The 57671-nt window shown below is 43.8% G+C and carries 52 protein-coding genes and 1 pseudogene (1 of these 53 running past the window's edge); 27 read left to right on the top strand and 26 right to left on the bottom strand.

Annotation, left to right across the window (positions count from 1 at the left end):
* Nucleotides 1-752: 752 nt before the first annotated feature.
* Entirely contained in the window at nt 753-1592 is an 840-nt protein-coding gene (trmB, locus tag HL061_RS11125; protein WP_252962839.1) for a tRNA (guanosine(46)-N7)-methyltransferase TrmB, read from the bottom strand.
* A 193-nt stretch (nt 1593-1785) separates the two neighbouring features.
* On the opposite strand from trmB, the gene HL061_RS11130 reads away from it, so the two are divergent.
* Nucleotides 1786-2715: a DUF2628 domain-containing protein gene (locus HL061_RS11130; protein ID WP_240365399.1), complete on the top strand. Its 930-nt coding sequence runs from the start codon at nt 1786-1788 to the stop codon at nt 2713-2715.
* 23 nt (nt 2716-2738) lie between these two features.
* On the opposite strand, the gene HL061_RS11135 is transcribed toward HL061_RS11130, so the two are convergent.
* From HL061_RS11135 to gmk, 8 genes are all read right to left on the bottom strand, one after another.
* Entirely contained in the window at nt 2739-4625 is a 1887-nt protein-coding gene (locus tag HL061_RS11135) for a monovalent cation:proton antiporter-2 (CPA2) family protein (RefSeq protein WP_071003060.1), read from the bottom strand.
* A 90-nt stretch (nt 4626-4715) separates the two neighbouring features.
* Nucleotides 4716-5420 (bottom strand): hypothetical protein, encoded by a 705-nt coding sequence (locus HL061_RS11140; RefSeq protein ID WP_058024595.1) that lies wholly within the window; start codon nt 5418-5420, stop codon nt 4716-4718.
* Nucleotides 5421-5994: 574 nt separating this feature from the next.
* On the bottom strand, nt 5995-7110 hold the full coding sequence (locus HL061_RS11145; RefSeq protein ID WP_252962840.1) for a cation diffusion facilitator family transporter: 1116 nt from the start codon (nt 7108-7110) through the stop codon (nt 5995-5997).
* 217 nt (nt 7111-7327) lie between these two features.
* Nucleotides 7328-9616 carry a primosomal protein N' gene (locus HL061_RS11150; RefSeq protein ID WP_252962841.1) on the bottom strand — a complete coding sequence of 763 codons (2289 nt, stop codon included), beginning with the start codon at nt 9614-9616 and terminating at the stop codon, nt 7328-7330.
* A gap of 136 nt (nt 9617-9752) precedes the next feature.
* The gene (locus HL061_RS11155; protein ID WP_058024599.1) at nt 9753-10133 is read right to left on the bottom strand and encodes a RidA family protein; all 381 of its coding nucleotides are present in this window, start codon (nt 10131-10133) and stop codon (nt 9753-9755) included.
* Between the two features lie 144 nt (nt 10134-10277).
* Complete coding sequence (locus HL061_RS11160; protein ID WP_071003068.1) at nt 10278-12476, bottom strand: HD domain-containing protein; 2199 nt, start codon at nt 12474-12476, stop codon at nt 10278-10280.
* Between the two features lie 350 nt (nt 12477-12826).
* The gene (gene rpoZ / locus HL061_RS11165; protein ID WP_071003070.1) at nt 12827-13087 is read right to left on the bottom strand and encodes a DNA-directed RNA polymerase subunit omega; all 261 of its coding nucleotides are present in this window, start codon (nt 13085-13087) and stop codon (nt 12827-12829) included.
* Nucleotides 13088-13261: 174 nt separating this feature from the next.
* Nucleotides 13262-13888 (bottom strand): guanylate kinase, encoded by a 627-nt coding sequence (gmk, locus tag HL061_RS11170; RefSeq protein WP_071003072.1) that lies wholly within the window; start codon nt 13886-13888, stop codon nt 13262-13264.
* Nucleotides 13889-14241: 353 nt separating this feature from the next.
* Here gmk and ispH point away from each other — a divergent pair, with 353 nt between their 5' ends.
* The 11 genes from ispH (at nt 14242) to HL061_RS11225 (ending at nt 24336) form a co-directional block, all read left to right on the top strand.
* The gene (gene ispH / locus HL061_RS11175; RefSeq protein WP_058024602.1) at nt 14242-15198 is read left to right on the top strand and encodes a 4-hydroxy-3-methylbut-2-enyl diphosphate reductase; all 957 of its coding nucleotides are present in this window, start codon (nt 14242-14244) and stop codon (nt 15196-15198) included.
* 53 nt (nt 15199-15251) lie between these two features.
* Nucleotides 15252-15500 (top strand): hypothetical protein, encoded by a 249-nt coding sequence (locus tag HL061_RS11180; RefSeq protein ID WP_058024603.1) that lies wholly within the window; start codon nt 15252-15254, stop codon nt 15498-15500.
* A 63-nt stretch (nt 15501-15563) separates the two neighbouring features.
* Nucleotides 15564-16379, top strand: a complete 816-nt coding sequence (locus HL061_RS11185; protein WP_071003074.1) for a thioesterase family protein — start codon at nt 15564-15566, stop codon at nt 16377-16379.
* Nucleotides 16380-16841: 462 nt separating this feature from the next.
* On the top strand, nt 16842-18803 hold the full coding sequence (gene htpG, locus HL061_RS11190) for a molecular chaperone HtpG (RefSeq protein WP_071003076.1): 1962 nt from the start codon (nt 16842-16844) through the stop codon (nt 18801-18803).
* A 317-nt stretch (nt 18804-19120) separates the two neighbouring features.
* Nucleotides 19121-20602: a C13 family peptidase gene (locus HL061_RS11195; protein WP_071003078.1), complete on the top strand. Its 1482-nt coding sequence runs from the start codon at nt 19121-19123 to the stop codon at nt 20600-20602.
* A 98-nt stretch (nt 20603-20700) separates the two neighbouring features.
* Nucleotides 20701-21591 carry an S-formylglutathione hydrolase gene (gene fghA / locus HL061_RS11200; protein ID WP_071003079.1) on the top strand — a complete coding sequence of 297 codons (891 nt, stop codon included), beginning with the start codon at nt 20701-20703 and terminating at the stop codon, nt 21589-21591.
* A gap of 226 nt (nt 21592-21817) precedes the next feature.
* Complete coding sequence (locus HL061_RS14035) at nt 21818-22099, top strand: TIGR03643 family protein (protein ID WP_313907114.1); 282 nt, start codon at nt 21818-21820, stop codon at nt 22097-22099.
* 113 nt (nt 22100-22212) lie between these two features.
* Complete coding sequence (gene rpe / locus HL061_RS11210) at nt 22213-22902, top strand: ribulose-phosphate 3-epimerase (protein ID WP_071003083.1); 690 nt, start codon at nt 22213-22215, stop codon at nt 22900-22902.
* Nucleotides 22903-23058: 156 nt separating this feature from the next.
* Nucleotides 23059-23388 (top strand): hypothetical protein, encoded by a 330-nt coding sequence (locus tag HL061_RS11215; protein WP_071003769.1) that lies wholly within the window; start codon nt 23059-23061, stop codon nt 23386-23388.
* 106 nt (nt 23389-23494) lie between these two features.
* Nucleotides 23495-23806, top strand: coding sequence for a hypothetical protein (locus tag HL061_RS11220; protein WP_058024609.1), 312 nt, complete (start codon nt 23495-23497; stop codon nt 23804-23806).
* 218 nt (nt 23807-24024) lie between these two features.
* Nucleotides 24025-24336 (top strand): hypothetical protein, encoded by a 312-nt coding sequence (locus HL061_RS11225; protein ID WP_071003085.1) that lies wholly within the window; start codon nt 24025-24027, stop codon nt 24334-24336.
* Nucleotides 24337-24444: 108 nt separating this feature from the next.
* Here the strand turns inward: HL061_RS11225 and rpmG are convergent, their stop codons facing one another.
* Complete coding sequence (gene rpmG, locus HL061_RS11230; RefSeq protein WP_010201403.1) at nt 24445-24600, bottom strand: 50S ribosomal protein L33; 156 nt, start codon at nt 24598-24600, stop codon at nt 24445-24447.
* A gap of 127 nt (nt 24601-24727) precedes the next feature.
* Entirely contained in the window at nt 24728-24964 is a 237-nt protein-coding gene (gene rpmB, locus HL061_RS11235; protein ID WP_057761372.1) for a 50S ribosomal protein L28, read from the bottom strand.
* 485 nt (nt 24965-25449) lie between these two features.
* Between rpmB and HL061_RS11240 the strand changes: the two genes are divergently transcribed.
* Together HL061_RS11240 and purU are read left to right on the top strand one after the other, a co-directional pair.
* Complete coding sequence (locus HL061_RS11240; RefSeq protein WP_252962842.1) at nt 25450-31146, top strand: hypothetical protein; 5697 nt, start codon at nt 25450-25452, stop codon at nt 31144-31146.
* A 199-nt stretch (nt 31147-31345) separates the two neighbouring features.
* Nucleotides 31346-32275 (top strand): formyltetrahydrofolate deformylase, encoded by a 930-nt coding sequence (gene purU / locus HL061_RS11245; RefSeq protein WP_240365379.1) that lies wholly within the window; start codon nt 31346-31348, stop codon nt 32273-32275.
* Nucleotides 32276-32351: 76 nt separating this feature from the next.
* Here purU and ccsA read toward each other — a convergent pair whose 3' ends face one another.
* Nucleotides 32352-33143, bottom strand: a complete 792-nt coding sequence (gene ccsA, locus HL061_RS11250) for a cytochrome c biogenesis protein CcsA (protein ID WP_201587478.1) — start codon at nt 33141-33143, stop codon at nt 32352-32354.
* A 413-nt stretch (nt 33144-33556) separates the two neighbouring features.
* Here ccsA and ffh point away from each other — a divergent pair, with 413 nt between their 5' ends.
* The 7 genes from ffh to HL061_RS11285 all read left to right on the top strand — a co-directional run bounded on the left by ffh (nt 33557) and on the right by HL061_RS11285 (nt 40012).
* Nucleotides 33557-35095, top strand: coding sequence for a signal recognition particle protein (gene ffh, locus HL061_RS11255; RefSeq protein ID WP_252962843.1), 1539 nt, complete (start codon nt 33557-33559; stop codon nt 35093-35095).
* 268 nt (nt 35096-35363) lie between these two features.
* Nucleotides 35364-36065 (top strand): tRNA (adenosine(37)-N6)-threonylcarbamoyltransferase complex dimerization subunit type 1 TsaB, encoded by a 702-nt coding sequence (tsaB, locus tag HL061_RS11260; protein WP_240366539.1) that lies wholly within the window; start codon nt 35364-35366, stop codon nt 36063-36065.
* Nucleotides 36066-36150: 85 nt separating this feature from the next.
* Nucleotides 36151-36993, top strand: a complete 843-nt coding sequence (locus HL061_RS11265; protein ID WP_071003092.1) for an undecaprenyl-diphosphate phosphatase — start codon at nt 36151-36153, stop codon at nt 36991-36993.
* Between the two features lie 67 nt (nt 36994-37060).
* On the top strand, nt 37061-37960 hold the full coding sequence (locus HL061_RS11270; RefSeq protein ID WP_071003095.1) for a class I SAM-dependent methyltransferase: 900 nt from the start codon (nt 37061-37063) through the stop codon (nt 37958-37960).
* Between the two features lie 117 nt (nt 37961-38077).
* Nucleotides 38078-38233 (top strand): hypothetical protein, encoded by a 156-nt coding sequence (locus HL061_RS11275; RefSeq protein WP_227517146.1) that lies wholly within the window; start codon nt 38078-38080, stop codon nt 38231-38233.
* Between the two features lie 194 nt (nt 38234-38427).
* Nucleotides 38428-39345, top strand: coding sequence for a 4-hydroxybenzoate octaprenyltransferase (gene ubiA / locus HL061_RS11280; protein ID WP_071003097.1), 918 nt, complete (start codon nt 38428-38430; stop codon nt 39343-39345).
* Complete coding sequence (locus HL061_RS11285; RefSeq protein WP_071003099.1) at nt 39338-40012, top strand: DUF4112 domain-containing protein; 675 nt, start codon at nt 39338-39340, stop codon at nt 40010-40012. Before ubiA ends, HL061_RS11285 begins: the two co-directional genes overlap by 8 nt.
* A gap of 140 nt (nt 40013-40152) precedes the next feature.
* Here HL061_RS11285 and HL061_RS11290 read toward each other — a convergent pair whose 3' ends face one another.
* The 6 genes from HL061_RS11290 to ispZ all read right to left on the bottom strand — a co-directional run bounded on the left by HL061_RS11290 (nt 40153) and on the right by ispZ (nt 45030).
* Nucleotides 40153-40722, bottom strand: a complete 570-nt coding sequence (locus HL061_RS11290) for a hypothetical protein (protein WP_197496675.1) — start codon at nt 40720-40722, stop codon at nt 40153-40155.
* A 133-nt stretch (nt 40723-40855) separates the two neighbouring features.
* Entirely contained in the window at nt 40856-41290 is a 435-nt protein-coding gene (locus HL061_RS11295; protein ID WP_071003102.1) for a secondary thiamine-phosphate synthase enzyme YjbQ, read from the bottom strand.
* 106 nt (nt 41291-41396) lie between these two features.
* Nucleotides 41397-43469, bottom strand: coding sequence for a tRNA (5-methylaminomethyl-2-thiouridine)(34)-methyltransferase MnmD (mnmD, locus tag HL061_RS11300; protein WP_071003104.1), 2073 nt, complete (start codon nt 43467-43469; stop codon nt 41397-41399).
* Nucleotides 43470-43598: 129 nt separating this feature from the next.
* Complete coding sequence (locus HL061_RS11305) at nt 43599-44030, bottom strand: hypothetical protein (RefSeq protein ID WP_071003106.1); 432 nt, start codon at nt 44028-44030, stop codon at nt 43599-43601.
* A complete protein-coding gene (locus HL061_RS11310) occupies nt 44027-44344 on the bottom strand; it encodes a YciI family protein (protein WP_071003108.1) in 318 nt (105 codons plus the stop codon). Before HL061_RS11310 ends, HL061_RS11305 begins: the two co-directional genes overlap by 4 nt.
* A gap of 134 nt (nt 44345-44478) precedes the next feature.
* Nucleotides 44479-45030, bottom strand: coding sequence for a septation protein IspZ (ispZ, locus tag HL061_RS11315; protein WP_071003109.1), 552 nt, complete (start codon nt 45028-45030; stop codon nt 44479-44481).
* Nucleotides 45031-45335: 305 nt separating this feature from the next.
* Here ispZ and HL061_RS11320 point away from each other — a divergent pair, with 305 nt between their 5' ends.
* Both HL061_RS11320 and HL061_RS11325 read left to right on the top strand, forming a co-directional pair.
* Complete coding sequence (locus tag HL061_RS11320) at nt 45336-46217, top strand: PHP domain-containing protein (protein WP_071003111.1); 882 nt, start codon at nt 45336-45338, stop codon at nt 46215-46217.
* Nucleotides 46218-46509: 292 nt separating this feature from the next.
* Nucleotides 46510-47970, top strand: coding sequence for a GGDEF domain-containing protein (locus HL061_RS11325; protein ID WP_083328936.1), 1461 nt, complete (start codon nt 46510-46512; stop codon nt 47968-47970).
* A 28-nt stretch (nt 47971-47998) separates the two neighbouring features.
* Here HL061_RS11325 and HL061_RS11330 read toward each other — a convergent pair whose 3' ends face one another.
* Nucleotides 47999-49294 carry a tRNA pseudouridine(13) synthase TruD gene (locus HL061_RS11330; protein WP_083328937.1) on the bottom strand — a complete coding sequence of 432 codons (1296 nt, stop codon included), beginning with the start codon at nt 49292-49294 and terminating at the stop codon, nt 47999-48001.
* A 242-nt stretch (nt 49295-49536) separates the two neighbouring features.
* Here HL061_RS11330 and HL061_RS11335 point away from each other — a divergent pair, with 242 nt between their 5' ends.
* Complete coding sequence (locus HL061_RS11335; RefSeq protein WP_071003113.1) at nt 49537-51186, top strand: FAD-dependent oxidoreductase; 1650 nt, start codon at nt 49537-49539, stop codon at nt 51184-51186.
* An 85-nt stretch (nt 51187-51271) separates the two neighbouring features.
* Nucleotides 51272-51883, top strand: coding sequence for a GNAT family N-acetyltransferase (locus HL061_RS11340; protein ID WP_071003115.1), 612 nt, complete (start codon nt 51272-51274; stop codon nt 51881-51883).
* Nucleotides 51884-51892: 9 nt separating this feature from the next.
* On the opposite strand, the gene HL061_RS13990 is transcribed toward HL061_RS11340, so the two are convergent.
* From HL061_RS13990 to HL061_RS11355, 4 genes are all read right to left on the bottom strand, one after another.
* Nucleotides 51893-52015: a hypothetical protein gene (locus HL061_RS13990; protein ID WP_257785219.1), complete on the bottom strand. Its 123-nt coding sequence runs from the start codon at nt 52013-52015 to the stop codon at nt 51893-51895.
* 228 nt (nt 52016-52243) lie between these two features.
* Nucleotides 52244-53599, bottom strand: a complete 1356-nt coding sequence (gene gorA / locus HL061_RS11345) for a glutathione-disulfide reductase (RefSeq protein ID WP_071003119.1) — start codon at nt 53597-53599, stop codon at nt 52244-52246.
* 177 nt (nt 53600-53776) lie between these two features.
* Entirely contained in the window at nt 53777-54229 is a 453-nt protein-coding gene (locus HL061_RS11350) for a threonine/serine exporter family protein (RefSeq protein ID WP_025645976.1), read from the bottom strand.
* The gene (locus HL061_RS11355; RefSeq protein ID WP_025645975.1) at nt 54230-55018 is read right to left on the bottom strand and encodes a threonine/serine exporter family protein; all 789 of its coding nucleotides are present in this window, start codon (nt 55016-55018) and stop codon (nt 54230-54232) included. It lies immediately after the preceding gene.
* 117 nt (nt 55019-55135) lie between these two features.
* Here HL061_RS11355 and HL061_RS11360 point away from each other — a divergent pair, with 117 nt between their 5' ends.
* The gene (locus HL061_RS11360) at nt 55136-55417 is read left to right on the top strand and encodes a DUF503 domain-containing protein (protein WP_071003121.1); all 282 of its coding nucleotides are present in this window, start codon (nt 55136-55138) and stop codon (nt 55415-55417) included.
* Between the two features lie 88 nt (nt 55418-55505).
* Entirely contained in the window at nt 55506-55946 is a 441-nt protein-coding gene (locus tag HL061_RS11365; RefSeq protein ID WP_071003125.1) for a hypothetical protein, read from the top strand.
* A gap of 298 nt (nt 55947-56244) precedes the next feature.
* Here the strand turns inward: HL061_RS11365 and HL061_RS11370 are convergent, their stop codons facing one another.
* The 3 genes and pseudogenes from HL061_RS11370 to HL061_RS11380 form a co-directional block, all read right to left on the bottom strand.
* Nucleotides 56245-57033, bottom strand: a complete 789-nt coding sequence (locus HL061_RS11370) for a hypothetical protein (RefSeq protein WP_071003126.1) — start codon at nt 57031-57033, stop codon at nt 56245-56247.
* Nucleotides 57030-57137, bottom strand: a pseudogene (locus HL061_RS11375) (IS5/IS1182 family transposase); the annotation flags it as partial. The pseudogene HL061_RS11375 and the gene HL061_RS11370, both read right to left, overlap by 4 nt.
* Before the next feature lie 68 nt (nt 57138-57205).
* On the bottom strand, nt 57206-57671 hold the 3' portion of the coding sequence (locus tag HL061_RS11380; RefSeq protein WP_071003128.1) for a hypothetical protein. 155 nt of this gene lie beyond the right edge of the window; the window shows 466 of its 621 coding nt (coding positions 156-621); its start codon lies off the right edge, out of view — the gene reads right to left on this strand; its stop codon occupies nt 57206-57208.

The following is a 57671-nucleotide window of genomic DNA, read 5'->3' on the forward strand; positions in this document are numbered from 1 at the left end:
GCTATCTGAATCTCTGTAGTGCTATTGATTCGATAGAGTAATTATAACAAAATCCAAGCGCGATATTGAGTCTTGGACGACGCTAAACGACACTGAATGTCGTACGATATAAGAGTGAGGATTCACGAAGATAGCAATCTGTTCAAATGTGTTTTTGAACCTGATAACAGCTATGTTTGTCAATAGAATTATGAGTTGTCCACAGCAAATAATGTACTCATTTTTATTGGTTGTGAAACATTATAAACGGCTAAATTATTTTTAAAAATATTTAAAATAATTTTTTATGGCTTTATATTTAATATAAGTTATTGTTTTTAAATGATTTTTAAATTGTACAAAAAATGAACGATTTTATCTTAACCTTTAAGTTACCTAGGCACATGGTTGTCAAGTGGCCACTTATACACAGGGTTATCCACAGCTTATGGGGAGAACTCTTGAAGCCCTTATGGTATCTATGCTTGCGTGTATAGGTTATATATTGCAAGCTTCCAGTATCAAGCGTTGAAGATGATTTTTCGTCGACAACCTGTGCTCTAAGCGCTATGTTTCACATAATTACAATTTGTGATTCTTCCACGTATTACCATACTATAGGGCTTTGAAGTCAAGAGTATGACGAGATAAAAGCAACCAACGACCCGCCAAGCACGTTTATTGCTGTGATAGCAAGCTTATAAACGGGCATAAAAAAGCGGCTAAATAGAATAGCCGCTTTGTCAAAATTATCGATAGCAAGATTGTATTTGTTAGTCTTTGATATAGATCAAATCCCAGACCCCGTGACCACGCTCAAGACCGCGGCGCTCAAATTTGGTCATTGGACGAAAGTCAGGACGGTCAGTAAAGTTGCCTGCGCCTGCTTTGTTGGTCAATCCAGCAAACCCATCCAAAACTTCAACCATCCAAAATGCATAGTGCTCCCAATCCGTGGCTGTATGAAACCAGCCGCCTTGTTTTAGACTGCGCGTAACGATAGCCATACGCTCAGGACTGACAAAACGGCGTTTGTAATGACGCTTCTTTTGCCATGGATCAGGGAAGTAAAGCTGGATACGGTCAATATGATTTTCTGGTAGTTGCTTCAGCAATTGAATAGCATCGCCATTGATGATTTTGACATTGCTCAAGTTCTGCGTTCCTGCCATATAAGCGCATTTACCAATACCTGGTTCATGCACTTCGACACCAACAAAATTGCGCGCGGGCTCTGCGGCTGCCATCTCGATAAATGAATCACCCAAACCAAAACCAATCTCCAAGGTCAGCGGTGCGTCAGAACCATTTGGACTATCAGCGAACAATGCTCGCAAATCATCAATACCTGAAAGATCGCCATCGCCGAAACTGTTATTGACCAGATACTCAGAAAACTCTGGCGCGGTAAGTGCTAGCTCGGCGTTTTTGTTCATGTGCGTACGCCGCTTCATAAAAGTATTAACGATGCGGATATGTTTGTCAGAGCCAGGTTCTATCTCATGTCTAGCGTTTGTATCCGTATCGATAGGCGCACTAGTATTATTAGAGGTTTGCTCATCAGTAGTGTCAAGGCTGTTGATGGTGTCATTGATATCAGAATGTTGACTCATAGGATTTGTAAGGCTTAATTAAGTGGGTGATGTTGACTCATTATAAGTCAAATCCATACAACTGTGAACGTACAATCTTATTTTAGCGCGTTTGCTGCTCAGTTCTGTCGTTTCTCTATCCTAGATATGGGTTTTAGCGTTATCATAGTGTCATTGTTAAGGATGTTTTTTAGAGTCAGTAGAGCGTATTGCCATGCTATTTATTGAGACGGATTCACCGCCACCGTTTTATCAAGAGTCATTAACACCTGCTAAACGCAAGCAACTGGATCAATGGTTTATCGGTGATCGTACCCAGCGCTATTATCTCAAGCGCTTTGAGGAGTTTGATCAGCAAGGCTATCTGTCGCCAAAATGGCATTGGGCTGCATTTTTTATGACGTTTCCTTGGCTGTTATACCGTAAACGCTATATGGATGCCATTGTGTATAGCGTGGCAGGATGGTCATTTATTCAGCTTAATGTCGCCATTGTGCTTGTTGCCTTTGAGTTTGTGGCGATGTCTTATGTGCCAGACGTTTATCAAATGGCGACGCGGATCGGTATTGCTGCGATTATTTGGTTGTTTTGGTCTGCTATGGTGGCACGCTGGACAGATGCATATTATTACCGGATGGCGCGACGTGAGATCGCGGATGCGATTAACGATTATCCGCGAGATGAGGCGGCACAACAAGCGCATTTGAAAAAAGAAGGCGGCGTCAGTTTATTTGGCTTAGCATTGGGGTTTGGTTTTTTCGCCTTTGCATTATTGGTCATTAAGGTGCAGTTTTTACCTATTATCGCCAAACCAAAAGAAAATGAAGTGTTGTTTGATGCTTATGACATTGCCAAAAACGCCCAAAACCGAGTGGCATTGATTTATCAGCAGACTGGGCGATGTCCTGTAGATTTGCCACTCAGTACCGAGCAGCAGCAGGTACGTATGCATGTCGATAGTCAAGCGGCTGGTGTGCTAGAGACGGATTGCGCGGTGATTGCTACGATCCAGAACGTGACATTTCCAATCCGCTATCTGAACGAGCAGACATTGGTTTTTTATCATATACCAGACAGTGATAACTGGGATTGCACAAGCTCACTAAATAAAAAACAAGCCCCTAAAAACTGTCTATCTGACTAGGGGCTATACCTATCTAGTTTTTGCTAGTGTTTAGAGTCTGTTGCGGTATCGTGTGGTTCGTCAACTGGCGTCGCTTGGCTCTTTAAGGCTTCGTAGAAATCGGTCAAATCCATCTTGCGCGCTTTGCCGATATCTTCATCAAATAGGCTTTCAAGCTCTGCCATCGCTGATTGTGCAGACTCAATCATGCTGGCTTCATCATCGTAAATGGCTTGCTGACGCTCAATTAAGTCATCATCATAATCACGGAATGTTTTTACTGTCTCTCGAGCTTTTTCCGGAGAGATACCGAGTAGCTGTAGCGATTCACGCGACATGTCTAAAGATGACAAGTAAGTCTCACGCCAAATGTGACGCACACCAACTTCGCGTAAGCGGTAGTAATGCTGACGATCCCGCGCCCTGGCTAATACAATCAGCTCAGGATAGTTTTTGCGTAAATACTGAGCGGTAGTGATGGAGCGCTCTAGGTCATCAATGGCCAAAATAAAGACACGCGCCTTTTGAATACCGGCAGCTCGTAGAATCTCAGGGTTTTTTGGATCGCCGTAATAGACTTGGTTACCAAATTTACGCACGAAATCTACTCGGTTGGCAGAACGTTCAATGGCTGTGAATTCAATGTTATGCATACGAAGCACACGACCAATGATCTGACCGACTCGGCCAAAGCCTGCGATAATTACCTGATGCTCATGATCGGGAATGGTGTCGTATTCTCGACTTGGTTTGCGTTTGGCAAATAATGGTTCGCCTATTTTTTCTAACAACAAAAAGGCTAATGGTGTCAGTGCCATTGAGATCGTAACGACAAGGTTTAGCGTATTGGCAAGATCAGGACGTAAGACACTTTGGGCGGTGGCGACACTGAACAGAACAAAGGCAAACTCACCGCCTTGTGCCAAGGTCACACCCAATCTGATACTGGTTGGCCAGCGGTTGCCAGATACTTTGGCAATGGCTGCAATCACTGCAAATTTGATAAACATTAAAGCGAGGGCACAGCCAATGATAAATATCGGCTTGGCCAAAATGAGTTTGACGTCAGTGAGCATACCGACCGACATGAAAAATAGACCCAATAGCAATCCTTTAAACGGTTCGATACTGGCCTCTAACTCGTGACGATACTCAGAGTCAGCTAACAACACGCCTGTCAAAAATGCACCTAGTGCCATTGATAGACCAATTTGACCCATCAAAATAGACACGCCCATAACAATAAATAACGCGACTGCTGTCAGTAATTCTGAAGCACCGCTTGAGGCCACAAACTTAAAGAATGGTCGAACCACATAACGACTGGCAAAAATGAGACCAGCAAAGACTGCGAATACTTTCCCAAAGTACAGTAAATCGTAGCTTTGCTCACGAACCCCCGATAGGAACGGAATGACTGCTAATAAAGGAATAACCGCGATATCTTGGAATAGTAAGATAGTAAAAGCTTCGCGGCCATGTGTGCTCGAAAGTTGCTGTTTTTCTGTCAATATCTGTAGCACAAAAGCGGTCGAGGAGAGTGCTAAACCAAAGCCAACGATAAAAGCAGTATCTAGCTGTAAGGCGAAAAAATGGTGCAATAGCCCCATCAATAGTGTACCAGTCAGCCCAACCTGTAGACCGCCAAGAACGAATATAGAGCGGCGCAGCGCCCAAAGCCGCGATGGCTGCAGCTCAAGCCCGATGATAAATAGCAGCATGACCACGCCAAACTCTGAAAAGTGCAGTAGACTTTCAGCATCACCCGCCACATCCAAACCGCTTGGACCCAATATAAGCCCTGTGATGAGGTAGCCTAGGACCGTTGCAATACCGAAGCGTTTACCAAGGGGAACAAAGAGCAGCGCTGCTCCCAAAAAGATAGTGGCCTGTAACATTAAATTTGGTGAGCCGGCGGCGGCAGCGAACATCTGGAATCCTCAGAAATTAGGACAAAATAAGCAATTTAAAACGGGTATAACTAAAATTAGACTCGCGAAAAAATATAGCATCAACATACATTATTTTTTGCGATAAATCTTCCAAACACCATTATCTGCAAGCGGATTGTTATAAGCGTCATTGCGGCGCTTGCGCGGTGTTTGCCTGCTGTCGACAATCTTAAAATCAGGCAAAGCATGGACAATAAGGCCAGTACGATAAAAACGTACCCGTTCAGGCTCTAGCATCTCACCTTTGCTATCGCGGCAAAACACATAAGCGCGCAGATCGATAAACTCACGATGAGCGACCAAACGCGCGTCGTCATCATTATCCAGTACCGCTGTCATGCGAGCGACTTCATCATCAGTATAGTCACCACATTTATCAGTTAGTGCCCCAACTGAGCCAAAGCTTTTAGATTCCTTGGCTCGCGTTTTGGTTAAATGTAGGCGCTGAACATGGTAGATAAACTGCGGTATCTCAAGACTGGCAGGCAGTGGCAGATAATCAGGTGGCATATTGGCCGCTGGATAAAAATCCTTGGCGCGCTCAAGTAGATTTTGCCAACGTTGCTGATAAGCCTGTACCTCTGCTAAGTTGCCTTCATAGATAGGCATATCGCGAATCTGGCGCAAAATATCAGGCGGAAACTGCTCATGACGAAAGTTTGCAATGTCCTCTTGCAGCGTCGATAGCAAAACTTTGGCGTGTTTTTTGCCGTCTTTTGACGTAGGATCATCGATATAGTCTGGGGCGACAAAGGGTGCTGAACGTCTAGACATAATGTTATATCATCAATAGATCGTGAAAAGGGGTAGTCAGTCTTAAGTATACAGAATTTATATCAAAAATATGGTCGAGAGATAGGGTTTTTCATCAGTTTTAACATGCTATTACAATCGTAGAAACAAGTTTTAGGCAAACTTAGGTGAAACCTTCTTCTTTTATTGGCTCATAGGTTTTCACTTTTAATACTATGTAAGACAACAATGATTTATAGCCAATCAGATTATTGAGAATGACCTTTATGAGTAACTACTCATCAGAACTGACAGCTTGTCCTAAGTGGCGAGCCTCATTGAAGATGATTGGCAAATAGCCTTTATCGTCATTTGTACCAGTGTCATACTCGCACTTGCGTTTTGGTTGCTGATGATGTCAAATATGGGGCCTACTTATTTGCCAAATATCTGCAATGGCTGCCTCGATATATGGGTCAGAATGATGTTACTCGTGGTTGGTATCAGCCTTTGGGTGTTGATGGCTGCTTGGATTATTTGGCACATATTGCTTTATTTATATCATTTGATAAAACATAACCAATAATTGGCCAAGTTTCTATACTGGTATTTGCTCTTAATGATTATGACCAATATGACTGTTGCCAGCAGGTGCTTGTCCCGAAATATCGCAAACAAGAGCCTCACTATGTGAGCCGTTTTGTGGATGTGACAAACTTTCAACTTGAATAGTCGCATGATGAATACCGAGCGCTGATAGGCTTTGTTCAAGATTGGCAATGAGGCTACTCGACTCATGAATACTCATGTCTCCATCGACTACGACATGGCAAGATAGGGCGTGTAGGCCACTGGTAATACTCCAAACGTGTAGGTCATGGACTTTTTGTACTTGAGGGTGTGCGAGTAATTTTTGCTCAACGTTGACTAGCGATATGTTGGCAGGGGTGCCTTCCATTAATATATGCACAGAATCACGTACGACACGGTATCCACTGACTAATATAAGAATGGCGACAATCACGGATGCCACAGCATCTGCCCATACCCAGCCAAACCCCATCATCAACAGCGCAGCGATAATAGCAGCAACAGAGCCCAGCAGATCGCTCAGCACGTGCAAATAAGCACTTTGCATATTGAGATTGACAGGTTCTTTATTATCGGGTGTTTTTGTTAATGCGGCATCGTTACTACCATGATTGTGCCCGTGTGACTCTCCACCTTGACTGCCGCGGTGCATGAGCCATGCAACTAAGATATTGACCAGCATACCGACCGTCGCCACAATCAGCATACCTTGGGTTGCGATTTCTGGTGGAGAGTTAAAGCGTTTGATCGCTTCATAAAAAATCATCAAGGCGATAAAAACGAGCGTAGCGCCATTCAGGGTCGCGACCAGTATCTCAAAACGCTTATAGCCAAATGTTTTTTGATGCGTGGCTGCTTTTTCACCAATTTTGAATGCCATCAAGGTCGCGCCTAAAGCAACCGCATCGCTCAGCATGTGACCTGCGTCGGACAATAGCGCCAAGCTACCAGTAAGCCAGCCGCCAATAGCCTCTATAAACATATAACCAGTGATAATAATAAAGCTAAACAGCAAGGTGCGCTGATAACCTTTGGTGTCTTGCGATGATGACGATTCTAACTGGTCGTCATGGTCATGACTGTACTCATGGCTATGGTGATTATGATCGTGCTCGTCAGTGCTAAGATTATTTTGATTCATAACAACACTCAAGTCAGCTAATAGCGAGGTTTAGTAAACAATATCCATTGTGGTTCAGGTAGCAGGAGGTTTTTGGATACATACCACCTGATAGTGGTTATAAATCTAACATAGCCACGCCTGAGAAGCTGTAACGACAAAGTAAAAATCATTAGGAGGCACAAATCACAAAAATTACAACACTATATAGAACACCGACGAATGATAAGTGTCGGTTTTACCAACCAACGGGGTCAATGTCTAAGGTAAGCTTGAGGTATTTAGCACTTGGTAAGGCAAGTACGGGCTGCCACCATTGGTTCAATACATGATGTAAGTGCGCACGATCTTTGGCTAAGAGTAGTAGCTGCGCATGATAGCGGCTGTTCTTTTTACTCATTGGGGCATCAATAGGACCAAGAACCGCAAGATGGTGCGCACTGGGTAAGTGAGCAATAGCATCCTTGAGCGCTTGTGTGGTAGCTGCCAGCGTCTTGCCCTCACAGCGTATCAGTGCGGCATGACTGTGAGGCGGTAAGCCCATCATTTTACGCTCTTGCAGTAGCTCGCGGGCAAACGATAAATAACCATCTTTGACCAGTTTTAACAGTAATTCATTGTCAGGCTGTAGGGTCTGGATCAAGACGCGACCCACTTTGTCACCTCGACCCGCACGGCCAGCTACTTGTATCATGAGCTGCGCTGTATGCTCAGGTGAGCGAAAGTCTGCTGATAAAAATCCGCGATCGGCATTGGGTAAGCAGACCAGCGTGACATTAGGAAAGTGATGACCTTTAGCCACCATTTGTGTACCAACTAATATCGCAGGATCGCCTTGATTGATTTGCTGATAGATATTTTCCCAGCTGTCTTTTCGTCTTGTGGTATCACGATCGATTTGGATAATTGGATAAATCACTTTGCTGGTTTGGGGATTGGCAAAGATTGCATGCAGGTTTTCGCTGAGCCTTGTCGTACCCATACCTTTGGCATCTAGGTTTTGACTGCCACAATCAGGGCATACTGTAGGAATATAAGCCTGCCAATCGCAATGGTGGCATTTTAAATAAGAGCTACCTGAATAGCCGCTGCGCTGCGCCAGACTGTTATAGTGAACGGTCAAATGAGCATCACAGCGGGGACAATCTGCCTGCCAACCGCAAGCCTCACACAATAAAACAGGCGCATAGCCACGACGATTCAAAAATACCAGGACTTGATCGCCGGCTTCTAACGTTTGCTTAATTGCCCCAATCATTGAGTCTGTCAGCCCCGTGTCATAGCGAGCACCATCATGTTGCGCTTGCTGGTGAGTGCTTTGCAGGCGCGCATCAATCAGTTGCATGGTTGCAGGCTTGGCATTGCCGGGACGAGTCAGTAGTTGATACTCTATCAGCTTGCCGTCTTCGACCAGTTTCAGATGCTCAAGAGAAGGCGTTGCCGTACCTAATATGACTGGTATGTTGTGCTGTAGGCCGCGATAGAGTGCGACATCAGCCGCATGATAACGTAGAGTATCCTGCTGTTTGTACGAGCCATCATGCGCCTCATCAACGACTATCAATCCCAATGCTGCAAATGGATAGAGCACTGCTGAGCGCGTACCGATGATAATTTGTGCATGACCGGTGCGGCAGTCTTGCCAGCCTTGCAAACGATGGGTATCAGTCAAGCCGGAATGCAGCAAAACAATATGAGCGGCAAATCTACTAGCAAAGCGTGCACGTGTTTGCGGTGTGAGACCAATTTCTGGCACCAAGATCAGCACTTGCTTGCCTGCTTCTAGTACCGCCTGCATCGCTTGTAAGTAGACTTCAGTTTTGCCGCTACCAGTAATACCATTTAATAAAAAGCCAGTATAGATTTCAGATTTATGCGCAGCAACGATGGCATCAACGGCAAGTTTCTGCTCATCATTGAGAACAAGCGGCATTTTTGCCAATTTCACGGGAGAAGGGGATTGCTTGGTTTGGATATAGCGCTCGATTAGACCTTTGTCTTCGAGCGTTTTTAAAAATGCTCGCTGCATCCCTTCTAATAGCAAAACATCTTCACTAGCACCGCGCTCACCATGTAGCTTTAGCATGTCAAACTGCTGCTTTTGCTTTTTTGCATTGGCACGAAAATCTTCATCAGTGATATGCGGCAATATTCGCCAATGAGTAATTAGCAGATCTAGTGGCTTACCTTGGCGGACAAGGCTTGGCAGGATGACGGCTAAGACATCACCAAGTGGATAATGATAGTAACGCGCCAGCCAATAAGCCAGCTTGAGCATGCTGGGATCCAAAATAGGGTCAGCGTCCAAACATTTATTAATCGGTTTGATTTTATTGACGGGTACACTGCTTTCATCTTCAGAAACATGAGCAATCACGATACCAATTAAGGTTTGGCGGCCAAATGAAACCTCAACGCGACTTCCAATTGACGGCATCAGACGGTCTGGCGAAGCAAGCATATCCGCCGGTAAGCTATAGTCAAACACCCGATAAAGGGGTACGGGCAGCGCAACTTGTACCAACATAAACGGCTTCGCAGTCTTATCAGATTAATATTGATGTGAAATGAAGAAAAAGAGGCAGAGACCAATAAGCTTAGCATGATGCTAAGCTTATGATAGATTGACTGTTATAGGAGTATCTAAAAAAATTACTATCAGTTTAGTCAATATATAAGATAGATTCGATTTCGACCACGCCACCTTTAGGTAGGGCTGCGACTTGTACGGCAGCACGAGCAGGATATGGCTCGCTTAGGTTCGCCACAAATACTTCGTTTAAAACCGCAAAGTCACTTAAATCAGTCAAAGATACATTAAATTTAACCACGTCGTTGATGCTACCACCAGCCGCTTCACAGATCGCTTTAATGTTTTCGAACACTTGCTCAGCCTGTGCTTTAAAACCTTCTCTTAATTCCATGGTTTCAGGGTCAAAACCAAGCTGACCTGAAATATAAACGGTGTTGCCAACTTTTACGGCTTGTGAGTAAGTGCCTACAGCTGCGGGAGCTTTATCTGTTTGGATTGTTTGACGAGTCATATTATGTCCTTTTCGTATTTTATTGGTTGGTCTGTTGCTCACTGACAAGCAACAGTGCCTATTATTGTTTTAGAGATTGTCAAAACCTCAGCGCGATGCGTTCAAATCTGACTAGACAAAGAGTTTGCTAGACAGGCAGGGTTATTATAATTGATATAGCCGTATGATGTTAGGGAAGCCGAGTAATGAACGCAGCTCACGAATGCCTTGAGCCAAGTGATTGCGACTGCGTACGATGATATGGATGATAGTATCACTATTACGCACGTCAACGGTTTCAACCCCCATATGCAGCTGGCGCAGATGATAAATCACTTTACTGATTTGCTCATCGCTAAGCGCAATAGACAGCTTTAAGTAAGCAGGAAAACGTATTTTGCCACTATTTTTTATATCATGCTCGTCTGTTTCACCTTGTTTTACAGCGTTATCACTGCGCCAACGCAGTTGAATCACCTGATAGGGATTGTCTTTACGAATGTCGTCAAGCGAAAAGCATTTGTGTCGATGAACGACCAAGCCGTGCCGAGATAAGTGCCCAACGATAGGGTCACCATAGATTGGATGACAGCAGTTAGCAAAATCGAGCTCAACCCCAGAGGCATTGGCGATCAGCTGCTGTGGCTGTGTCATGTCTTCGTTGTGCGCTTTGGCTTGTACGTCACTGACTTCATCGTTAAACAAACGAGTGACTACAAGCTGTGGCAGTAGTGTACCGGAGCTTATTTGTTCGAATAGGGCGTTTTTTTCAGTCACACCGCGCCATTCAGTCAGATCTTTCCAATCATCCTCTGTTAGGTCATCGAGCGTTTTTTGATAGGTTTTAAGGGCACGATCTAACGCTTGACGACCATGATGCTGCTTGTCAGCGGTAGATAAGTCTTTGAACCAACGTAATATCTCTTCACGCGCTTTGTTGGTCACCACAAATCCTAACCATTCTGCTTTTGGTTCTGAGTGACTGTTTATCTCAATTTCAACGGACTGTCCGTTTTTTACCACGGTACCGAGTTTTGCTGCTTTATCATCGATATTGGCACCGACAGCGACGTTACCAACCATAGGCCCGACTGCGTAAGCAAAGTCTAATGCTGTTGCCCCTTGTGGTAGCTCATAGGCACGACCTTGCGGGCTATAACAAATAATCTTACTCGAATGCAAATAATCCATCAGCTCATTAATAGTCGAGACCGCTGCTGAAAAGTTAGGACTATTCTCATTTAAGTTGTCTTCATCGACCAAGTCTTTCATGTTACGCAGTGACGCTTGGATAACTGATTGACTGACTTCAGAGGCGTGCTCTGCACCGATAACGCCGAGCCTTGCAGCACTTTGCATTTGCTTGGTCAAAATAGTCACTTTTACGACATCGTTGTCGCGCTCATAAATGAGCGTGAGTGATTGATTGCCACCTGGTAACGGCCTGCGAATATTATCAGCAATGTGCGTATCATCAATTTGATACTTTTTAATAAGATAATACGCCAACTTGTCACAAGCTTCGATATTATCGAGGACAATCTCAAATGCATAGTGACGTAGCAGCGTGTTAATTTCTCCGCGATTGCGGAAAAACTGACGGTAAATGACCACACGATTGTCTAACACTTTGACCAGTCCGTTGAGCCCCAAATTATTAAGCACGATACTCAGATAACGATGAATGGCTTCTCTTTGGAAATTACGCCCAAGTCCATGCTGTAGCAGCTTATCAGATATCTTGTTGTACATATCAGAATCAAGGTTACGATAACACAGCACCTCAATATAATCGGCGATATCATTAAGACCCATCAAGCGTGCAAATGGCACATAAAAATCTAACGTTTCTTGTGCTGTCGTACGTTGTTTTTCAGGGCGCACGGCATCAAGCGTGGACATATTATGCAGGCGGTCCGCAAGCTTAATAATAAGTACCCGTGGATCTGCGAGTGTGGCTGTTAAAATTTTGTGAAAGGTCGCGGCTTTGTTTTGCTGCTTATTGTGAGAGGAGGATTTTAGTTTTGTCACACCATCGACCAGCCTAGCCACTATCTTGCCGTAACGCTGCTCGAGCTGCTCGTCACTCACGTCGGTGTCTTCGACCGTATCATGCAAAATCGCTGCAATAATGGTATCTCGATCTAAGCGAAAGCCCGCCAGTATCTCAGCCACTGCGATAGGGTGAGTGATATAAGGTTCCCCTGATTTACGCTTGTCTTTAATGTGCGCAATATCACCGAACTCACAGGCATCAACAATGTCACGGCGCTCAGCAGCAGTGAGATAACCGACTGAACGCAGCAAGTTATATTGAGCGTCATCGACGAGATGATGACTGAGTTTGGGTAGGGTTTGACTCATAAATGACGATCCTATTGTCCATGACTGACTTGATTATGGATTGAAGTAAGCAGTGAATGGTGACTGAATATTGACCAACCATACGAAACTTAAGTAGGGATAGGCCATTCTCTAATTAATCGCAAATCGCATTCAATGTCAACTGATAAGCGAGTAGGCGATGAAAAAATTTGACTCAGTGGGCTATTTTGATAGATAAATGGCTATCAAAACAGCAAATACAATACAGTTACAACCAAAAAACCACAGCCTATGCTGTGGTTTTTGTTATCAATAAAGTTATGTTTATCTTATAAAGCCATTATCAGCTTCAAAGACTTGGCAAAACAAACCTTATCAAAAATAGCTTTTTAGAAGCTATGATCGCCTGACAATGCTAAATCTAATGAGCTCGTTGCAAAGTTATGCTCTGGTTGATTTAGAATGTCGCGGGTGATTTTTCCAGCGGCAATTTCACGTAACGCCAATACTGTAGGCTTGTCATTATCGACATCAACCAACGGCTCGGCAATACCTTTGGCCAATTGACGGGCGCGTTTGCTTGCGGCCAAAATTAGCTCAAAGCGATTATCAACATTATCCAAACAATCTTCAATCGTTACTCGTGCCATAAATAGCTACCTCGGTTGTTTTTATTAGCCACGGACCTTGCCCGCCACTCAATAAAAATAATATCAAATACATAAAAGGGGATAGCTAAATATTATAGCATTTTTTGCCAAGTCGCGTAGTTGCTTTTTATATCTACTTGTTAGATAAGCACCTGACGAGCATTGTAGCCTAGTTTACTCTTCTACTTGCTTATTTAGCAAGTTGCTAATCGTGCGATGATAACGCTGCTGCTGACGGCTAAGGGTTTGTCTATCCGCCACGATAATCGCTTTTAGCTCAGCTAAGGCTACATCAAAATTATCATTGATCACGACATAGTCAGCATTTACGTATTGTGCCATTTCGGTGACCGCGCCAGCTAGACGGCGCTCTATCACTTCTACAGAATCCTGCGCACGGGTTGAGAGACGTTGGCGCAATGTAGCAATGCTGGGTGGTAGAATAAAAATCATAATGGCATCGGCAAAGATTTCTCTGATTTGCGTCGCCCCTTGCCAGTCAATCTCCAAGATAACGTCAATCCCCGCTGCTAGTTGGGTGCGTACGCTTTTCTCTGACGTGCCATAATAGTTACCAAATACTTCTGCATGCTCTAAAAATAGACCCGCATTGATACCATTGGTAAAACTATCAGTATCTGTGAAATGATAGTGCTGACCATCAATCTCGCCTGGGCGCGGGGTGCGAGTCGTATGTGAGATACTGACCGTTAAGTCGTTGGTCGTAGCAAGTAATTGCTTAACCAGTGAGGTCTTGCCCGTACCTGAGGCGGCAGTAACAATAAATAATGAACCTGTCATACAATTTATCCTAATGGAATATGTGCTAGTAAAATGCGTCTTAGTAACAGACTAAAAGACGATTCAGTCAGTGGTAGAGACTGGAAAAAAGAAAAAACGCCATCATGTATGGCGATAGAAATCATCGTAGTTGCGTCATTATAAACTGCTTTTATATGAGATAAAGTGGGTTTTGCAATATGTAGCTAGCATGTTGATGTTTGCACCTGACATATTGCAATGAGTGCGCTGCTATTTTTGAGGGCAATAAAATCAAATTATGCTAAAGTAGAGCATTGATTTTGCCCCAACTTTTGAATCAAAGCTTTTATACATAAGCTTTAGATATAAATTATCCGACGATAGGCCTTTTTATGCAAATTTATCTTGCCAATCCCCGTGGGTTTTGTGCTGGTGTGGACCGTGCGATTGCGATTGTTAATGAAGCACTAATACGTTTTGAGCCACCCATCTATGTCCGTCATGAAGTTGTACATAATAAATTTGTGGTGTCGGATTTGGCCAATCGGGGCGCGGTATTCGTCGAAGAGCTTCACGAAGTACCGGATGGGTCTGTGGTGATTTTCTCTGCTCACGGCGTCTCTAAAGCAGTCGAAGATGAAGCTGGTCGCCGTGATATTACCGTATTTGATGCCACTTGCCCTTTGGTCACTAAAGTACACATTGAAGTGGCAAAATTTGCACAAGACGGTATGGATGCCGTGTTGATAGGACATGCCGGACATCCAGAAGTAGAAGGCACGATGGGTCGATTCAATGCAAAAAACGGTGGGCAAATCCATTTAGTGGAAGACGAAGCTGATGTTGCTGCTCTCACTGTGGAAAATGCCGAACGCTTGGCTTTTGTGACTCAAACAACCCTGTCGATGGATGATACGGCTCGTGTTATCGATGCACTGCGTGAAAAGTTCCCTAGTATTCAAGGTCCCCGTAAAGACGACATCTGTTATGCCACCCAAAACCGCCAAGATGCGGTAAAAGATTTGGCCAGTCGCTGCGAAGTCGTTTTAGTCGTCGGCTCGCCAAACTCTTCAAACTCTAATCGTCTGCGCGAGCTTGCTGAGCGTATGAATTGCCGTGCATATTTAATTGATAACGCTAGTGAGATGGATAAGCGTTGGTTGGATGGTGTGCAGAGTATCGGCGTGACCGCTGGCGCATCCGCGCCTGAAGTGCTGATCCAAGAAGTGTTACAACAGTTGCAGGACTGGGGGGGCGATCTGCCTAGTGAGCTATCTGGTATTGAAGAAAACGTAACGTTTAGTCTGCCGAAAGCCTTGCGGATTCCTGTCACCCAAGTTGGTAAGTAATTAGGACACGCCCTCGTATTTGTATGAATCATCATTTATATGGATAAGCTCGCATGAAAGAACCAAAAGCCAGATTTGTATTGGCAGAAGCCACGCTCGCTGAAGTGAATAAGCAACTGAAACTCAATATGCTTGTCATGGTGGCAGTGGTCTTTGTACTGTTTATGAATATCATGAAGTTTATGGCAGAAAAAAGCGTTCTTTACGCTGTTCTCGCAGTCATAATGATTTGCTTACTGTTCTTCATACAAAAAGCTCGCGGTATTCTCATACTAAGAAAACAAGAGCTTACCCATAAATAGAAAATACAAGCATAAATAAAAAATATAGGTGAAAATGCCAAATATAGGAAATAGAGAATAGTTATGACTGCTTATTACAAATTTATTAAACGCGAACAGCCAGAAGACGGAGTTAGTCTGGCGCATTACCAGCCAACCAAGCATGCACAAGGCGCTTGGAATGAGCATGAGCAGCATATGGCACCAGCGACAGGTCTTCTGACAGCTGAGATTAATAACTTTGCGCCGCAAGCCAATACCCGTATTGCTCGTGTCAGTCTTGATATTTTAGGCCTGATACCGCTCGATGACTTTACCATTACTACTCGCTGCATCCGACCAGGTAAAACCATTGAATTGATTGAAGCGGTTATGAGTAGCCGTGGTCGAGATGCCATTATTGCAAGAGCATGGCGACTGATTACGCAAGATACTAGTGAGATTGCTGGACTTGAAGATCAACCAGCAAAATACAAACCTGAAGAGTTGCCCGTTTGGGAAGACATGAAAGGCTGGCCGGGCGGCTTTATCGAAAGTGTGCGCTTGGTGGCCGCTCCAGATCGCCGAGAAGGTCGCGGCATGGTTTGGATAACCAACGATGTCGAGATGGTAGAGGGCGTACCCACTGATGATATGGTGCATCTGCTGGGCATGGTCGATACGGCCAATGGCGTGGTACCAAGACTGGGTTTAGGTCTGTCAAAACTAGAGTGGATGTTTCCCAATACAGACCTGCAAATCCATATGCACCGTGTCCCTAAAGGTCGCTGGCTCGGTATCGAGGCGGTACAGCAGTATGGCGCTGATGGTATCGGGCTGACCAGTGCTGTGCTCCACGATGTGCATGGTCCCTTTGGTCGTAGCGAGCAAATACTGACCATCCGCCCGATGCCACGTTAAAAGAGAAAGAATCAACTGTCTAGTAATTTTGGAAAACGAAACGATATGTTGTAATCAATTAATTATACAAATATTGGAGAAATGGTTTTAATAGTAGCTAATAAGACGATATTACCAACCAGACGATATCAATCGACATAGAGGTGACTATGAAAGCATATACTCAATTTTCCAAAAAACTGACGACTATTTGGGAGTTATTAATAGAGGCTTATTCAGAATAGTGGTTAGCTTTTGTTCTTGCGCTAAAAAATGACTGATACCAGAACGCCGCCTTGATAAACAAGCGCGGTGTTTTTTATTGAATAGGGCTTTTGAGCTTGAATTTTTTCTCAATGACCCTATTAGTATAGACAGTTTAACGGTATCACATACGGCAGGGTCTCTAACATTATGAGAGCGGTCTTAGTGAGTATATCGTTATCTGATAATAGGTCTTTCATAGAATTTAAAGGAGTTTTTATGAGTGAAGCAACTCAAGCTGAAGGTCTGAATCCAGAATTAAAAAAACATACGTTTGAAGCAGAAGTCGCCCAGCTACTGCACTTGGTCACGCATTCACTATATTCTAACGCTGATATTTTTGTCCGTGAGCTCGTCTCTAACGCGTCGGATGCTTGCGATAAGCTGCGCTTTGAAGCCACCAATGATGATAGCCTTTATGAAGACGATGGCGAATTAAAAATCCGTATCGCCGTCGATGAAGACGCCAAAACTATTACCTTTACTGATAACGGTATTGGGATGAATGAAACCGATGCCATCGAAAACTTAGGTACCATCGCCAAATCAGGCACCAAAGCGTTTTTAGACAAATTGTCTGAATCACAAAAACAAGACGGACAATTAATTGGTCAATTCGGTGTTGGTTTTTACTCAGGTTTTATCGTGGCTGACACCATCAGTGTTGAATCACGTAAAGCGGGTGAGCCTGCTGATAAAGGCGTGCGCTGGGTATCAGATGGTACTGGTAGCTTTACGGTTGAGCCTATTACCAAAGACACGCGCGGTACCGCGATCACTTTGCACCTAAAAGAAGAATATAGCGAGGGCGAAGATAACTACCTAGACCGCAGCAAGATCAAGCGCTTGGTCAATAAATACTCTGACCATATCAGTCTGCCCATTCAGATGCGTAAAGAGATCTGGCAAGAAGATGTCGTCGATGACGAAAATGATGACACGCCTACTGGTGGCGAGATGGTACTGACGGATGAGTGGGAAACCATCAATAAAGCCAGTGCGCTATGGACACGCTCAAGCTCTGAAATCGACGATGATGAGTATGTTGATTTTTACAAAAACATCACTTATGACATGGACGCGCCGCTTACGTGGACGCACAACCGTGTCGAGGGCCGCGTACAGTACACGCAGCTTTTATATATCCCTAAAAAAGCCCCGATGGATCTATACACTCGCGAGCAGCAGCACGGTCTAAAGCTTTATGTGAAGCGCGTCTTTATTATGGATGATGCTGAGCAGCTATTACCGATGTATTTGCGTTTTGTGAAAGGGGTGATCGATTCAGCAGACTTGCCACTGAACGTGAGCCGTGAGCTATTACAAGAGTCGCGCGATGTAAAATCTATTCGTGATGGTAACGCCCGCCGTATCTTGACTTTGCTGGCCAGCCTTGCCAATAGCGAAGACAGTGACAAGCAAGAAAAATTTGCCCAGTTCTATGCAGAGTTCGGCGATGTCATCAAAGAGGGCTTGGGTGAAGACGCCGGTAATAAAGAACGTATTGCTAAGCTATTGCGTTATGCCACCAGCACCCAAGATGGCCTTGAGACCAGCTTTGAAGACTATAAAGGCCGTATGAAAGATGGGCAAAAAGCCATCTATTATTTAACGGCTGATAATCTAGCTGCAGCAAAAAACAGTCCGCAACTTGAGCTGTTTAAGAAAAAAGGCATCGAAGTTATTTTGATGACCAGCCGTGTTGACGAATGGGCAATGAACTTCTTAACCTCATTCGATGACACACCGCTGCAAAACATTGCCAAAGGTGCCGTAGATCTAGGCGATTTGCAGGATGAAGCAGAAAAAGCCGAAGCCGAGAAAGCCGAAGAAACCCTAAAGCCTGTCGTTGATAAGCTTAAAACTGCGTTAGGCGAGCGTGCTAAAGATGTTAAGGTTTCAACACGTTTGGTTGATAGCCCTGCTTGCTTAGTCGTTGGTGAAGGTGAGCTATCACCGCAAATGATTCAGATGCTACAGCAAATGGGTCAGGATGTACCAGCAAGTAAGCCAACGCTAGAGGTCAATCCTGATCATCCACTCATTAAGAAGCTTGAGAGCAGCGAGCAGTTTGATGATTTGGCGCAAGTCATTTTTGATCAAGCGTTGTTAGCAGATGGCGGGCAGTTAGAGGATCCAGCCGCTTATCTAAAGCGCGTTAATGAGCTATTGATGAGATAATGTCTGGTAATTGATGTAAAAGGAGGTCTTGTCTGCAAGGCCTCCTTTTTTATTGAGGTTTATGGTCATATTTGAATGAATTTTACAAATCATCCTTATCCTCTTGACCGACAATCCGTTACAATCGCGATAGATTAGCGAGCTAAACTATTGGTTAATGCTAGTCATCTTCGATAAACATTCCATCGTGAATTCAATATAAATAGATGTCTACAGCCGTGAAAAAATCGTAAGTCGATTACATCAAGCGGCGACGACATCATGATAGTTATCATTGGGTCATTTTATTTTTCTCGACTGGCTAGAGGTCTAAGTCTTTGTCACTTACGTCGTTAAAAACCGTATCGCTCCAGCGTTTTTCGCTTAATTTCGCTGCCAATATTATCGCAACTTTGTGGATGTTGGTGGGTTCAACTCGGGCGTTTTCTTGGGTAAAGCCCACCTTTATGCAGTTTGCTGTATTTGCCTTATTGGCACTTGGTAGTAACGTCCTATTTTCGTGGTTGGCGGCTGAAAGTGGTAGTATATTCAATGAGCAGGGGCTGGTCAGTTATTTGATCTGGCCGATGATTATTTTATTAAGCGGTATTATTTTGGCACGGCGAGCCAGCAATCAGACACTGGTTTTTGTGCCCGTCGTTCTTTGGTTGGTTGCTGATACCTTATCTGCATTATTGCAGAGCTTGGTACAGTTTTTTGGTAGCTATGGCTGGTTACCTGAGTGGAGTTACTCGTTTTTACCCATACTATTTTTGGTATTGTTTTTATGGCAGACGCTTTCTTTGCTATGGATTTTTTCTCGTCGCCTGCGTATACCATGGTGGGAGCGAATCATCATATTGGTTGGGGCGGTGGCATTGTTGACGATCTGGCAGCGCAATGTCGCTGATCAGCCTATATTTAAGCAAATTCCAGTAGAGCCTGTGTTGGAAGAGGCGGCACTATATGAGCAGCCCCGTTTATTACAGCAAGCATTAAATAGTATAGACCCAAGTATCGATGGCAAAACCGACTGGTACTTTATGGGTGTGGCAGGGTTCTCTGGTCAAAACGTCTTTCGTTCTGAGATCAATAAAGTGCGTGAGCTGTTTGATGTGCGTTTTGGGACCAGCGGGCACTCGTTGTCTTTGATTAATAATACGTATAGTTGGATGGACGAGCCAATTGCGACCAAAACCAGCATCCTACGCGGCTTGAAAAAAATCGGTCAGCAGATGAATGCTGACGAAGATGTGTTGTTTTTGACGCTATCTTCACATGGTAACGAGGATATCGTTCAGTTAGCGAATCCGCCAATCGCGATGGACAATCTAGATGCTGCATGGCTTCGTGAAGCACTGGATGCCTCGGGTATTCGCTGGCGTGTGATTGTGGTATCTTCTTGTTATTCGGGTTCATTCATCGATGAACTAGCGTCTCCGACTACAGTGGTGATAACGGCATCAGCCGCTGACAAAGCATCTTTTGGTTGTACCAATACGGCTGAGATGACGTATTTTGGTCAAGCATTTTTTGCTGAAAGCTTGAGAGGAAATACCAGTTTTGAGTCGGCTTTTAAGGATGCTCGTATACGTGTCAATGAGCGTGAGAGCGCAATGGGGTTTGAGCCATCAGAGCCGCAGATGGTAATCGGCAGTTTGATGGAAACCGCCTTACCTGCATTTGAGCAAGTGCTGTTTGATAAAGCGCGACCTTCAGTTGCAAGTCTTACGAATAATACTGCTTCTACGACCGTCAATGCTTTACCTGAAACTACTGCTAATCTATCGGTAGGCGAAGTAGATGCAGCTGCCGAATAAATATGAGAAATGATCTAGTAACTGGCAAATGCTAGTATCAAATAACGAGTACTTATTAAACGCCATCGTTGGTTTTTTGAATAAAAAGGATATCACTCATGCAGAATTCTTATAGTCATAGTTTGTCTAACCATAAACAGCTTACCCAAAAAAGTGTAAATCGCTGTTTTAATGGTGAGCAGCATTATTATAGTCACGAATCGACGTCTACCAAAACCTCTATGACGTTTAGTATTTATCTACCTGATGAGGCCTTGGCTGGACGACGTTGTCCTGCGATATTATATCTATCGGGTCTGACGTGTAACGCGGACAATGTGACGCATAAAGGTCATTTTCAACAAAAATGTAGCGAGCTTGGTATGATACTTATCGCACCTGATACTTCGCCTAGAAGTAGTGAAGACAGCGATGTACCAAATGATGAGCGCTATTTTGTTGGTCAAGGTGCAAGCTATTATGTTGATGCCACTCAAGCACCGTGGTCAGACAACTTCAATATGCAAAGTTACATCGTTGATGAGCTATATGACTTATTACGCTCAGAGTTTCCTATCGATAGCATCGGTATTACAGGGCACTCGATGGGTGGGCACGGCGCGTTATTGCTAGGATTTAAGTTCCCAAGTAAGTTTGTCAGCGTATCGGCGTTATCGCCAGTGTGTGCCGCCAGTGAGTCTGCTTGGGGACAAGCTGCCTATACAGAGTACTTCGGTGATGATAAGTCTCTATGGGTACAAGCCGATGCGGCGCAGATGATCGAAAAAGTGGGTCAGCAGTATGCGAGCATTTTGGTTGATCAAGGCGCGGCTGATAATTTCTTAGCAGAAGGTCAGCTACAGACTTCTAAACTACAAGACGCTTGTGCAAAAGCCGAACAGCCCTTAACATTACGCTATCAAGCGGGGCATGACCACAGCTATTATTTTATCCAAACGGTGATTAATGATCATATCGAACATCATTGGCATATGGCTCAAATGAGCTAAGAGGTCATTCAGATGACCGTGATATGTTTTTCGCTATCTCATTCCTGCTCAAAAGGTGATTTTTATGGCAGGTTATCAAGTTTTGACAGCTTCCAACGTGAAAGATAAATCAGTAGATGCACGCTCTACAAGGGCAACGATGCAAGCGGATATGGACGCTGCTTTGGCAAAAAAGCAACATGATGTCGATAGTGACCACGTATCCGAAGCGAAAGCAAAAGAGTATATCGCAAAAACCGTCAACGATGCAGGTGAGAGAGTACTTGATGAGACGCAAATATCTCGCGTGATAGAGATGGCATGGGAAGACAGAACGCCATTCGGTGCGATAGAGCATAGCTATGGTCTCGATGAGACTGCGGTTATCAAGCTCATGCGCCAAGAGCTAAAGCCATCATCTTTTCGTTTATGCCGCAAGCGCGTGAGTAATCGTGCTACCAAGCATGAGGCAAAGCGCTCTTTCGAAGTTGGTCGTGCTTATTGTAAGACCCAATACAAGCAGCGCTAAACAACTAAGTATTTAGTATCAATATGTCAAAGGCTCGCAGCATATGTGAGCCAATTAGAATTTTCTTTTAATCTATCCATATCTTATATAAACATGAATTAGGTAGCCCAATTATGAACAGTCCTGCTAGACCTTATCTTATTGCCCCATCGATACTCTCAGCTGACTTTGCGCGGTTGGGCGAAGAAGTGGAGAAGGTAATAGAGTCGGGTGCTGATGTGATTCATTTTGATGTCATGGACAACCATTACGTACCCAATTTGACGTTTGGTAGCATGATTTGTAAGGCGCTGCGTGACTATGGTGTGGAGGCGCCAATTGATGTCCATTTGATGGTATCACCTGTCGATAGTATGATTGAGCAGTTTTTGGAAGCGGGGGCAAGTATCATCACCTTTCATCCAGAAGCCAGTCATCACGTTGATCGCTCTCTTCAGCTTATCAAAGATGGTGGGGCAGAGTGCGGTTTGGTACTCAATCCTGCCACATCGTTACACCATCTAGATTGTGTGATGGATAAAGTGGATCAAATTTTATTGATGAGTGTTAACCCTGGTTTTGGCGGTCAGTCGTTTATCGATAACACATTAGACAAAATACGTCAGGTACGTCAGCGTATCATCACCAGTGGTCGAGATATCAGATTAGAAGTAGATGGCGGTGTCAAAGCCAGCAACATTCGTGCGATTGCTGAAGCAGGGGCTGACATGTTTGTCGCTGGGTCTGCGATATTCAACCAAAAAGACTATAAAGCGGCTATTGATGAGATGCGCGCAGAGTTGGCTTTAGCCAATAATAGCTAATCTGCATATTGTGACATGATCGATAAACGGTGTTGGCGACCAAAAAACAGTATTGAAGTAGGCCATATCATTTGCAATTGTGCGCAGTGGCCAGTCATGTAAAGGTGAATCATGGACAACAAACATTCTACCAACTCATTGAAACCTTCTGAGACGATGAAACATACTGATCAGACACCGAAAAGTGAGACACAACGTAGCTTGGTGCCCAAAGGTATTACCATTGGCATGGCTATATTTGCGCTGGTACTGAGCTTGGCAGGTTATGGCTTTCGTTTGATGGTGGGTGATGATGTCGGAACAGTGTTGCGCCATGCTGCGGTCATTGTGCCTGCGTTCATGTTAGGTATTCCGCTGTTTTTTTGGGTAGGTTCTCGTATAGTCAACAAGGTTAAAGGACTGCATATCGAGAGCTGGAATGCCATTAGTTTGGGCTATTTGACTTCTTGTGTATCGATGTTATGGCTGATGGGCACTTATAGTTAAAGGGTTTTGCTATAAATATAGTGCTTTTTTATGCTTGCATTGTGACGTGCTATTTTATACTTTTTAATCATTAAGCCATGTTCTATGTGCATGGCTGGAATTTTATATGCGAATTGTACCGGCCAGTATTGCCAAAATTATCTATCCAAAAGATTTACCAAATGGCTTATTTACCAGCTTAATCATAGCTTGTCTTTTGATGGGGCTCGCTTCACTGCGTAACGGGACGGATTTACAGGGTTGGCTCAATGTGATTGAGAACTGGCTGCTGATGCTATTGATACTTCCGACTGCAACGGCGACTGTTGCTCTGCCTTTTAAATACCGCGATCCCACCCTTGAGCTAAAACTGGTCTATTACCTTGGGATGTTCGTTGCTTTCTTATTTACGTTAGCGAAACTGCGCTATTGGCGCTAATGTGTCCTTATTGCAAGGCATCCAAGTTTTTTATAGTGAAGACTGATGTGATAGCCCTTGAATTCTAGTGTTAAAGCGTCCATTGTATGAGTAAGACAGATTTACCCGCGTTACTGTAAGATGATAGATTTGCCGAATGCGTTTGTTTTCAATAAATAACGGCTTTGCAATCACTAGTTTCTCTACCAGTACTAAACGGGATAATAAGGAACATATTAATGCCATATGATATCGATAATGATATAGAAGTAGACAACGAAAGTAGCGATCAGTTTGCAGGGTTTGCCAAAGAAACCACCTTAGAGTTAGTGGAAGCAGATGATGGTAGATTGTTGTTGCGTGATGCCGAGCAAGATGAAGCGCCGCTGATGACTATCGACTTTTCTGACAAGCTAAAAGAGCTACTTGGTAGTGACACTCAAGTGATTGGTCAACACATGATTCATGCTGCGATTCAGGTCATTATGCAAAAGCAAATGAGTAAGTGGCATGCGCATGTATATGATAAAGAACCAACGCACTACAGTTGATCTAGTTATTAGTGAGCTGAAGATAGCTAAATATACAAACATAAAAAAAGGGTTTATCCATTGATAAACCCTTTTTTTGTTCAAATAATACCATTGATAAAATGAAGATTATTTGATTTTAGCTTCTTTAAAGATCACGTGCTGGCGTACTTTTGGATCAAACTTTTTGATTTCCATTTTGCCAGGCATAGTGCGCTTGTTTTTAGTAGTGGTGTAGTAATACCCAGTACCAGCTGTTGATACTAATTTAATTTTATCTCTCATGATAGCTTTCCTGTAAATGAGGGGTCTTCAAACGATAGGTACGTGTCTCAAAGAGCAAGTTGCCACAGCTAATGTAGCAAAACAGCAGCTAAATAATGAGAGTCATCACTCAGCTGCTATTTTTAACTTAAACTTTTTGACCTTGTGCGCGTAGATCCGCTAACACTTTATCGATACCAAGTTTGTCAATGATGCGCATACCTTTAGTAGACACACGTAGACGTACAAAGCGGTTTTCAGACTCTACCCAAAAACGATGGTTGTGAAGGTTTGGTAGAAAGCGACGACGGGTTTTGTTGTTTGCATGCGAAACATTATTACCCACCATAGGGCGCTTTCCAGTCACTTGGCAAACTCGAGACATGGCGAACTCCTAATCTATGAGGCATGAGTTTTTCTCATACCAGTCTGGGCAAGTTGCACGTTTATGCGGCATGGACACAGCAAGCGGCAGCTTTGCACCAAACAAAACTATATGAAGGTTGAGCTGGTTTTACTGTTATCTAAAGGCAAATAACAGGCTGACCAATTCAGAAAATTTTAAAGCCGACATTTATACCATAAAACAGACGAATACTCAAATATTTTTATGATAGTTGTTGGTTTAAAGGAGAGATATTATACCCTGAAATGAGCGTGCTATGTTGTTGATTGTTTAATAGTAAAGATTAATTTTTAGTTGTAAGTTATAACAAAAGTCAGTAAAGTTGCTGTTATATATTTAATACAATCTGTTAATACATCGGTATCACTGTAAATCTAAGTATCATTACCAATCTTATTTAATTCTGTGTAATGGTTTTCTGCCTTTTTGCTCGAATAAATTACTGCTCATGCGGAGTCAAAAACATGTCATATCATTTGCTACCTACTTCTAAATTGTTTCAACTGACAGCGCTAACCTTATCATTGGCCTTGGCGGGTTGTGGTGGTGGGGGCACGGATACGGTTGCGCCAGAGCCTGATTTGGGCCCTGAGCAGCCTGACGAAAATAATGGTAGTGATAGTGGCGGTGAGCAGACACCAGAAGTTGAACCTGATTTCTTTTTACAGAAGCTTAGCACATCGCCTACTATCATCGAGCTATCTGATGAGCAGGCTATTTTTAATGTAACAGTAAAAGCTGCTGAGGTGGGCTCAGGTGGTGCAATGATCGGCAAAGCAGTTACATTGAAAGTAGTGAATTCTGAAACTAATGGTATCACTATTGAAGGTCAAAGTACTCAAGTGACTGATAGCAATGGTAATGCTGTATATACACTAAAGCTGAATCCGCAGGCAGTCTTAGATAAAGAGATGTTAATTGCAAACGGCTTTACATTAATAGCTACTGCTAATAAAGCCGATGGCACAGCTGTTGCACCGCAGGAGTTAAAAGTTTCTGTTAGTAGAGAGGGAAGTGGAGATGGTACTCAGGTCACTGAAAGTAAACTGAGTGTTACTCAAAGTCTTGATACCAGCTCTGTCTCTAATAATAAGCTGAACCCTTATGGCGACACAGCAGTAATCAGTGTGCAGCTGAAAAATGAAAAAGGAGCGCTGGCTCCTGATGTTGAGGTTGGTCTCGGACTCGCTCAGATAGAGGGTGTCTCTGTCGATACTGCTAGCCAAATGACTGATGCCAAAGGTGTTGCTACTTTTAATCTTAAGATCGATAGCAATTTGCCTGCAGCGACTCGTAATAAACTGCTTCAAGGTATCGTATATGCTATCAATATCAAAGAAAATAGTGGGGCCACTAAGCTCATATCTGGCAAGCTCCCTGTTGCATTACCTGTTTCAGACTATGATTTAAAAGTTTCAGGAAATTCAACGCAGCTTAGCGCTTATGGTGATACACAGCAGCTTACTATCACTGCCTCACCTAAAAATACAAATGTGTCGACTCAAATTAATGGTGCAAAGGCAACAATCAAGCTAAATGATGCCTTTGAAGGTGTCAGCCTAGCAAATGAACAGTTAGTATTAGATGCCAATGGTCAAGCGACAGTAGCATTAACCATATCATCGGCGTTGAGTGCCGATGAACGTCAAGAGCTTGCAGAAAAGGGTATTAGCTACACTGTCGTGCTCACAGAACCAAACCGTTCGACAGCAACAGTAAGCTCTTCTAGCGTAGTTATTGTTCCAACTGCGAAATACAAAATTAACTTTAACGAAAGCAGCAAAAAAGAGCTATCGAGTTCAGGTGGCAGTGCAGTGATCAGCTTCCGTGTCAATGATAGCCGCGGTGGTGTAGTTGAAGGGCAAAAAGTAATAGCAAGTTTACCAAAAATCCTAGCTGATGCAGGTCTACTAACTCTAGAGAACAACTCAGAACAGACAACCAATGCTAAAGGTGAAGTTAGCTATACGGTACGGGTGCCTAATAACTTGACTGTGTCACAAAAAGCCCAGCTTGAAAAGGCAGGTAGTTTTGTATTGTCTGCAAATATAACAGAAGCGTCGGGAGTACCAAGTACTGCCAGCAGTGAAAGTATCCGTATAGGGGCAGATATCGGACAAAGCGATATTACATTGACTGCGCAAAGCGTACCTGCAATTGCGAATATACTAGATGAGCAGTTTAAGTTGCAAATTCTAGGTAAGCGTAAAGATGGCAGCGCTGCTGTAGGACGCACAGTCAAGCTTGTTATTAACGAAGGCTTTACGACAGGTATTACCATTCAAGGTAACGAACAAACCACAAATAGCAATGGCGTGGCAGAGTTTACCGTTCGTATTAGTCAAAACCTAACCCAAGCACAGCGTGATCAATTAATTAAAACAGGTATTGCCTACACTGCAGTACTGACTGATGAAGATGGTACTCAGTCCAAAATTATTCAGAAAGTAAACGTTGAGCAGCCAGCAACCAGTATACAGTTCGCTTCTATCACAACGCCAGAAATTAGTGAGTTGGGCGGTAGCGGTAATATTGGTGTGAGATTGACCTCTAAAGAGAATACTGCTCAGCCGGTCAGAGACAAAACAGTCACTATCCAGCTAGGTGCAAAAGCACTAGAGTACGGTGTTACAGTCACTCAAACTACAGCGACTACAGATTTTAATGGTGAGGCGATTTTTGCTGTTAACGTACCTAAAGGTTTAACAGCTGTACAGCGAGCGGATTTAAAGAACACTGGTATCAACTATCAGCTAACGTATGCTGAAAACAACGTTTCTTATAATTCAGAAATACAGAAAGTAAAAATCACTACGCCTAGCGTTAGTTTAAATATCTTGAACGCCACCAATAATATTGATAATCAAGCAGGATATATCCTAAACAATGTGGGTAGTACTGCCATTATCCAAGCACAGCTAAATAATCAGTCATCTGGCGAGCAAGTCGCTAATCAGACAGTGAAGTTGGTATTTGATAATCCACAATTAGCAAGCCTGCTCACAGTAAATGGTCAGCTTGGGTCATCAAATATCACTGCTAGTACAAATGCTAATGGTTTGGTTAGCTTCAATGTTGTAGTTCCAAATAACTTGAATGATGAGCAAAAAGAAGCGCTTAGCAAGCAAGTATTGACCGCCACTTTGACAGAGACATTGACTGGCAAGCAACAACAAGTCAATGTCAAAGTTCAGTCTATGACAGCAGCCATCTCTTTACTGGGTAATTCAGTAAGTGCTTTAAACCTAAATGGTGGTGAAACACAGGTTGAAGTGATAGCAAAAGATAACAAAGGCAATGTGATTAGCGGACAAAAAGTATTCCTCGCACTGCCAGCCTCTATTGCAAGTAAGGGCGTTACACTGGCTACAGGTGGCAGTCAGACTACTGATGATTCAGGTAAGGCTGTATTTACTCTAGCAGTACCAAACAACTTAACCGAAGACCAAAAGACTGCATTAGGTACAAGTTTTATTGTGGCATTATCTGCAGCTGATAGTAGTGGGAATATTGTGACGCAGACGAGTACTGTCCGTACCAATATACCAACAGGTACAACTGAAAGTCTCACTGTTGGCGCAAATAAAGTTGTTGACACCAAAGGGGATACCTTCAAAGTATTCGTACGCGTTGCTAAAGACGACAAGAGTATTGCAGGTCGTTCCGTCACTCTAAATGTCAACGACCCTATTGGTACAGGCGTGACAGTCAGCCAAGGCACAGCCGTCACTAACAGCGATGGTGTAGCGACTTTTGATTTGACTCTTGAAAATGGTGCCAATGTTAACCAAGCGACGCTAGAGTCAGGTATTCGATTAACTGCGACTACTACTACAGCTGAAAATGTTAAATTGGAGCAAAACTACATTGTAGCAGTGGATACGTCTACAATTGAGAGCTACCAGCTAATCGCGTCATCTGATAAGCCAACATTGACTACAGGTGGCGACCAGACCCAAGCTTCATTCATCGTAACAGATAATAACGGTGGGATTCTCACAGGTGTGCCAGTACAGTTAAGCATCGAAAACCTAGAGTCAAGCGGAGCAGCATTGACCACATCGAGCACAGTTGTAAGCGATAGTAGTGGTCGGGTTGATGTGGGTGTATTGTTAGCAGCTAATAGTATCAATGCTCGCCTTAATCATAGTGTAGTGATTAATGCCAAAATCGTCACGCCGCAATATGATATAGATGGTACTGTCAATATGCAGGTGCGTGAACAAAAGTCTCTGAGCTTATCTGCAATTGGCACAACACTCACCCTTACAGCATCTGAAAAAAATCTCAAAGATAATAGTACAACCTCCCTGTCTTCTACTTTAACTGATGGGACGGGACTTGCGATTGCAAATGCTAAAGTAGAGCTTATTGATACTGACGGCAACCTTATCGCTAGTGATGCAACCGCGACCACCGATTCAGAGGGTAAAGCTAGCTTTACAGTTAACGAAAGTGATTTGAGCTTTGATAGCAATGGTAACTTACGTGTTTTTGTGAGAGCAGTGGGTGAGCGAGAGCTGACCACGCAGCGTAGTACCAGTAGCATTGATTTGGTTAAGGTGTCGCAAGCGGGTATTAGCTTCATCGATATTGAAGATGTTTACGATGTTAATATGGCTCAGAATATTAATATACAGATTCGCACTAACTCTGTAGCTGAGGCGAATGCACTTATTGGTAAGCTCTTAGAAGTACAAACAACGATTGGAACGTTTGCGAACAATGATGTCATCTCGACCCAAGCGATAACGGCTGCCAATATTCAAGGTAATATTATTACAGTTCCAGTCGTACTGAACTCTGCACTTGCTGGCACAGCAGTATTGCAGGCGACGGTACTTGGTGAGATGAATAACGGTCAGCTCAAGTATCAAACAACCGTGGATACGCGTTTTAGAGCCACTACACCAGCTAAGATACTGTTCCAGGCGGTAAGATCAGTGATTACGCCAGGTAGCAGTACCGAGCTTGTAGCAACTGTCAAAGATAAAAATGATGTACCAGTCGAAGGCCAGACAGTCGTCTTTAGCCGTGCTTCTGATTCTTCAGCAGGACGATTGTCTGCTGCAACTGCTATCACTGATAGTAAAGGTCAAGCACGTGTAGTGTATTTGGCAAATGCTAGCTCACCGATCAATGGTGTGACTCTCAACGCTCGACTATTGAATGACCCTAACAATATTGGTAGCAAGTCCACTACTATTACCGTGTCAAAAGATGCTGTTTATACGACATTGACGTTTGCTAATAAAATATCTTCTGACGACATCTACTACACAGTTCGTGGCTCGATATCGGTTATGGATGGCTCAGGACGCGCTGTCCCGAATCAAAAAGTGTCAATTAAGTCTTATGCTACACAGTATGCTCAAGGTAGAGTCTGTTTGTTAGACAGCACAGTGACCTATCAAGCGGCTGATATTAAAGAAAAGGATGAGAATGGTCAGGATATTACTACGACACCTGAGCCTAAAGTGTTCTCTGAAAAATCGCCTATTTTCTTGCAGTCTGAATGGATCAACACAGAAGATCTAAACTATAACTATACGTTAGATCAAGACGAAGATATTGACAAAAATGTTGATGCTAATGGTAATATTATTATTGGTAATAAACAGCTAGATCCAATTAATCCAGTTGCAATTATTGGTGGTACTGTTTCAGAGGATGGTTATACGTTTATTACTGATGACGAAGGGCGTGCTGATTTCGAAATCCGTTATCCACTACGTTATTCTAACTGGGTAAAAGTACGCTTTGATGCATCAACCTTCGTTAATGGTAGTGAAAATACACAGAGTATTAACTATCAACTGCTTAGTGAGGTAAATGATTCGTCAATAAGCGAAACCAGTTTAGTCACGCCTTGGATAGATAATGCAAGCCCATTCGGTACGGGTGGAGCTACTTGTGTAAATAATATGAGTGTTAGTGTTGATGCTAACTCTACTAATGCTTATCCACGTGGTAATACAACAGTTAGACTATCACCATATCAGCCAAGCTATGCAGTATCGATTAATGGTGTCGGACCAAATACACAATCGCAAGGTTATAACAGTTATATTGTAGACTTCAATCAAGCCTTTGAATTAGGGGCCACGTTAGGAATCGTTAGCAACGGAGCAGGTTTTACTAGAACTATAAAGGTTGAATAATATTGGTAAACATTGAAAGTTGATATTTCAAAACCCTTGACCACATGTCAGGGGTTTTTGCATTGCATCTTCAAATAGCTAAATAACCAAAAACAACCAACTCGCTCAGCAAAGCATCGCAAAAAAGATTAAAATAACCGGTTTACTCCGCTGTCAGTCACTTCAGCGATCAGTCATCATTTTTTATATTGGGCGTATTATGTCAGACAATACCAAAACGGCTTCATCATCACGTACAACAAACATCGCTTCTCAGAGTAAACAGATACCTAGCACCATCGATACAGCGACATTGCTCATCAAATGCAAAGATCAGGCGGGTATCGTACAGGCAGTCTCTGAATTTATTCATCGCTATGGCGCGAATATCATTACCCTAGATCAGTACTCCACCGCGCATGAGGGCGGGCAGTACTTCATGCGTTTGGAATTTGCGTTGGCAGGCTTGAGCGATATCATTGAGAACTTTGAAGCCAGCTTTGCACATACTGTGGCTAAACGCCATAACATGGACTGGCGTCTGCATAACAATGCCACGAAGACCAAAGTGGGTATTTTGGTCTCAAAGTTTGATCATGCATTATTGGACTTATTATGGCGTCACCAGCGTGGCTTGCTGGATTGCGAGATTACTTGCGTGGTGAGTAACCATCCTGACCTGCGCCAAGCGGTAGAAAACTTCGGCATTACCTTTCACCATGTGCCCGTGACCAAAGAAAATAAGGTAGAAGCGGAGGAGCAAATCCATAAGCTGATGGCGGGTAATGACTTACTAGTGTTGGCGCGTTATATGCAGATATTGTCAGCTGATTTCGTGAAGCGTTGGCCGATGCAAGTGATTAATATCCATCATTCGTTCTTGCCTGCGTTTATGGGTGCAGATCCTTATCGTCAGGCTTATGATAAAGGCGTCAAGCTGATTGGCGCAACAGCGCACTATGTGACTGCTGAGCTGGATCAAGGGCCTATTATTGAGCAAGACGTACACCGTGTGACCCATCGCCAAGGGGTAACAGAGTTGCGGGCGATTGGGCGCGATATCGAGCGTAATGTATTGGCACGTGCTGTCAATTGGCATGTGCAAAACCGTGTGATTGTGGCAGGCAACAAGACCGTAGTTTTTAACTAAAAAATCAGTAGAAAATTGAGTAAGAAAGGCGGTCAGTAGCAACAGTTACTGATCGCCTTTTTTATAATGTGATATTTTATATCAGCATTTCCAAAACAAACTTACTACCCACAAAGCCAATCGCTAACAGAATAAAGGCATAAATAGTGATATTCGCCGCACGTTTGCCTCGCCATCCTGCGCGCCAATTGCCAAGCAGCAACGTACCAAATAATAACCACGAGAGCAGACTAAATACTGTTTTGTGCACGATATGCTGTGCCATCAAATCTTCGACATAGATAAACCCAATCCCCAGTGCGATACTAAGCAGCACAAAGCCTACCAAGAGCATATCGAATAATAGACTCTCCATACTTTGTAATGAGGGTAATTTATTGACCCAAAATCGGTGAATGGTATGATGCTTGAGCTCGCGAATTTGTAGACGCAAAAATAGCGCTTGTACTGCCGCCATCAACAGCACACAGTAGGCCGCTAACGATAATAGGATATGAGCTTCAAGACCGACACTGACGTCAGTAAGCGGTTGATAGGGTGCGCGGCCAATATAGCCGACGGTCATACCTATTAGTGCAGTAGGCGCAGCCAAAATACCAAGGCTCAGAATAGGGCGGTACAAACAAAACAGCAGGTAAAAGAATAAGAAGAATAAACTGGTCAGGCTAATGATATTGAACAAATTGAAATTCAGACCATAAAGCGTCACTACATATGGATAAAGTAAGGTCGCATGTGCGGCCATCCCTACCAATAAAAGCCCCAAACTGACGCCTTTATGAATAGGTTTGTCCTGAATCAGCGCCCAACCAATATGGAGGCTGACTAAGACATAAGCCATGCTAGCAAGTAAGAATGCAAGGTGCACAGATAAAAAGCCTCATCTTATACTGAGCATAAACTGCCGCTCAATGTGTCGCTAAAGTGGTATTATCAGAATGATTAGAATAATCGTCCAATTTATCATAAAATGGGTGCCAGTTGAGCATCATCTTACTTATTGCTTATAAATATGATTGACAAAGCAGCAATCCGCAAAATATATCGTAAGTCACTTATAAATATCAGAGCCAAGTTTTGCAAAACGACTATAAGTTTTGAGCCGTGTTGATGCTATAGTATTGATAATATGATTTTTTATAAGAGAATGTCCCAGTATTTGATAGTCCATCCTAATAGTATTGATGAACCATTTGAATCGTTTGATTCGCCACCATTTTATTGAAAGTTATTTTAATTGCGTATTATTTAATTGAAAACCATTTTAATTGAGAGTTATTTATGTTTGATACCTTAACAGAACGCTTATCGTCCAGCCTACGTAATATCGTAGGATCTGGACAACTGACTGAAGACAATATCAAAGACACCCTGCGTGAAGTACGTATGGCATTGTTAGAAGCTGACGTAGCACTGCCTGTCACTCGTGATTTCGTCAAACGCGTCAAAGAGCAAGCGCTTGGTGCTGAAGTGCTAAAAGAGCTAGCGCCAGGTCAAGCCTTTGTCAAAATCGTACACGACGAGCTGACCGAAATGATGGGCAGTGCCAATCAGCAGTTAGAGATGACAGGCAAACCGCCTGTGGTTTATTTGCTAGCAGGTTTGCAAGGTGCGGGTAAAACGACCACAGCTGGTAAATTGGCCAAATATCTACAAGAGCGTCAAAAGAAAAAAGTCATGCTGGTATCGGCCGACGTTTACCGTCCAGCGGCGATCAAACAGCTTGAGCAAGTTGCCGGTAAGGTAAATGCCAAGTTTGTCAACTCAAGCACGGATGAAAATCCAATCGATATCGCAAAGCGTGCGATTGAAGAGGCCAAAATCCAGTATCAAGATATCCTTATCATTGATACGGCAGGTCGTCTACATATCGACGATACCATGATGGATGAGATTAAGGCGCTAACGGCGGCGGTTAACCCATCTGAGACACTATTCGTCGTCGATGCAATGACGGGTCAAGATGCCGCCAATACCGCAAAAGCTTTTAATGATGCGTTGCCATTGACGGGTGTTATCTTAACTAAGACTGACGGCGATGCACGAGGCGGTGCGGCGCTGTCTGTACGTGCTATCACCGGCAAGCCAATTAAGTTCTTGGGCCGCGGTGAGAAACTAGGCGAGTTAGAGCTATTCCACCCTGAGCGTATTGCCCAGCGTATCCTTGGTATGGGCGACGTACTGAGTTTGGTCGAAGAGGTTGAGCAAAAAATCGACCGTGATAAAGCCGAGAAAATGGCGAAAAAGATGCAAAAAGGCGGTGATTTCGACCTTGAGGATCTATTAACCCAGTTCCAGCAGATGAAAAGTATGGGCGGTATGGCGGGCTTCTTAGATAAGATGCCAGGTATGAGCGGCTCAGATATGCAAAAAGCCGTCGAAGATGCCAAGCCAGAAGAAAAAGTACGTGAGATGGAGGCGTTGATTAATTCAATGACGCCGTTTGAGCGCAAAAACCCTGATAAGATTAATCCAAGTCGTAAGCGCCGTATCGCTGCAGGCTCAGGCCGTGAGATTCAAGATGTTAACCGTTTGCTCAAGCAGCACAAGCAAATGGCAAAAATGATGAAAATGATCTCAAAGCCTGAAGGCATCAGTAAAATGATGAAGTCTATGCAAGGCCTCATGGGTGGTGGTAGCGCAGGCGGTGGTGGCCCATTGTTTGGCGGCGGTCAGCAAGGCACTAAAAACGTGAATCCAGAACAAATGGCCAAGCAAATGGGACTGGATCCGAACAATATGCCAAGCACCGAAGAGATGCAAAAGCAAATGCAAGAAATGCAAAACCAAGCGCCAAAGAAGTTTAAAACGCGCTTCTAAGCCATCGTGATGCATACTGAAAGTATTTTATATATGCCCTAAAGCTACCTAAGCTTTAGGGTTTTTTATGGTTAGCTATGAATAAGTACAGATGAATAAAGTGTGGAAAAGCGTAGAAATTGATAAAATTCATTTAGCCTAAATGCTATGATAGGCGCTGTTTCATTCTGTCTAAATTTTGATAGTACATAAATAATAAATGGCTATTAAAAATTATTAAAATCTGACAAACCCATTTAGAACGCCAAAAGTAAAAGCCGAGGTTGTGATGTTTTTAGCAATGGATACCGTGTTCGATCAGTGTTCGATCGCGATTTTAGATTCGAGCGGACAGGTACTGTCGAACCATACCGAAACAGGCAAGCGTCAGCAAACTCAGCAGATCTTACCGATGATTGATGCTGCACTATCTGAGGCGCAGCTACGTCTTGCTGATATACAGGCTTTAATATTTAATCGCGGGCCGGGTGCGTTTAGCGGTATTCGTATCAACACGGCAGTGGTGCAAGCGTTGTCTGTCGCGCATGACTTGCCTTGTGTTGGTGTCTCTAGCCTACAAGCGATTGCACAATCTGCGTATCAGCAGTACGGGCTGACACACCTATACAGCGCCCTTGATGCTCGTATGCAGCAAGTCTATTTCGGACAGTATGAGTTGGTAGTTGACGACGAGTTAGTTTATAGCATCATGCAGCCAGTACGGGCTTATGGCAGTGATAGCACTGAGCAGCTATTAGATTATGATAGCCAAACAGCACTGAATCTCCCTATCGCGGGGAATGGCGCGATGCTATTAGCATTGCATGATCAGCAAGTGTGCCATGAAGACGTCTGGCCAGACGCTGTTATCATCGGGCAGCTTGGTGTTGCTCAGTTTGCAAACGATGGTGGTACGGAGGCAGCGCAAGCACTACCAAAATATCTACGTAACCAAGCTTGGAAAACACTTAAAGAGCAAGGCAAAGCGTAGCTTTTGAGTATTTTTTAAGCATTAATCAATATAAAACCAACGTCAACATAGGACAGCCAATCGGCCTGTTTTTAGGAAAGTCATTGTGGATATACTGTTATTCGTTCAAGCTGTCATCATGGGTATCGTGGAAGGTATCACAGAGTTTTTGCCCATCTCCAGCACGGGGTATTTGATTTTATCAGCCGATGTGATGGGATTTTGGACCAAAGAAAAAGTTGATTTGTTTGTGGTCGTGGTACAGCTTGGTGCTATCTTGGCAGTGATATATGACTATTGGGGCAGACTGTGGCAAGCATTGATGGGTCTCATAACAGGTAAAGCAGAAGGCATGACCAATCCTAGGCAACTGGGACTCAGTCTCATTGTCGCGACCATTCCTGTGATGATTGTTGGCTTTACCTTTGCTGATGAAATCAAAGCTTATTTGTTTAATCCTATTGTCGTTGCCATTATGCTCATCATCGGTGGTCTGCTCATATTCTATGTGGAAAAGCGCCCTAAAACCATCATTGCAAAAGAGGCAGAAGATGTCAGTATAAAAACGGCGCTGATGATTGGCCTATTTCAGTGTCTGGCTCTGATACCAGGCACGTCACGCTCAGGATCGACGATCATTGGGTCGCTATGGCTTGGAGTCTCGCGTAAAGCCTCCGCTGAGTTTTCTTTCTTTTTGGGTATTCCTGTCATTGTAGGCGCGGCATTATTAGATCTGCTCAAACACGGCGATGTACTGAGCAATCGTGAAGACTGGTTGGTATTAGGTGTTGGAACCATCGTGTCGTTTGTCGTGGCGCTACTCTGTATTCGCTTGCTTGTAGCATGGGTGAGTCGCCGTGACTTTACTATTTTTGCTTGGTTACGCATTATCACGGGTGTTATCGTGTTGGTTGCGGCTTGGGGCTTTGGTTACCAAATGGCGGGCTAGATTTGTACGATGGCTTGTAATGCTATGGGTAAAAAGTAAGCAGTTATAAGTAAAAAGGATGATGGTTATGACAGCGCTGCATCACACAGATAATAAGTCAGGTGACCTTGTACAGTGCCAATTGTTCTATGTGAATGACAGTCAACAAGCACAGATTGAGCGCTTACAGGCATTGATAGCTGAGCACAAATTACCAATCGTCCTAAAGACTAAGCTCTCCACGGAGAAATTAACACAAAAACGTCGCCAGCAACTGAGCCAAACATCCTCTCAACTTATTTTGCTGCTTGATGAAAAAGATAAGCTATCGTGGCTTAGTGATGGACTGAGCGTGTCACCAGAGTGGGATAAATTGCAACGCCGCGTGGTGAGTGCTGGTCGTAAGTCGGAGCTATTACTGCAAGCAGCAAAGATTACCGCAGATAGCCATGTTATCGATGCCACGGCCGGCTTTGGCCATGATAGTTTGATATTGGCCAGTACTGGCGCACACGTCATTATGCTTGAGCAGCAGCCGCTAATGGCGTTGCTGTTACTTGTAGAACAAGAGCGTATGAGCGCGCAGCCTAATTGGCAAAAGCTCATGAGCCGTCTACATATTATCAATACTGATGCACTGAGTTATTTTGCGAGCCTAAAAGCTGACGATATATCGAATGACGGCAATGCAGTCGATGTGGTGTATTTAGATCCCATGTTTCCAGAGGATAGCTACCAAGACAGTAAGACAGGTAAAGGTGCCAAAGTCGGCAAGCACATGCAAGCGCTGCATCAATTGGCGCGTCCACCAACGCTAGAGGAAGAGCGCCAACTGCTAAATAGTGCTAAGGCAATTGTGAGTCGAAGCGCGCAAGGACAAGGTCGCGTGATCGTCAAGCGGCCACAATTTGCGCCATTATTTGCCGATGAGCCGGTTAGTGAAAGCTGGCATAATGAAGCCGTGCGCTTTGATGGGTATTTTGCCTGACATCGGTTTTTCGAGGATTATTTCATAGCCACTGTTTGTGATAAATAAGTGTATCAGCATAAACATACGTCATTCATTAGCTTGAGTATTTAGAATACATGTATTCAGGAGCAGGAAATGTCAACGCTAATCATTTGGGTCATGGGTGCAGGCTTATTGTTATTGTTGGTCAATATCATGCTGCGCACTCAGATTCTTCGGCTTGAAGCACGTTTAAAGGAATTGAGCAGTCCACAAGAGCAATTGGCATTTTTGCGAACAAGCAGCACATAAAGATAAAATCCCTGCGATTAAAGCGTTACGTAAACAGTATCCTGAATTTTCTCTAATTGAGGCGAATAACTTATGGAAACAAATCTAACGATTAGGGCGTGTCCCTAATTCAAATGTTTATCACCATTTTTAAAATAGCGACACGCCCTAGCAAAAAAGCATATAACACTCTTTATTGACGATAATAAGAAGCCATGACATTCAAAGACAAACTACAAGCCTATATCCAGCTCACGCGTTTTGATAAACCAGTGGGTATTGAGCTGCTACTATGGCCGACATTATGGGGCGTACTGTTAGCTGCCATGGGCCAAGCCCAGCAGCAAGGAGTTACAGCAGGTCTGCCAACGCTCAAGATATTTGTAATATTTGCCCTCGGTGCGATATTTATGCGCGCCGCTGGTTGTGCGATTAATGATTTTGCGGATCGTAAAGTAGATGGTCATGTGACTCGCACCAAAGGTCGTCCATTAGCAGATGGACGTCTATCTGGCAAAGAAGCCATTGCTGCATTTTTGGTACTGGTATTACTCAGCGGCATTTTGCTGTTTTTCTTACCCGTTGCCGTTTTTTATTGGTCGCTGGGTGCTGTTGTATTGGCGTTTATTTACCCCTTTATGAAACGCTATACCCATCTGCCACAAGTATTTTTGGCGGCGGCGTTTGGGTGGGCCATACCGATGTCTTATGTGGCGGTGCAGGGCGCTCCCGATATTTGGTGCTGGCTATTATTCTTTGCTTATATGTGCTGGACGGTGGCCTATGACACGCAGTACGCAATGGCTGACCGCGAGGATGATCTCAAGATTGGGGTCAAATCAACGGCGATATTATTTGGCCGCTATGATGTGATTATTATCTCAATCCTGCAAATGCTATTTTTGCTGATGATGGGCGCGGCTATGTGGCATTACTTTGCCCCAACAACGCTAGGCGTGACACCCGTATTCGGATTAGCATTGGTGGCGATGATGTTTGCCAAACAAAACAGCGTTTGTGCCAGTCGCAATGCGCAGGCTTGCTTTCAGGCATTCTTAGCCAATATCTGGGTGGGACGCTATGTTTTTGCCCTCGTTGCAATTGCTTGTATATGGACGACTCTAAATGGATAAATTTAAGAAGTTGTCGAGATTTAAAGCAAAGAAATCCTCTAATACAAATGGCTCAGTCGTCGATTATCAGGCAAAACTTGCTGAGCAGGGACTGACACGCGAGCAAGTCATTGCCACCGAGCGTAAACTGGCAAAGTTTGCTAATACAATGGATTCTCTTGTCCGCGTGCCTTTTACCAAGCAAGGCATAGGTGCGGATGCGGCGCTCTCTACCATTCCTCTCGCAGGGGATGTCGCAGGACTGATACTGACCAGCTATGCTTTTATACTGGGTCGTCAGCTGGGTGTTCCTGCCGATAAAATGACACCTGCGGTCAGACTGGCGCTGATTGATATGGTGGTCGGTATTGTGCCCGGCATTGGGACATTGCTAGATATTTTTATTCGCCCTAGCCGCAAGACATTGGGTATCGTACACGAGCATTTACATCAGGAGTATGGCATCACTGAAACCATGCATATGGATCGGCCTTTTTTACATCAGTCATTAGAAGACAAGCAGCAAGGCCGCTTTGGTGCATTTTGGCGAAATCCAATAGTAGCTTGGCTATACTTGCATATCCCTGACATGTTGGGACTCATCGTGATTGTATTTGTTGGCTGGGGAATTTGGACGGCGATAAGCTGGTTGGTCGGACTTTTTGGGCAATCGACTGGGTTTGGATAAATAAAATCATCTACCAGAAAGTTAAGTAAATACGAGTGAGTAGAGACCAGTAAATAGAGATAAAAAAGCGGCAACGATAGTAACGTTTGCCGCTTTTTAATTATTTAAGATAAGACTTTCAAAAAGGATGCAATTAGCACTTATTCAGTGACGACTTCTGCTTCAGCACTGACTGCATCAAAGCTAGTGACGGTATTGTTTTGGATAAGATCAATGGTGCCGCCACCTGCATGACTCACCAGTTGGATGCTACCATCGACTGAGCGATAAGTGGGATTGTTACCTTGTCCTTCTGGCGCGCTGAGCGTCATTTTTGGCTGGTTGGGGCGAGTGACGATGGCATTGAGCAACCCTGAAGCTGACGTTTCAAAAACGACCGATAAGGTGTCGCCTGCTTCACTTTTGTAACGGACATCAGTGATTTGTGCGCCTTTAATGGCCTGTTCTGGATTGGGCGATGTAGCAGTATTACTTGGTGCAGCGACAGTGCCTCCAAGGTCTTGCTCTAACTCAGTCAAGCTCACATCGCGCTCTGAATTAGCTTCAGTCTGTGATGGGTTCTGAGCATTCTCTATACTGTCATCCGCCGCTTCATTGACATTGATATTTGTGGTGACAGGCGTTGTCTGCGTTGACGTTTCAGATGGTGTTTCGGTAGGTGCTTCAGGTTCTGGCGTTTCTTGACAGGCAGTCAGCAGAAATAAACTCAAAAAAAGAGCAGAAGCTTTGAGACAGTGAACCTTAGCGTTTGTTGAGCTTAGTAATTTTAAGACAAAAGTGGTCATAATCAGGTTTATCCGTTAATAGCGCGCTATATCAATGTGGCAGGTTGAATCTATATTATTACGTATTGACCGTAATAACCAGCTTGCGCTGTCCGCTATATCCAGTCACGTCTCTATGCTCACATAAGTAAACCCCTTGCCACATACCTAGACCCAAGACACCATCTATCAGAGGAATGGTCAAACTTACCCCAAGCATCATGCTTTTAAGATGCGCTGGTAGATCATCCGAACCTTCTAAGGTATGGCGGTACTCTGGCTGATCGGCTGGGGCGATTTTATTGAGCCAATCCTCTGTGTCCAATCTTACGTCTGGGTCAGCATTTTCATTAATGGCGAGACTGGCTGACGTGTGTTGCAAAAACAAATGAACCAGCCCTGCTTTGGCGCTGGACGGTATGAGCTGAGCAATGGCTTCCTCGATGATAGGCGTGATGACATGGATGCCACGCGCGTAGGCAGGTAGAGTAATGGTGGTTTGGTGATAGCTCATGATGCTTATCTCATTGTCGGAATGAACATTAAATAAAGATATCACAAGATAATATGAATCGTCGAAAGCGTTGTTTTGATGTACATGAATATCATCCTAAATGATATTAAGTGAGCGGTGTTTGCAAACGGGTACGATTGGGCGATAGACGTGCGAGCATTGCATTAGATAGTGGCGCAAATGACCCTAGCAGCATACCCGCTAACGCTTCAGCGCAGATGGGTGCCAACGCATAACCTTTTGCACCCATTGCACTCATCGTCCAAATTCGCTGACTGTTGGTTAGTTGCCCAACGATTGGATGATAATCAGGTGTCTGAGTGCGAATGCCAGCGCGCCCTTGCCACAGGCTAGTATCGGCTGGCATGATAGATTCCATCTCAGGAATGGCAGCAACGAGCTTGTCCCGGCTAATCTGATGTTCTTCATCTCGAATGTCAGTACCTATATCATTGCGGATAAAACTTGCCCCTAGTAATAGATATGGCTTGCCAGCGGTGACAGTGTTTAGGTTATCATCGCCAGTCTGTGCATTGAACAGCGCACAGTAACCACTATATTTAAGCGGGATTTTTGGCAAATTTATCAGTTGCTCTAGGCTAGGATGAAACCAAGACAGCTGACCACGAATTTTACGGCAATCAAAAATACGCTTATCTAATTGATGACTCTCAAAGGCGGCGCAAATAACGACATGATCAGCAAGAATAGAGACAGTCTCCTGATTTTGATCACTGCCTTCAATACACACTTGCTGTTCAGTTTCGTTAATCTCACTCACTTCTAATTGCTGAAAGCGAATGAGCGGATGTGTCAATATAATAGTTTTCAATGCTTGCGGATTGACCAAACCAGACTGTGGTAAGTATAAGTTCTCTGATAAGTCTTGCTCTTTTATTCCACTAATATTCTGTGCTTGCTCATGGGGTAGGGTGGTTGCCATCTCATCAGGATAATCTGCGATTTGCTCGGTGCCAATATTGGCTTTCACCAGTAAATCAAGCGCTCCAGTCGGCTCCAGTACTGGCGCTGTATTGAGCTGTGTGGCTTTCTGATTAAGGTCTCGATATAGCCTGCTGCTATAAAGATAACCGATGGTATGCAAATGTTCATCAACGTGGTGAATTGGCGTCATTTTTGGGGCAAGCAATGCTCGAGGGTTGCCTGAAGCGCCAGCCAGAGGCGCCGTTTTGTCTAATAAAGTGACCGCAATGCCGCGATTGGCAAGCGACCAAGCCGTTAGCAACCCTGAAACGCCTGCACCAATGATGGCAGTGTGATTAAAGGTGCTATCTGTTGTTATCTGCTCCGCATCGTGGCTTTCGTTATCACAACTTTTATTATCACTAGTAACGTCAATATGGTTTGTATCGGTCATGATGGCGGTGAGCATTTCTCGCTTTCGACCAAAACCTTTTACCTTTTTGATGGCAAAGCCATGTTCCTTGAGCCCGCGCTTTACGATGCCTGCGCAGCTATAAGTAGCGGCGGTGGTATGCGGACGCGATAGGCGCTGCATCTGTGTAAAGATACTGTCAGCCCACAAGGTACTGTTGCAAGAAGGCGCAAAGCCATCCAAAAACCACGCATCGATATGAGGCTGAGGCGCAGACTGCTGAGAGCGCTCTATTGCCAGTTTGCTAAGGCTCTGGGCTGCATCCCCAAGCCATATATCGACCGTCAGATTATCATAAGAAAAGTCCAAACGGTGACAGCCTGCGATAAGAGGCGGGTATGCCGCCAAAAGTGGCTCAATCAATGGACCAAGCTCGGGTGCACGCTCACCCCATAGGGCAAGTATGTGCGTCAGATCTGCAAGCGGTATCGGGAATTTTTCAGTGGTAATGAAATGTAGGCGGGCATCTGCCAGTTGTGGGTAGGTATCGCGCAGCTGTCGCCATAACTGCCAAGTCGCTAAGAAGTTAAGCCCAGTACCAAAACCCAATTCAGCAATCGTAAAGCACTGCTTTGGTGCGAGACGTACCAAGCGATCAGGCAGCTGATTGTGCGCTAAAAATACATGACGTGTCTCTGCCAGACCATCCGCATGCGAAAAATACACATCGCCGAACTCACCAGACACTGGCACCATATTTCCAGTATCATCCATTTGCCACTCAACCTTGGCAGGTGTGATAATGTTTAATGGTTCAGCGTTTGTGTGATGAGCGATAGACATGGAAACTTCTTAGTAGGATGATTTACTATAATAAAAATGTTGTTGATGACAGAATCAAGTTCATCAAAATACAATGAGACGTCGTAGAATAGAGCAGGTCAAAGGCTAAATCTATAAAGAGCGCATCGCTTACCAGCGATCACGGCGAACGAACACCAGCCACGAGATAAAAATACCCACCAATAAACTGATCAAAACGGTAAATGCACCATACAAAAACAGCTGACCTTTGCTCTCATAGACTAAGACGTTTGCTTGGGTCTGCAAGTCGTTCACTTGGCGTTGCAATTGTGCATTACGGCTGAGTAGTTCTTGATTGGCCTCGGACAGTGCTTTAGTAGACGGTTGCAACTGTGCTGCCAGAGTATCATTGATATCTAGTGCTGAACTTGTTGCTGCATCGCCTACAGCAGGTTGATTTATAGAGGCTACTGTAGGATTCGCTGCCTCTGCGTTGGGTGCCGTTGGCGCGGCTTGCACTGATACTGCTGCCATCAGTAGCAGGCTAGCCAAGCTACTTTTATAGAATCGAGTATTCAAATAAAGGACTTTCTGACTCACGATGCAGCTACTTTATCAGTGGGCGCAGGCAATGCTTGGATAAATGGCTTGATATCCACGTGGCTATAAACGCCATCACGTAAATAAGGCTCATCGTTTGCCCACGCTTGTGCCGCCTCGATAGAGTCAAACTCAGCAATGATTAAGCTGCCTGACATATCGCTCTTGCCATGTTCGATCGGCGTTGGGCCTGCAATCACCAGACGATCTTCACGACTTAGCGCCTGTAATCGCTCAATATGTTCAGCGCGAGTAATCAGACGCTGTGCGCTGCTATTAGCCACATCATGACCAATAATGACAAATAAAGACATGGAACTTCCTTAGTTGATAATAAAACGTAATGATTGATTTGAAATACATCGTATAACGCTAACGGCTGATTACTTTGAGCTCTAAAAGCAGTTTTATCAATTATAAGACAGTAGCTGCAATCAGCGCATAACTGTTATTTAGTGGTTTTGTCCGTCAGCGCAGGGTTGAGATGCTTTTTGAGTACAGCAAACTGAGCCACGACGAATACCAGCATAATCGGAATCCAGCCATAAGTCTTGAAGTTAATCCACGCTTCATCTGACATGGTGAATGCTGTAATATAATGGAGTACAGCCATGAGGGCGAAGAAAAGTGCCCAAGCAACGGTCAGTTTTTTCCAACCACTAAGTGTTAAAGTAAATACTTCTTTCATTGCTAGCTGCATTAATGGCTTATTGATAGCGGCACTGACAAACAAGGTCAACGCAAAAATACCATTGATAATGGGCGATTTCCAGCGCAGATAGATATCATCACGCAGCAGCAATGTGCCACCGCAAAACAAAATGGTTAATAGTAAGACGACCCATTGTTGCTTATCAAACTTGCCTTTTTGGCGAATAAAGTGAATGGCATAAACAATGATAGTAGCGACGAGCAAAGCCCCTGCCGCTGCCAAAATACCGTTATAACGCGCCGCGATAAAAAAGGCAATCAAAGGGATAAAGTCTAATAATGCTTTCATAGCAAAGGTTGTGTCCAACAAAAACGTATGAGGTAGTTTACACGTCTACTGCCGCAAAAAAAAGCAATCAACACGATAATCCTGCGATATACGTCACCTACAGAGTAATACGGTCTTATTGCGAGCAATGACCATAGCGCTAACCAAATATAACCATCAAATACAGCAGCAATAGTCGCTAAATCCAGAGAGTTGGCTCAGACATTATCATTAATAATAGCAATCAATAGCAACCAATATGAATAGTGACTATCTACTACTAAATTGTTTATACGCTTATTTTTTAAAATATTAAGGTTTATCTTATGAAATATGACTTACATTGTCACAGTACCTGTTCGGATGGTACTTACGCACCAACTGAAGTAGTAAAGCGCGCGCACGCAGCGGGCATCAATGTACTGGCATTGACTGATCACGACACGCTAGTGGGCATTGATGAGGCAAGAGAAGCCGCTAATGCTTATGATATACAGCTGATCAATGGGGTGGAAGTCAGCTGTGAGCATACGTTGAGCGGCGGCTATGGCAAAAACAAATCTACTAATAAGATCATTCATGTGCTGGGACTGGACTTTACTGATCGCGAAAAGATGCATGCCACTCTGCAGCAACTACAAGACAGTCGGGCCACACGTGGTCAGCGCATCACCGAAAAGCTCAGTGAGCTGCTAAGCATAGATTTTGATGAATTGTGGCAAGCCATTCTGGATAAGGCAGGGGGTAATCCGCAAGCCGTTGGACGCGCACATATTGGGCAAGTGTTGTTTGAGCGGGGCGAGGTCAAAACGGTCCAAAAAGCCTTTGATAAATATTTGGCAGATAATAAGCCTGCCTATGTGGCGATCGAGGCGTTGACGATGCAGCATGGTATCGAGCTGATTCATGCTTGTGGTGGTCGAGCGGTGCTCGCGCATCCCACGCGTTATCATCTATCGGCCACACGAGTGCGCAAGCTGATTGGGGAGTTTGCTCAGCTTGGCGGTGACGCTTGTGAGCTACCAGCCACAAGTGAACCAATCAGCACGCGCAGAATGGTTGATCGTAGTATTGCCGAGCACAATCTTGTCACCTCGATTGGCAGTGACTTTCATGGTAGCAATATGCCGTGGCGCTGCTTAGGGGATGTGCCTATCTTAAATGAAGACCAACGCGGTATTTGGGAGTTGTTTAACACGCCTGCTTAGTCTGATGGTTTTATCATGTTTTATGGACATTTTAGCGGTTAGTCACTTTTGTGTTTCGTCGCCAAGATGACTGAGTCTTTTATGTGAATATCATGACGCTCAAAACTGTATATTCAAAAACTGCTGATTGATAAATAAATGTACAAAACAGATTGATAATACAGACAGAACTTGTAACACTTAAAGGGATATCTAGAAAAGTTTATAAAAGGTATGACGCCCTTTAACTCGATTAACTCGATCACAATGCCTGTAAAGTCAGTGCATTTATATTTTCTGCGGTAGCCCATCTATGGCTGTGTCGGTCTCTCATCTTGGATACAAAAAGCTCTCTCAAATGATTTTTGAGTGGCAAGCGGCTGATAGAACGTCATTGATGGCGTTATTTATTGTCATGGAAGTATCCTTGCATTGGCTGTGGTGTCTGTTTGTTTGGTGGCTACAAGATGCGCTCCATGCCTATGTCAATATGCACTATCTGTACCCGCTATGGCTGGGAATCAGCGTAATGGGTTTATTTTTCTTATGTATGGTCAAATATTTGCCGCACTCTGGAAGTAGGCGGGATATTTTAGACAGATGGCAAATCGCATTAGTGCTGACTTATACGTTCTATATTGCTACCGTCATCGTGGTGATAGGTTATAGCAGCTTGTTTGCTGGAGTATCGCTAGTTGGCGGTGCGATGCTTGGCATGATGCTCATCAAACGCCGCTATGCTTGGCGCATGTTTTGGCTACAAATCATACTTATGTTATTGGCCATTACCTCGCCTTATTTTGGTATCACTTTACCCAATCTGCGTCAGTTGACCGTTATCCACCCGTTACTAGAAATTCATAATTATTTGACTTACAACGAGATTATGGCGGTTGAAAATGCCGTTGCTGCTTCAGCGTTTGAAAATAATGTATTAAGTTGGGATAGTATCACTGAGATACAGCGTTCATCAGCTTTTTTTTGGCGCTCAACCCATTTATATTTAGCACTCCCGAAAGCGATTTTTATCGTTTATATATTTCGTGCTTTGCTATTGGTTTTAGATGATAGTAGGCAAGAAACCTTGCAGTATGCCAATCAAGATGAGCTCACGAAGCTAAAAAACCGTCGCTACGGCCTGAAGAAAATGAAGTATGCGTTGTCAACGGTACAAGACAATCAGGATTTGAGCGTGATGCTCTTTGATTTGGATTGGTTTAAACGCATCAACGATAACTATGGCCACGATGTGGGGGATCAAGTGTTGATCGAAATATCGCAGACGCTATTGCAGTCGTTATCAGATGAAACCATCATTAGCCGTTACGGTGGTGAGGAGTTTCTGGTTGTGCTACCAGATACGTCGCACGATAGTGCAATGGTGATTGCGGAGCAATTACGGCTTAGTATTGCTGAGCATATCATCAATGTCGGTGATGTGTTTGATTTTAGCGTGACAGCGAGTTTTGGGCTGTATACCTTGACCCATCAAGAAAGAGCTTGCATTGCCAAAAACTATAAATCTATTTTGGCAAAAAAAGCCCAGTCTCAATCAAATGCATCACCTCTTATCAAGCCGATTGCCACTCAGCGCGCTGAGAGCCAAATGGCATTCATGCAAAAACTGCCTAGCGACATCTGCCAACGTTTGATTAGCGCAGCAGATAAGGCTCTTTATGAAGCCAAGCACCGTGGACGCAATCAAGTCGTCAGTGCCAACCATATGTTTGCTGAAAAAAATGGTAGTATCCATTCACTCTACAAAAACCGCTAGCTGCCCCTCTGCGCTATCAATAACTCAATCATGAATCCATCTGCTGCACCAAACTTGCTAGCACGCTAGTGGCAAAGCTACCAGTGGTCAACGTAAAGCTCAATACCAATATCTGCTCATCCCGCCACTCCCAGCTTAATTGCTCAATAGGCAGTCTTAACGGGCGTCTTTGTGCTTTGATATCACGCTGCTCCAATCCCGTTGCTAGCTGCATGAGTAATGGGCTGTGTTGTACAACTTCGTTTTCTAACGCGGCTGCACTGCCACTGACTTTATCGTTACCTGTACCCCACAATACGGCAGTTGGATGAATATCGCCGCTACTCATACGAGCGCGTAACGTATCGTCTATCTCCTCACTGGTAAATATCGACCCCGAACCATCCAGATTAAATACTTCCCCTGCTAGGCCAGCGTCCCAGCTGCCATTACGAACTCGCGCTGCCAATATCTCATTGAATATCAAGCTACGGGCTGCCGATAGCTCCATCGTATTTTGCTCGCGCGGCGCACGTTTGCGTTTGCTCTTTTTGGGTTGCGGCTTTGGCTCGCGCGCTGGACGGGCAAATAGCGCCAACGCTTCTCTAACATTATTACCCTGACGACCAAAACGCTGTGGGCCAAAGTAGTTAGGCACACCTGTTTCATCGATGCGTGCTAAATGCTCCTCGACGCGTTGCTTAGCCGTCTGCTGAGTAGATAACGATTGCTCAGTTGATTCAGTGTTTTCATCATCATTCGTAAACTTAATATCACGCAAGGTAATGATAAATTGATTGGCACGGTGGGTACCGCGATTGAGTTTTTTATTATGCCAGTGCTGAGCCAGAATAACGACAGATTCATGCTCGCCAATATCTATCGGCGCAAACTCTGTAGGCGGCAACTGCTTTTTGGGTATACGCAGGCTAAACCACTGGGTCGTCACCGCATGACGATCCTTCAGTCCTGAGTAACCGACATCACGTAGCGGTATGTCTGCCCACTCTGACAACAGTTTTGCCAGATACGCGGTGTTCATGCCTAGTTTTTTAATATGCAGCCATAGATGCTCACCATCACCTGTCAACTCCAGCGGGAGTATTTCGTTGACCACAAAGTCGGTAGCATCCGCTTTATAAGTGGCTCGCTTTATCGGTTGAGGCTTTGGCTGCGGCAAGTTTGCGGTGTCAGTGACAGCGCCAATATCAATAACACTGAGATCAAAACTGTCGGCAGCCTGATTATTTGTATCGCTATCTGAGTCACTATCTGAGTCGCTATCTAAGACGGACTGAGGAGCAGAGTTGTTTTCAATATCGTTAGAGGTGTTTTGAGGAGTCATAAAATAGTCTTTTATTGTGTTTATTTATAATAAATGGAGATAGCAAAGACGCTGATAAAAACGGCGCAATTACGTTTTGCAACGCAGCAAGCATACAAAAAAACATCGTATATGCTGCGCGCTTGCTACTATCAATGCATAAAACATCAAAAATAATAAGGTAGGTTGAGTCGCTCTGAATGGTTAGGGCTATTTTCAACACGCTATCATCAGGAAATCATTATAACTGTTAAGGAAGCATTATGACCAAGGCGATGATCAACACAGTCACGATAACAAAATCGGATATTCCAAATGGCGGTATGAAATCGTACAAGCAAGACGACGATAGTATCATTTTAATCACTCGTGATGATGATGAGTTCCATGCATTCGATGGTAAATGCCCGCATGCTGGTGCAGATTTGGGCGATGGGTTACGGTGTGGTCATCGAGTGGTTTGTCCTTGGCACCATGCAAGTTTTGATAGCCGCGATGGGTCGCTTCTAGAGCCGATAGCGACAGAAGGTTTGAAGCAGTATGAGCTTATCAATGACGGTGACAATGTGATGGTTGATACCTCAGCCACGATAAACAAGCCGATAGAAAACGACAAATTGACGGACACTCACACCATTATCGTAGGTGGCGGCGGTGCTGGGTTTATGACCGCGCATCAGTTGCGCCAAGGTGGCTATGGCGGCAAAATCACCATGATTAGCAAAGATGACAAAGCTCCTTATAACCGTCCATTATTATCGAAAGCATTTTTGGCAGGGAGCATGGATGAAGATAAGCTATTATTGGGCGAATCAGATTGGGCGAGTAGCAACGATATTGATCTGCACCTGAATCAAACGGTCAGCGAAGTATTGCCCAATGAGGCGACCATTGTCATAAAAAATGAAAACGGCGACAGCACGCGGCAAACAGCGGACTTCTTAGTGGTGGCAACAGGGGCGTTGCCGATCACTCCGCCTATCAAAGGAGCAGATATAGACGGCGTCTATACCTTGCGTAGCATGGCAGATGCCAAATTGATCAAAGCGGCTAGTCATGACCAGCGCGTGGTAATTATTGGTACAGGTTTTATCGGTATGGAGACCGCTTCGGCATTGGCACAAGCAGGCACGACTGCTTCTATTACCGTGATTGGACAAGGCAGCCGTGTGATGAGCAATATCGTCTCAGAAACGGTGAGTAACGCCTTAATTAAGCTACATGAAGAGAAGGGTATTAACTTTGTGTTCGATGCAACCGTCAGTGAAATCACTAAGATTGAGCGTCAAGTGGACAAGGATGGAGATAGCAATAATCAGGCTTTCTCAAATGTAGGCGGTGTGACGTTGGCGAATGGCGAGCATATTGATGCTGATATTGTAGTCTTAGGTACAGGTGTGTCACCACGTACAGAGATATTGCATGAGGTCAATGATCCAGATGGTGTGCAAGTTGACGCTCATCTACAACTGCGCGATGGTATCTATGCGCTCGGTGATATTGCTAAACCTACTAACCAAATGGGTCGTATGCGTATCGAACATTGGCGCGTGGCGTTGCAGCATGGCATGGTCACAGCCGCTGCAATCCTAAACGATGACAATGTCGATTCGCTAGAGGCGCGCATTCCCTTCTTTTGGACCATGCAATATGGCAAAAGCCTACGCTATAGCGGTCATGCGCCAACGCCCGATCACAATATCCTATTTGGAACACCAGATACGCTCGACTATATCGAATATTATTTTGATGACGAAGGCGCGGATACACGTGCGAGTGCGGCAAGTACGCTTGGACGTGATAAAGAGCTGGTTGCTTTCTCTGAACTATTACGCCGAGGTCATGCACCAACGCGCGCACAGCTTAACGCAGGGTTTGATATGGTTGATCAGGCGCATGCATTATCGCGCTAGTACTATAGACAGATAAGTATTAGTATTTAAGCTGGCTTAGGAAACTAGGCCAGTTTTTTTATAAATAAAAAAGGAACACTATAATATGAATAAAAGTAATTTGAGCAAAGATGCCGTATTTTTACGTCAGGCTGACGCGAGTGATATTGACGCACTTGAGCGGTTATTGAACTGCTGCTATCGAGAGACAGCGGGCTGGACCAATGAGGCTGACTTAGTCGGCGGTATCCGTATCACGCCAGAGGAGCTGGCGAGTACGATTAATAATCCCGCACACTATCTGTTTGTCTATCCAAAAACCACGACAGGTGAGCGTGATGCAAAAGAGACAGGTGAAATACTTGGTTGTATCGCTGTCGATATAAAAACTGATGCCAACTCAAACAAAAAAGCCTATATCGGTATGTTTGCCGTGCATCCTGAACTGCAAGGGCAGGGCGTTGGCAATGAGATATTACAAGCGGCAGAGACGTTTGCCACACGACATCTGTTATCAACTGAAAATGGCACTGATAAACAGCCTGCACGCTTAACCATGTCAATCTTGAGCCACCGCCCTGAGCTTTTGGCTTACTATCAGCGCCGTGGCTATCAGTTAAATGGTAATAAAATACCGTTCCCAAATGATGGCAATAATGGCGAGCCTAAGCGCGATGACTTAGTGCTATTGGAGCTTGAGAAAATCGTTAACGCATAATAGCGGACTTTATGCGCCCCAAAAGTGACCAAAAGTCATAAACAGCCCAATGCTGAGCAAGATAAATGCCACGATAATTAAGCGCTTGAACCAGTTAAAAGCGGGCACGCGCGTGGCATTATCATCAGACATGAGAAAAGCGAATAAAAATAGCAAACTTCCTGCCAAGGTCATGATGCCTAAGCCCACGGGTAATATAAAAAGGTAAATCTGCCACACAGTCATCTCGCAACGGTCATTATTAAACGCATCATAGCAGTATCGGGATTGTGCTGTCTGTATGTGGTTTTACACTAAAGCAAAAATAGACAATAAAAAAGGCCATTTGTTAAAAATAGCCTTTCTTCTGATTCAGTCTGTCTAACGCATCGTCACAAACTCTTCTGCACCGGTTGGATGAATAGCAACGGTATTATCAAAGTCTGCTTTGGTCGCGCCCATCTTCACTGCTACGGCAAACCCTTGCAGCATCTCATCGACACCGTAACCGATGCCATGTAAGCCGATGATTTTTTCTTCCTCACCTAAGCACACCAGCTTCATCACGCATTTTTGGCGATGCTGCGTCACCGCGCTATACATCGAGGTAAAGGTCGAGGTGTAGCACTTAATGTTGTCTTTGCCATGTAGCTTCACCGCGTCAATCTCAGATAAACCAATAGTACCGATAGCGGGATGAGTAAATATAACCGTTGGTATCAAATCATAAATCAAATGCTCATCGGTCTTGTTGTTAAACAAGCGCTCAGACAGACGCCTACCAGCGGCGATGGCAACTGGTGTCAGATCAATGCTGTTTTCGATAATATCACCGACCGCGTAAATACCATCGACATTGGTATTTTGGAATTTATCGACTTTGATTTTGCCAAACTCGGTGGTTTCTACGCCTGTTACTTGTAGGTTGATGTTGTCAGTAGACGGCGCGCGCCCAATTGCCCAAATCAAGCAATCGACCGTATCAAGCGTGCCATCTTTAGTACATAGCTCTAAACAGCCATCTTCGTTTTTATTGACTTCGGTAAGGGTGGTGTTGGTATGCAGATGAATACCGTCTTGCTCCATCTCTATGAGCAAGGTCTCAACGATAGTGTGATCAAACGAGCGTAGCGGCGAATGCTGACGCACGTATAGATGCACCTCAGCGCCTAAGCTGTTCAGCACGCCTGCGATTTCAACAGCAATATAGCCTGCGCCTGCGATAGCGACGCGTTTGGGCAAATGAGTCAATTTAAAAAAACCATCAGAATCGATGCCGTGCTCTGCGCCTTTGATATTAGGCTTGATAGGATGACCGCCCGTCGCAATCAAAATATGGTCAGCAGTGATTTGCTCGCCATTGACCTCAACCGTATTGGTATCGATGAATTTAGCAAAGCCTTTAATCACTTCCACGCCATTTTTGGCTAAGTTATTGTCATAAGCGCGATGAATATTCTCGATGTACTGCTGACGGCTTTGAATGAGTTTTTGAAAATCGAAATTCTTTAACTCAACCTCGAATCCGTAGTCTGGCGCGTACTTCTCAATCGCCTCAGCGACTTGCGCGCCGTACCACATCACCTTTTTGGGTACGCAGCCCCAATTGACGCAAGTGCCGCCTAATTGCTCCGCTTCGATAATCGCGCACTTTTTGCCATAGCTTGCTGCACGGTTAATGGAGGCAATACCGCCGCTACCGCCGCCAATGGAAATATAATCATAATGCTTTGTCATTGTTATGTCTCTTCATTAAGTTTCGGTACAGTTTTGAACTCTATTGTAATGGGTATGGATAATCCATCTTACAAGTTTTTTATCATAAGGGTGTGCCAGCTAGCATCAGTTTATAAAAGTATTTAAACAAAAATAGCCTAACACATAATAATCTCATTTAAACCCACTTAAACCTGCCTAGACTATGGCACGCCGTCTATAAAATAACAGCCCAGGAATGGACAAGCCCAGTACCAATCCTGAGGTCACAAACAAGGCTTCGAATAAATACACCATCATTTGGCTAAATAACTCGTCTGAAAAGCCAAAGTAACCAATCTGCACCATACTGACCATTGCCTTATAAGCGGCGATACCTGGCATCATACAGATGACACTTGGGGAGATTAACGCTTTGGGCGGTAGGGTGTATTTTTTAGAAAAATACACCCCCAAAAAGCTGGCGAGCATCGCGCCAAAAAAGCTGGCCACCACCAGATGTATATGCTGATAGACAAGCGCTGTTTTAAGTCCGAATCCCAGAGCGGTCATCAGCAAACACGGCAAAATATAGCGTTTGGGCACGCTAAACATCAGCGTCCAGCCAAGGGTAATGATGCAAGACAGCACAACGGTCTCAATAAACCACATCTAAAACCCCCAGTGCTGTATGCGTAGTAACACCAGCGCCATCACGATGCCCACACAGGCGGACAAAGTGAGCATATAAGTAAACACCGCCCGCCCAACGCCGATATTGACATAGCCCTTTAAGATATCGGATAAGGAGTTGATCAGCGGAAAGCTTGGAATCAGCAGCAGCACGCTAGAGGCAACGGCGATATCGGCGTTATTGCCAATATCAAAGTAATAGGTCGTCGCCCCGATCAAGGAGGCGATAAAAGCGGTAGCAATGACGGTGATAAAAGGGTTAAAGTGGTGCTTGGATAGATAAATACGGGTAAACATCGCTACCATACCCGCGATGAAGGTCACCGCCGTAATCGACCAGCTGCCGCCATTCAAATAAGCAAACGCCGCACAAGAAGCGCCGACAAATATACTGACTAGCCATGTCGGATACACGGTTTTATCCAACTCATCAAACGCAAGGGTTGTGCGGTCAATCAAATCATTATTATTGATAGTGGCTTCGGTTTTATTGACGATTTGCTGGATTTGCACCAATAAATTGACATTGATGCTTTGGTTGATGGTGTCTCGGGTGGTGGTGATACAGCGCTCATTACAGATAGTCGTCAAAGTGATCGCATTGAAATTTAGCGAACACTCGACGCTACTCATTCCCAATGCAAACCCCAAACGCTTCGATAAGTCCACTACCACGGCAGACTCAGCGCCATACTGCATAAGGAGTAAGCCGCAGCGCACGCATAATCGAGTGATGCGTTGCTGCTGTACGTAGCTGATAGAAGTCATTGGAGGAATATGCATATTGGCTGCGATATCGATATGGATAGAGGTAAAGATAGCATAACTTGCCTTGCTTATTTGCTACTATTATAAAGCGTAAACCACTGTCACAAGGAGAATAAAATGCATATCGCTATCTTAACGCTGACTTTTGCGCTACCTGGCTGTAGCTCACTCAAAGAAAAGCGCCAACGTATGGGCGGCCTGCACGCGCGTTTTGGCAATACGCCAAGCGTTGCGGTCTGTGAGAGCGGCGCGCGTGATCAGCATAACGCCAGCGAATGGACGTTTGTGATCGTTGGGCTGTCTAAACGTGAGGTGGAGTCGCAATGTAGTCAGATTGAGGAAAAGATAGAACGGACGGTAGATGCGCGGGTGATGAATGTTGAGAGAGAGTTTATTTAATCAAAGCGATTTTATTATATTTTCTATTATCGTAAGTTATAGCTTAAGTGTGGTCTGATTTTTCTTAGGGTGTTTAACGGAATATTTAATGAAAGTTCTAACTTTGATAAAAATCACTCTAGGTGTATCTATTGGTCTTATGCTTTTGGCGTTAACTCAAGAAGCATACTGTACCGCCGAAGGTTGCATGCATTCAATGATGGCTTTTATTTTTGGCATATTTGGGATGTTCATTGGGGGTAATGAAACACTTACTTGGTTTGCTAATCCGTTATTAATTCTGGCATGGTTACTTATTAAGTATCGTAAAACATCTTTTTTATTGAGCTTATTATCTACTTTAATTGCAGTGTCATTCTTAATGTTTGATGAGGTAGTTGTTACTGAGGCGGGACATAGCAGTATGACTACAAGATATGCTCTAGGATATTGGCTGTGGGTAGGCAGTCATGCTGTCATGGTATTGGGCAATGTACTAATAATGATTAATGGACATTACTATTTAAAAACAGAAACGAAAAATGATTAAAATTTAGTGCAATCCTTGCTAGTAGTGTCTTCGATATTGAATATCGGTCTGCAAGTTAGGGTTGATGATTTATCTTAAGTTATGATGTTGGGGGTCGCAAGCTCCACGCCAACCTACGGATTGTAGGTGATTTCGTATTTAGATTGTAGGTTGGTGTCGAAGGATGAGACCCAACGAGATGGTTTTGATGAATATGAGACAGTTGGGTTTCTCTGGTTAACCTAATCTGCGAGCTAACCAACCTATAAGATAATATCGTAATATAAGGATTTAGGGAAAAATCTTGTTAAGAGTGATTCTAAGATAAAATCCAAGTCGCAATAGTAGATGCGAAAATAGCTTGAAGAGTAAGTATTGCAAACCAAGCTATAGATTTAGCGTAGTTCCAATTTAGTTTAGACTTAGCTTTAGCTAGAATTTTTTTATCACCATTGTTTAAATGTATATAACTTAATTCATCTATTCTATCAATCGAATTTTCTAAAAATTTCCCCAGAATTCCTCCTGAAAAATAGAACATACCAATAATACCAATGGTTGATACCAAGTATTTCAGGTTGTTCACATTAACAGTGAAATCTAAATTGATTACTTCAATTAGATAATAGCAAGTGTAAGCCGATATAAGAAACATCGCTATGCTTGTAAATATTGGAAACCAGTGTGATTTACTTTGTAGCAGCACTATAAATTTATTTTTCTTATTGAGCTCAATCTCGGATATCCAACTATCTACTGTAAGTAGCATGTTTTTAGCAACTATAGAATCTATATGCTCAATTTGAATAGTTATGATTTGTCCTTTAAATAATCGATATAACAACCTTGTGGAATTATTCGATTTGGCTTTATGTTTAGCAGCAATTTTAGAAGTTATATTTATTAAAATTTTATAAGGCTGAGGTTTCTCAACATTAGAAAGACCCAGAAGCACATTGAAAGTAATAACAATGTTTTCTACAGGGGAAGTACTGCTTTTGTCATATCCTTGAAATCTGTCAATAGATGAAAAAACCTGCTTACTGTTATCAATATGAAATATAGTTATATTTTCGTTTCTACTTATTAGACCTCTTGCAAAAGTCATAATTTAAGCTCGGAATTAATGATACCAGCAAACAGCTTCATTCTAAGATCATAGCGCTGACGACGGTTGCGATATTTATGAGCCACGATTTTAAACAACTTGATTATGCCAGTGTAGCGTTTAAAACCAGCGTCACTTTGTTTGAGTAGCTTATCTATGTTTGGCATGGTTCTTAGACAACGATGAATGTTCTTCTTATTTTAATTCCCTCTGCTACTTTTGCAAGAGGTCTAATGTCGTAATCAATTTTATGCGACCATATCTTAAATGGTAAATGGCTTATATATGCGGCGAGTACATAAGGTATCTTTCCATGATTTTCTATATGCTTATAGGGGTATGGCGCATACTTTGGAGTAATATTAAAAGTGCCAAACTCAGCTATGAACTCAAATAAATATTGAGGTTCTTCGATAATATTAATAATAATATCAATTAAGTATGAAGAATGACCGTCTATATCTTCTTCTTCATCTGCAAGAAATAAATAATCATCGTAAGTGAAAGGTTTTGAGAGCCTACTTTTTGATCGTTCACTTTTAGAATTAATCAACGTTTCAATAAACTTTTTTAATATATAGTGAGCATCAAGATTAGTAATATTGCTTTCAGCTAAAATTGTTCTAATATTTAGATGG

Source organism: Psychrobacter sp. PSP (genome assembly GCF_024085615.1).
Classification (GTDB): domain Bacteria; phylum Pseudomonadota; class Gammaproteobacteria; order Pseudomonadales; family Moraxellaceae; genus Psychrobacter; species Psychrobacter pacificensis.

Excerpts from the sequence above, each read along its gene's own strand:
- trmB (WP_252962839.1), bottom strand. The coding sequence starts at position 1,592 with ATGAGTCAACATTCTGATATCAATGACACCATCAACAGCCTTGACACT.
- HL061_RS11130 (WP_240365399.1), top strand. The coding sequence starts at position 1,786 with ATGCTATTTATTGAGACGGATTCACCGCCACCGTTTTATCAAGAGTCA.
- HL061_RS11135 (WP_071003060.1), bottom strand. The coding sequence starts at position 4,625 with ATGTTCGCTGCCGCCGCCGGCTCACCAAATTTAATGTTACAGGCCACT.
- HL061_RS11140 (WP_058024595.1), bottom strand. The coding sequence starts at position 5,420 with ATGTCTAGACGTTCAGCACCCTTTGTCGCCCCAGACTATATCGATGAT.
- HL061_RS11145 (WP_252962840.1), bottom strand. The coding sequence starts at position 7,110 with ATGAATCAAAATAATCTTAGCACTGACGAGCACGATCATAATCACCAT.
- HL061_RS11150 (WP_252962841.1), bottom strand. The coding sequence starts at position 9,616 with ATGTTGGTACAAGTTGCGCTGCCCGTACCCCTTTATCGGGTGTTTGAC.
- HL061_RS11155 (WP_058024599.1), bottom strand. The coding sequence starts at position 10,133 with ATGACTCGTCAAACAATCCAAACAGATAAAGCTCCCGCAGCTGTAGGC.
- HL061_RS11160 (WP_071003068.1), bottom strand. The coding sequence starts at position 12,476 with ATGAGTCAAACCCTACCCAAACTCAGTCATCATCTCGTCGATGACGCT.
- rpoZ (WP_071003070.1), bottom strand. The coding sequence starts at position 13,087 with ATGGCACGAGTAACGATTGAAGATTGTTTGGATAATGTTGATAATCGC.
- gmk (WP_071003072.1), bottom strand. The coding sequence starts at position 13,888 with ATGACAGGTTCATTATTTATTGTTACTGCCGCCTCAGGTACGGGCAAG.
- ispH (WP_058024602.1), top strand. The coding sequence starts at position 14,242 with ATGCAAATTTATCTTGCCAATCCCCGTGGGTTTTGTGCTGGTGTGGAC.
- HL061_RS11180 (WP_058024603.1), top strand. The coding sequence starts at position 15,252 with ATGAAAGAACCAAAAGCCAGATTTGTATTGGCAGAAGCCACGCTCGCT.
- HL061_RS11185 (WP_071003074.1), top strand. The coding sequence starts at position 15,564 with ATGACTGCTTATTACAAATTTATTAAACGCGAACAGCCAGAAGACGGA.
- htpG (WP_071003076.1), top strand. The coding sequence starts at position 16,842 with ATGAGTGAAGCAACTCAAGCTGAAGGTCTGAATCCAGAATTAAAAAAA.
- fghA (WP_071003079.1), top strand. The coding sequence starts at position 20,701 with ATGCAGAATTCTTATAGTCATAGTTTGTCTAACCATAAACAGCTTACC.
- rpe (WP_071003083.1), top strand. The coding sequence starts at position 22,213 with ATGAACAGTCCTGCTAGACCTTATCTTATTGCCCCATCGATACTCTCA.
- HL061_RS11215 (WP_071003769.1), top strand. The coding sequence starts at position 23,059 with ATGAAACATACTGATCAGACACCGAAAAGTGAGACACAACGTAGCTTG.
- HL061_RS11220 (WP_058024609.1), top strand. The coding sequence starts at position 23,495 with ATGCGAATTGTACCGGCCAGTATTGCCAAAATTATCTATCCAAAAGAT.
- HL061_RS11225 (WP_071003085.1), top strand. The coding sequence starts at position 24,025 with ATGCCATATGATATCGATAATGATATAGAAGTAGACAACGAAAGTAGC.
- rpmG (WP_010201403.1), bottom strand. The coding sequence starts at position 24,600 with ATGAGAGATAAAATTAAATTAGTATCAACAGCTGGTACTGGGTATTAC.
- rpmB (WP_057761372.1), bottom strand. The coding sequence starts at position 24,964 with ATGTCTCGAGTTTGCCAAGTGACTGGAAAGCGCCCTATGGTGGGTAAT.
- HL061_RS11240 (WP_252962842.1), top strand. The coding sequence starts at position 25,450 with ATGTCATATCATTTGCTACCTACTTCTAAATTGTTTCAACTGACAGCG.
- purU (WP_240365379.1), top strand. The coding sequence starts at position 31,346 with ATGTCAGACAATACCAAAACGGCTTCATCATCACGTACAACAAACATC.
- ffh (WP_252962843.1), top strand. The coding sequence starts at position 33,557 with ATGTTTGATACCTTAACAGAACGCTTATCGTCCAGCCTACGTAATATC.
- tsaB (WP_240366539.1), top strand. The coding sequence starts at position 35,364 with ATGTTTTTAGCAATGGATACCGTGTTCGATCAGTGTTCGATCGCGATT.
- HL061_RS11270 (WP_071003095.1), top strand. The coding sequence starts at position 37,061 with ATGACAGCGCTGCATCACACAGATAATAAGTCAGGTGACCTTGTACAG.
- HL061_RS11275 (WP_227517146.1), top strand. The coding sequence starts at position 38,078 with ATGTCAACGCTAATCATTTGGGTCATGGGTGCAGGCTTATTGTTATTG.
- ubiA (WP_071003097.1), top strand. The coding sequence starts at position 38,428 with ATGACATTCAAAGACAAACTACAAGCCTATATCCAGCTCACGCGTTTT.
- HL061_RS11285 (WP_071003099.1), top strand. The coding sequence starts at position 39,338 with ATGGATAAATTTAAGAAGTTGTCGAGATTTAAAGCAAAGAAATCCTCT.
- HL061_RS11295 (WP_071003102.1), bottom strand. The coding sequence starts at position 41,290 with ATGAGCTATCACCAAACCACCATTACTCTACCTGCCTACGCGCGTGGC.
- mnmD (WP_071003104.1), bottom strand. The coding sequence starts at position 43,469 with ATGTCTATCGCTCATCACACAAACGCTGAACCATTAAACATTATCACA.
- HL061_RS11310 (WP_071003108.1), bottom strand. The coding sequence starts at position 44,344 with ATGTCTTTATTTGTCATTATTGGTCATGATGTGGCTAATAGCAGCGCA.
- ispZ (WP_071003109.1), bottom strand. The coding sequence starts at position 45,030 with ATGAAAGCATTATTAGACTTTATCCCTTTGATTGCCTTTTTTATCGCG.
- HL061_RS11320 (WP_071003111.1), top strand. The coding sequence starts at position 45,336 with ATGAAATATGACTTACATTGTCACAGTACCTGTTCGGATGGTACTTAC.
- HL061_RS11325 (WP_083328936.1), top strand. The coding sequence starts at position 46,510 with ATGGCTGTGTCGGTCTCTCATCTTGGATACAAAAAGCTCTCTCAAATG.
- HL061_RS11330 (WP_083328937.1), bottom strand. The coding sequence starts at position 49,294 with ATGACTCCTCAAAACACCTCTAACGATATTGAAAACAACTCTGCTCCT.
- HL061_RS11335 (WP_071003113.1), top strand. The coding sequence starts at position 49,537 with ATGACCAAGGCGATGATCAACACAGTCACGATAACAAAATCGGATATT.
- HL061_RS11340 (WP_071003115.1), top strand. The coding sequence starts at position 51,272 with ATGAATAAAAGTAATTTGAGCAAAGATGCCGTATTTTTACGTCAGGCT.
- HL061_RS13990 (WP_257785219.1), bottom strand. The coding sequence starts at position 52,015 with ATGTCTGATGATAATGCCACGCGCGTGCCCGCTTTTAACTGGTTCAAG.
- gorA (WP_071003119.1), bottom strand. The coding sequence starts at position 53,599 with ATGACAAAGCATTATGATTATATTTCCATTGGCGGCGGTAGCGGCGGT.
- HL061_RS11350 (WP_025645976.1), bottom strand. The coding sequence starts at position 54,229 with ATGTGGTTTATTGAGACCGTTGTGCTGTCTTGCATCATTACCCTTGGC.
- HL061_RS11355 (WP_025645975.1), bottom strand. The coding sequence starts at position 55,018 with ATGACTTCTATCAGCTACGTACAGCAGCAACGCATCACTCGATTATGC.
- HL061_RS11360 (WP_071003121.1), top strand. The coding sequence starts at position 55,136 with ATGCATATCGCTATCTTAACGCTGACTTTTGCGCTACCTGGCTGTAGC.
- HL061_RS11365 (WP_071003125.1), top strand. The coding sequence starts at position 55,506 with ATGAAAGTTCTAACTTTGATAAAAATCACTCTAGGTGTATCTATTGGT.
- HL061_RS11370 (WP_071003126.1), bottom strand. The coding sequence starts at position 57,033 with ATGACTTTTGCAAGAGGTCTAATAAGTAGAAACGAAAATATAACTATA.